Raw genomic sequence first — 56222 nt, forward strand, 5'->3', positions numbered from 1 at the left:
ATCCCACCCCGGAAACCGATTTCGGTTTCCGGAAAGGGATCATGCGCAAATGCAAAGTGTTAGAGCGTCCTTGCGCGTCCAATTGGACGCGCAGCGCTCTAATGTCCGCTGCGCGCCGGTTCTCGAAACCACCACCATATGACTCGCCAGAGCGAATTTCGAAACAGTCTCTGAGCGGCGCCGGCCGCCTGCCCGGGCACGAGGCAAAGCCTGACCCAGCCATATCGGCGATGCCCTAATTTTAGGCAGGTCGCGACATACTGATCGCCAGCATCCTCCAAATCACCGATTGCGCTTGATTTTCTCGCGTGACGCCAGTGAAATGGCCTCACAGGGGAGTATGCGATTGCCAGCGTTCGACGAAATGCTTCCGGAAATCTCCGGATTGAGAAAACCGTATTCGGCTTACGACCGCTGGCTGAAGGAGCAGGATCCGGCCAGGCTTAGCGAGAAGATGCAGGACGCCGAACGCGTCTTTCGCAAGACCGGCATCACCTTTGCCGTCTATGGCGAGCAGGAAGCCTCCGAACGCCTTATTCCCTTCGATATCGTCCCGCGCATCATTTCCGGCAATGAATGGCGACGGCTGACGCAGGGCATCGAGCAGCGCGTCCAGGCGCTGAACGCGTTTCTCGACGATATCTACCACCGCCAGGAGATCTTGCGCGCCGGGCGCGTCCCTAAGGAATTGATCGCCAAGAACGAGGCGTTCCTGCCGGAGATGATCGGGGTACGGCCGCCGGCCGGCGTCTACACCCATATCATCGGCGTCGATATCGTTCGCATCAGCGAGAACGAGTTCTATGTGCTGGAGGACAATGCGCGCACGCCGTCCGGCGTCTCCTACATGCTGGAGAACCGCGAGACGATGATGCAGCTCTTTCCCGAGTTGTTCCAGCAGATCAAGGTGCGGCCGGTGGAAAACTATCCGCAGCTCTTGCGCCAGTCGCTGGCAGCGGTGCGACCGCTGAGCACCAAGGGTGCGCCGACCATTGCCGTGCTGACGCCGGGCAGCTTCAACTCCGCCTATTTCGAACATGCCTTCCTTGCCGACCAGATGGGCGTGCAGCTTGTCGAGGGGCAGGATCTGCGCGTCGTCGATGGTCACGTCGCGATGCGTACGACCGAAGGCTACAAGCAGATCGACGTGCTTTATCGAAGGGTGGACGATTCTTTCCTCGATCCGCTGACCTTCCGTCCGGACTCAGCACTTGGCGTGCCGGGCATCATGGATGTCTACCGCGCCGGCAACATCACCATCGCCAATGCGCCGGGAACCGGCATCGCCGACGACAAGGCGATCTATTCCTATATGCCCGAGATCGTCGAATTCTACACCGGCCGCAAGGCAATCCTCGGCAACATCCCGACTTGGCGCTGCTCGGAGCCGGACAGCCTGAAATACGTGCTCGAACATATCGACGAATTGGTGGTGAAGGAGGTGCACGGCTCCGGCGGCTACGGCATGCTGGTCGGGCCGGCGGCGACCAAGAAGGAATGCGAGGACTTTTCCAAAAAACTCGCGGCAAAACCGTCGAACTACATCGCCCAGCCGACGCTGGCGCTGTCGACCTGTCCGATCCTGACCGACAAGGGGCTGGCGCCGCGCCATGTCGATCTCAGGCCCTACGTGCTGGTTTCCGACCGCATCCAGATCGTGCCGGGCGGGCTGACGCGCGTGGCGCTGAAGGAAGGCTCGCTGGTGGTCAATTCGTCCCAGGGCGGCGGCACCAAGGATACGTGGGTGCTGGATGATTAGTGAATAGTGAATGGTGAATGGTGAATGGAATAGAGATGGTGCCTCATTGACCTCTGTGGAATTCCTCGAAGAGAAAAACGCAATGTCGTGTCCAGGCGAAATCTTGTCATTCACCATTCACCATTCACCATTCACCATCCGAAGGACCGCGTAGAATGCTTCTCGGCCGCACCGCCAACGGGCTCTACTGGATGAACCGCTATATCGAGCGGGCGGAAAACATGGCGCGGCTGGTCGATGCAGGGCTGCGCATGGCGCTGACCCGCACCCAGAACGCCTCCGAAGAGTGGAATTCGGTGCTGCTCAGCGCCGGCTCGGACGCCGCCTTCACGCAGAAATATTCCGACTATACCGCCGCCAATGTCGCGGATTTCCTGCTGCGCGACACATCGAACCCGTCGAGCACGATGGCGTCGATCGAGACGGCCCGCAACAACGCCCGCATGGTGCGCACCGCCCTGACTCGCGAAACCTGGGAAAGCATTAACGAGGCCTGGATGTCGCTGAAGCGCATGCTGGCCAAGCCGATCGACGAACGCGACCTGCCCAGCGTGCTCGACGCGATCAAGCGCGAAACGGCGCTGATCCGCGGTTCGTTCTACGGCACCATGCTGCGCAACGAGATCTTCGATTTCTCGCAGCTCGGCACCTATGTCGAACGCGCCGATAACACGGCACGGATCCTGGACGTGAAATATTACGTGCTGTTGCCGTCGATCTCGTGGGTCGGCTCGACGCTCGACAACTACCAGTGGGAATCGATCCTGCGATCGGTGTCGGCGCACCGCTCCTATCGCTGGGTCTACGAGGCAGACTACAAGCCGAGCAACATCGCCGACTATCTGATCCTCAATGTTCGCATGCCGCGCTCGCTGACCTTCTGCTATCGTTTCCTGACGGAGCATCTCAGATTCCTGGGCGACGATTATGGCGAGCGCCATGCCTGTCATGCGACAGCCGGCAAGACCCAGGCCATGCTGACGGCCGGCTCGATCAAGGACATATTCGACGCCGGCCTGCATGAATTCCTGGCCAATTTCATTCGCGATAACACCAGGCTCGGCGACGAGATCGCGCAGGACTACAGGTTCTATTGAGCATGATCCCGGAAAGTGAAAGCCTGTTTCCGGAAAAGATCATGCTCAGGGGACGAGAGCAATGCGGCTGAGGATCACCCACCGGACCGAATACCGCTACGATGCGCCGGTGCACTATCTGTTGCAGCGGTTGCGGCTGCTTCCGGTCAGCGGGCCGACGCAGACCGTTTTGTCCTGGGCGCTGACGATCGAAGGGGCGCGCGAGGAAGTTCGCTTCACCGACCATTTCGGCAACGACACGCGGCTGTTGAGCGTCGAAGGTGACCGCGATTTCATCACCGTCGAGGCATCAGGCGAGGTGGTGACACGCGACACATCCGGCGTCTCCGGGCCACATCAGGGTTTCGCGCCGCTCTGGCTGTTTGGCCATGAAACCCCGTTGACCACGGTCGGCAGCGGCATTCGCGAACTCGCGGCCTCGGTCGGCGAGGGGACCGATATCGAAAGATTGCACCGGCTGATGGCGGTGATCGGCGAGCGCGTCGCCTATACGCCGGGCACCACCAATGCGGCGACGCCGGCCGAGGACGCGCTGGCGCTCAAGACCGGCGTCTGCCAGGACCACAGCCACATCTTTGCCGCCGCCGCACGCGCCATTGGCTTTCCGGCCCGCTACGTCAGCGGTTATTTGATGATGGATGCGGCGGTCGAGCAGGCGGCTAGCCATGCCTGGGCCGAGGCGCATGTTGCGGGCCTTGGCTGGGTCGCGTTCGACGTCGCCAACGGCATTTCGCCCGACGAACGCTATGTAAAGGTGGCGACCGGCCGTGATTACCGCGACGCCACGCCCGTATCAGGAATTCGGCTGGGACAAGCGGAAGAACAGCTTGCGGTCATCGTCACCGTGGAGCAGTAATCCACGGCAAGATTGCCGCCAAAGAGATTCGATGACCTATTGCGTCGGCCTGAAGATCGATCGTGGGCTCGTGTTCATGTCTGACACGCGTACCAATGCCGGCATGGATTCAATCTCGACCTTCAAGAAGATGCATGTCTGGGAGGAGCCGGGCGAGCGCGTCATCGTGCTGATGTCGGCCGGCAATCTGGCGACGACGCAGGCCGTCGTCAGTTTGCTCGACGAACGCACCAAGGCGGTGGCCGATCGCCACGCCACGCTGCTCGAAACGCCTTCTATGTACCAGACGGTACGGATGGTCGGCGACACCGTCAAGGAAGTCATCGCCAGTTCGTCGCCGGCGGGCGAGAAGGCCGATTCCTATTTCAATGCCTCTTTTATCCTCGGCGGCCAGATCAAGGGCAGCGCGCCGCGGCTGTTCATGATCTATCCGGAAGGCAATTTCATCGAATCCACCGACGACACGCCGTTTTTCCAGATCGGCGAGACCAAATACGGCAAGCCGATCATCATCCGCGCCTATGAAAAGACGATGAGTTTCGCCGAGACGGTGAAACTGCTGCTGGTGTCGTTCGACTCGACGCTGAAATCGAACCTGTCAGTGGGTCTGCCGCTCGACCTGCTGTTCTATGAAAAGGACGCCTTCAAGGTCAGCCTGAAGAAGCGGATAGCCCAGGACGATCAATACTACCGCACCATCTCGGACGGCTGGTCGAATGCACTGAAGGCCGCTTTTGCGAGCCTGCCCGATTTTCCCGAATGAAAGCCTCCGTTTTTCGTGCTCTTTGATCGCTGGGCTCAATGCCGACGGAGAGCAAAATGAATAGCAACGAATTCCGGGAATGGTCGCTATACGCGGCCGAATGGGGTGCCGACTACAGGAGCACACTTCGCGAAAGGCCGGTGCGGCCGCTTGTCGAACCGGGCGAAATCTCTAGAAGCATCGATGTCACGCCGCCGGAAGAAGGCGAAACGATGCAGGCAATCTTCGCCGACTTCGAGCAAAAAATCCTGCCGGGCATGACGCATTGGCAGCATCCGCGCTTCTTCGCCTACTTCCCGGCCAATGCCGCACCAGCTTCCGTGGTGGCCGAATATCTGGTCTCGGTGATGGCCGCGCAATGCATGCTCTGGCAGACCTCGCCGGCAGCGACCGAACTCGAGACGCGCGTCGTCGACTGGATGCGTCAGGCGCTTGGCCTGCCGGAAGGGTTTTCCGGCGTCATGCAGGATTCGGCATCGTCGGCGACGCTTGCCGCCGTGCTGACCATGCGCGAGCGCGCGCTCAACTGGCAGGGCAACAAGAAGGGCCTGCAAGGCCAGCCGATATTGCGCGTCTATTCTTCCGACCAGGTCCATACTTCCATCGACCGGGCAATCTGGGTATCGGGCATCGGCGAGGACAATCTCGTGCGCATTCCGGTTGCCGGCCGCCTTCGCGCCATGGATGTCACAGCCCTCGAAGCGGCGATCGTCGCCGACCGGGATGCCGGCATGCTGCCGGCCGGCATCATCGCTTGTGTCGGCGGCACCAGCACCGGCGGCACCGATGACATCGCCGGCGTCGCCGCAGTGGCAAAGCGGTACGGGCTCTATCTGCATGTCGATGCCGCCTGGGCCGGATCGGCGATGATATGTCCGGAATACCGGCATTTCTGGGCGGGCGTGGAGGAGGCGGATTCCATCGTCTTCAACCCACACAAATGGCTGGGCGCGCAGTTCGACTGCTCGATGCAGTTCATCCGCCGACCGGAAGACCTGGTGCGGACGCTCGCCATCAAGCCGGATTACCTGAAGACGCATGGACGCGACGGCATCATCAACTATTCCGAATGGTCGGTGCCGCTCGGGCGGCGCTTTCGCGCACTGAAACTGTGGTTCCTGCTGCGCGCACACGGGCTGGAAAATCTGCGGACCATGATCCGCAGGCATGTCGCCTGGAGCGAAGGTCTTGCCGCCCGGCTGGCCAGGGAACCGGATTTCGAGATCGTCACGGAACCAATGCTGTCGCTGTTTTCGTTCCGGCATCTGGCGGCGGCCGGCATCGATTCGGACGAACACAATCTGCGACTGGTCAATGCGATCAACGACGATGGCCGCATCTACCTGACGCAGACACGTGTGGATGGGCAGGTCGCGATCCGTTTTCAGGTCGGTCAGTTCGAGACGAGGGCGGCGGATGTCGACACCGCTTTCGAGGTCATCACCGAAATCGCCCGCGGGCTGGCCTGAAATTGGTCGGCAAAGTTGCGTCGAGGTTTGTCTTTGGACGCATGTAATTTCGTTAGCCGGCTCATACCTTTTCATCACTTTCGTTTTCCGCTATAGACAAGAAAAACGAAAACGGGAGGTCCCCCAATGTATCTGTCGCCGCGTCATTCCGAAATCATCCAGATGGCCAAGGACAATGGCCGCGTGCTGGTCGACGATCTGGCGACGCATTTCAACGTGACGCCGCAGACCATTCGCAAGGACCTTAACGATTTGTGCGACCAGCGGCTGCTATCGCGCGTTCATGGCGGGGCGCTGTTCCCATCCGGCATCGAGAACATGGAATATGAGGCACGGCGCAAGATCGCCGCCGATGAGAAGGAGGCGATCGGCCGCGCAGCAGCCAGGCTGATCCCGGACAATGCCTCGCTGTTCATCAATATTGGCACCACGACGGAGTCGGTCAGCAAGGCGCTCCTTGATCACAGCGGCCTGATGGTCATCACCAATAACATCAATGTTGCCAACAGGATGCGCATATATCCTTCGATCGAGGTGGTGATCGCCGGCGGCGTCGTGCGCGGCTCCGATGGCGGCGTGGTCGGCGAGGCGGCGGTCGATTTCATCAGGCAGTTCAAGGTCGATTACGCGGTGATCGGCGCCTCGGCGATCGACCATGATGGCGCGTTGCTCGATTTCGATTTTCGTGAAGTGAAGGTGGCGCAGGCGATCATCGCCAATGCCCGGCACGTCATCCTCGTTTCCGACCAGACCAAATTCGAGCGGACGGCGCCGGTCCGCATCGGCCACCTGTCGCAGGTCAACACCTTCATCACCGACCGTTGCGACATCCCGTCGGTGCGCAAGATCTGCCAGGAGGCAGAGGTTCAACTGATCGAAACGTCGCTCTCCTAGTGGGTGCCGTCGCGGCAATTGTCGCCGTTTATATTTCGTTTGACATTCGTTCTCATTTCGAAATAATCCCATCACGGTTTCGTAAAAACCTAAAAATGCTGCAATGCGAAATCCGGGAGGACTATTGTGGGCGCACCCCCGATCCATGACATCTTCGTCATCGGTGGCGGTATCAACGGCTGCGGCATCGCCCGCGATGCGGTTGGGCGCGGCTTCTCGGTCTTCCTTGCCGAAATGAACGATCTGGCCAGCGGCACTTCCTCCGGCTCGACCAAACTGATCCATGGCGGCTTGCGCTATCTTGAGTTCTACGAGTTCCGCCTGGTGCGCGAAGCGCTGATGGAGCGCGAGGTTCTCTGGAAAAACGCGCCGCACATCATCTGGCCGATGCGCTTCGTGCTACCCTACGCCAAGGGCCTGCGCCCGGCTTGGCTGATCAGGCTCGGCCTTTTCCTTTACGACCACATCGGCGGGCGCAAATTGCTGCCGGCGACCAAGACGCTGGACATGGCCAAGGACCCGGCCGGCAAGCCGCTGAAGCCGTTGTTTCGAAAGGCCTTCGAATATTCCGACGGCTGGGTCAACGATGCGCGGCTGGTGGCGTTGAACGCCCGGGACGCCGCCGATCGCGGCGCAACGATCCGAACCCGCACGAAAGTCATCAGCGCACGCCGTGAAGGCGAGTTTTGGGCGGTCAGGCTGGAAAACATGCAGACCGGGGACACCGATGAGGTCAAGGCGCGGCTTTTGGTCAACGCCGCCGGTCCATGGGTCGACCACGTGCTGTCCGCTACGGTCGGCTTGCACGATGTGCACAATGTCCGGCTGGTACAGGGCAGCCATATCGTCATCGGCAAGAAGTTCGACGATCCGCGCGCCTATTTCTTCCAGAACAAGGATGGCCGCATCATCTTTGCTATCCCCTACGAGGAAGAGTTCACGCTGATCGGCACCACCGACCAGGACTATTCTGGCGACCCGCACGACGTGAAGATCAGCGACGCCGAGATCGATTATCTCTGTGCGGCGGCGAGCGAATATTTCGCGCAACCGGTCAAGCGTTCGGACATCGTCTGGACCTATTCCGCCGTGCGCCCGCTTTATGACGACGGCGCCTCGAAGGCGCAGGAAGCGACCCGCGATTATGTTCTGAAGACCGACGGCGGCGATGGCACGGCGCCGATCATCAACACCTTCGGCGGCAAGATCACCACCTATCGCCGGCTATCGGAATCGATGCTCGAGAAAATCGAGGGTTTTCTCGGCAAGCGCGGCAAACCGTGGACGGCAAACGCGTCGCTGCCGGGCGGCGATTTCCCGGCCAGCGGCTTCGACGCCGAAGTGGCGAAACTGAAGACGGCCTATCCGTTCCTCGATGCGCGTCTGGCGCGCCGCCTGACCCGGCTTTACGGGACTCGCGCAAGGATGCTGCTGGGCCTCGCCAGGTCGAATGCCGACCTTGGCCGCAACTTTGGCGCCGATCTCTACGAGGCCGAGGTGCGCTACCTCGTTCAAAATGAATGGGCGATGACGGCCGAAGATGTATTGTGGCGCAGGACCAAGCGCGGCCTGCATCTGAGCCGCGAGCAGGCGGCAGCGCTCGACGAATTCATGCGCGGGATAAGCCGGCGCCATGTCGCGGCTGCCGAATAGTGATGCAGAAAGCCTGGGAGGAGGCATCATGCTGGAACTGAGAAACGTCACGAAGACGATCGGCGCGACGGAGCATATACGCGACGTGTCGCTGACGCTCCAGCACGGCTCGCTCAACGTCCTTCTCGGACCGACGCTTTCCGGCAAGACCAGCCTGATGCGGCTGATGGCCGGCCTTGATGTGCCGACATCCGGTTCGGTCTGGTTCGATGGCAAGGATGTCACCGGCATCCCGGTGCAGAAGCGCAACGTCGCCATGGTCTACCAGCAGTTCATCAACTATCCGGCGATGACCGTTTACGAGAACATCGCCTCGCCGCTGAGGGTGGCCGGGACCGAGCGGGCAAAGATCGACAAGGAGGTGCGCGATGCCGCAGCCCTTCTCAAGCTGACGCCCTTCCTCGACCGCACACCGCTCAGCCTCTCCGGCGGCCAGCAGCAGCGCACCGCGCTGGCGCGCGCCATCGTCAAGAACGCCAGCCTCGTGCTGCTCGACGAGCCGCTCGCCAACCTCGACTACAAGCTGCGCGAGGAGTTGCGCGCGGAATTGCCGAAGATCTTCGCGGCGAGCGGCACCATCTTCGTCTACGCCACGACGGAGCCGCACGAAGCCTTGCTGCTCGGCGGCAACACGGCGACGCTTTCCGAAGGCCGCATCACCCAGTTCGGCCCGACGATCGACGTCTTCCGCAGGCCGAACGACCTCGTCACGGCCAAGACATTCGCCGATCCGCCGCTCAACACGATCGTGCTGAAGAAGAGCGGTTCGAGCTTCCTTCTTGATGGTGGGGTGAACCTCCCGGTGCCGGCTGAACTCGCCGGTATTGCCGATACGAGTTACACGATCGGCTTCCAGCCCCACCATCTCTCTCTTGCCCGGCCGAGCCCGTCGGCGGTTCCGGTGAAAGCCAAGGTCTCGGTCACCGAGATCACCGGTTCTGAAAGCTTTGTGCATCTCGACTTCGCCGATGTCCGCTGGGTCATGCTGGAGCACGGCATCCTGGTGTTCGAGCCGGACCAGACCATCGAGGTATTCATCGATCCGCGGCACATCATGGTGTTCGACGCGAACGGCCGCTCGGCCACGCCGCCACAGATGCTGGCGGCTTGAGGAGGAGGAGGGCACATGGCGCGCATCGACTGCAATCACATCCGCCACGCCTACGGGCCGCATCCGAAGTCGGATAAGGACTATGCGCTGAAGGAGGTGCATCACGCCTTCGAGGACGGCGGCGCCTATGCGCTGCTCGGGCCATCGGGCTGCGGCAAGACCACGCTGCTCAACATCATTTCCGGCCTGTTGTATCCGTCGCACGGCGAGCTTCTGTTCGACGGCAAGGACGTGACCAATCTGTCGACGCAGGAGCGCAACATAGCGCAGGTGTTCCAGTTCCCGGTCATCTACGACACCATGACTGTCTACGACAATCTGGCCTTCCCGCTGCGCAACCGCGGCGTTCCGGAACCCGACGTCCACCGCAAGGTGCGCGAAACCCTGGAAATGACCGGTCTGGCCGATATGGCCAAAAGAAAGGCGAGGGGGCTGACCGCTGACCAGAAGCAGAAGATCTCGCTCGGACGCGGGCTGGTGCGCTCCGATGTCAACGCGATCCTGTTCGACGAGCCGCTGACCGTCATCGACCCGCATATGAAGTGGGTGCTGCGCTCGCAGTTGAAGCAATTGCACAGGCGCTTCGGTTTCACCATGGTCTATGTCACGCACGACCAGACCGAGGCGCTCACCTTCGCCGAAAACGTCGTCGTCATGTATGAGGGCGAGATCGTGCAGATCGGCTCTCCAGCCGAACTGTTCGAGCGTCCCAAGCATACATTCGTCGGCTATTTCATCGGCTCGCCGGGCATGAACGTGATGCCGGTCGCGGTCGAAGGCAGGAGCGCGCGGCTCGGCAGCCAGACGATCGAACTGCCGGGCGCGCCCATGGCCGGGATCACCGGTGCGATCGAACTCGGCATCCGCCCCGAATATGTCAGGCTTGGCGCCAGCGGCATGCCGGTTTCAATCCGCAAGGTCGAGGATATCGGCCGCCACAAGGTGGTGCGCGCCAGTTTCGAAGGCCGCGACATCGCGGCGATCATCGGCGAGGACGAGGACATTCCCGCCGATCCGAAGATCGCTTTCGACCCGGCCGGCATCAACATCTATGCCGATTCCTGGCGCGTCGAGATGGGAGGCTGAGCATGGAAAGGACCTGGAACAACAAGGCCTGGTTCATGGTGCTGCCGGTGCTGTTGCTGGTGGCTTTCTCGGCGATCATCCCGCTGATGACGGTCGTGAATTATTCGGTTCAGGACACTTTCGGCAACAACGTCTTCTTCTGGGCGGGTTCGGAATGGTTCGAGGAAATCCTGCATTCCGACCGGTTTTGGGAAGCAATGGGCCGCAACCTGGTCTTCTCGGCCATCATTCTCACCATCGAGATTCCGCTCGGCATCTTCATTGCGCTCAACATGCCGAAGAAGGGCTGGGGCGTTCCGGTCTGCCTGGTGCTGATGGCGCTGCCGCTGCTCATCCCGTGGAACGTCGTCGGCACGATCTGGCAGGTGTTCGGCCGCATCGACATCGGCCTGCTGGGCCATACCGTGTCGGGGCTGGGTTTCGACTACAACTATGTCAACGATCCAATCGACGCCTGGGTCACGGTCATCCTGATGGATGTCTGGCACTGGACGAGCCTCGTCGTGCTTTTGTGCTACGCCGGCCTCGTCTCGATCCCGGACGCCTACTACCAGGCCGCCAAGATCGATGGCGCGTCGCGCTGGGCGATCTTCCGCTACATCCAGCTGCCGAAGATGAACCGTGTGCTGCTGATCGCGGTTCTGCTGCGCTTCATGGACAGTTTCATGATCTACACCGAGCCGTTCGTCGTCACCGGCGGCGGGCCCGGCAACACCACCACTTTCCTGTCGATCGATCTGGTGAAGCTGGCCATCGGCGAGTTCAACCTCGGTGAGGCGGCGGCCATGTCGATCGTCTATTTCCTGATTGTCATGCTCCTGTCCTGGGTGTTCTACACCGTCATGACAGCCTACGATGCGGAGCAGTGAGATGGCGCGCCTCGAGGAAACCACGGCCAACGAACGAACGCTCATGCGGCAAACCCCCGCTACAGCGGAAGCGCAGACGGCGAACGCCGCGCTGGCCCGCAAGATGCGGCGGCGGGGCGAGGAGTCGCGGTTCTGGTGGCTGGTGCCAACGATCTACATCATCTTCCTGATGCTGCCGATCTACTGGCTGGTCAATATGAGCTTCAAGACCAACCAGGAGATCCTCGGCGCCTTCTCGCTGTGGCCGAGAAACCCGACGCTTGCCAATTACGCGGTCATTTTCAATGATCCGTCCTGGTACAGGGGCTACATCAACTCGATCATCTATGTGGTTATGAACACGGTGATTTCCGTCGCCGTGGCGCTTCCGGCAGCCTATGCCTTCTCGCGCTACCGTTTTCTCGGCGACAAGCACCTGTTCTTCTGGCTGCTTACCAACCGAATGGCGCCGCCGGCGGTGTTCGCGCTGCCCTTCTTCCAGCTTTATTCGGCTTTCGGCCTGATCGACACCCACATCGCCGTGGCGCTGGCGCACTGCCTGTTCAACGTTCCGCTGGCGGTCTGGATCCTTGAAGGCTTCATGTCGGGCGTGCCGAAGGAGATCGACGAGACCGCCTATATCGACGGCTATTCCTTCCCGCGCTTCTTCCTGAAAATATTCATGCCGCTTATCGCGAGCGGCGTTGGCGTCGCGGCCTTCTTCTGCTTCATGTTCTCGTGGGTGGAACTGCTGATCGCGCGGACGCTGACCACGACCGCCGCAAAACCGATTGCCGCGATCATGACGCGCACGGTTTCGGCCTCGGGCCTCGACTGGGGCGTGCTGGCCGCAGCCGGCGTGCTCACCATCATACCGGGCGCGCTCGTCATCTGGTTCGTGCGAAACTATATCGCCAAGGGCTTTGCCCTGGGGAGGGTGTGATGAAACGAACGCAAGAGTTCATGCGCAACACTATCGCCAAGGGCTTTGCCCTGGGGAGGGTGTGATCATGAGCTTCTCCTGGATGGCCTGGACCTGGCCGACCGCCGCCTTCTTCGGCACCATCTTCCTGCTGCTCTGCGGCATGGCGGTCTGGGAATACGCCTCGCCGGGCGGCAATCCGCGCATCGGCGTCTTGCGCTTCGAGACGACGCGCGGCGACCGTCTCTTCCTATCGCTGCTTGGCAGCGCCTTTATCCATCTCGCTTGGCTGGGTCTTGTCGGACCCAACCTGTGGTGGGCTCTCGCTCTCTCCGTAGTCTACGCTATCGGCGTGTTCCGCTACGTATAGAGGGGGAAACTGTTGGAGCATGCCCGGGGGCTGCTCCAGATAGCACTTGGAACTGAACAGTGGAGGAAACACATGCGAAGGCAATTTCTGACGTCAACGACCGCCCTGGTCCTGCTCCTTGGAGCGAGCCAGGCGTATGCCGGAATGGACGAAGCCAAGGCGTTTCTCGATGCCGAGATTAAGGACATGTCGACGCTCGATCGTGCTGCCCAGGAAGCAGAGATGCAATGGTTCATCGATGCTGCAAAACCCTTTGCGGGCATGGATATCAAGGTCGTCTCCGAACCGATTGCAACTCACGACTACGAAGCGAAGGTACTGGCCCCGGCCTTCACGGCCATCACCGGCATCAAGATCACACATGACGAGATCGGCGAGGGTGATGTCATTGAAAAGCTGCAGACCCAGATGCAGTCGGGTGAGAACATCTACGACGCCTACGTCAACGACTCCGACCTGATCGGCACCCACTGGCGCTACCAGCAGGTGCGCAGCCTGACCAAGTGGATGGCGAATGAGGGCAAGGATGTCACCAACCCCAACCTCGACCTCGCCGACTTCATCGGCACCAAGTTCACGACGGCTCCGGACGGCGACCTTTACCAGCTGCCCGACCAGCAGTTCGCGAACCTCTACTGGTTCCGCTACGACTGGTTCAACGACGAGAAGAACAAGGCCGACTTCAAGGCGAAGTACGGCTACGACCTCGGCGTGCCGGTCAACTGGTCGGCCTATGAGGACATCGCCGAATTCTTCACCGGCCGCGAGATCGACGGCAAGAAGGTCTACGGCCACATGGACTACGGCAAGAAGGACCCGTCGCTCGGCTGGCGCTTCACCGATGCCTGGCTGTCGATGGCCGGCAATGGCGACAAGGGGCTGCCGAATGGTCTTCCGGTTGACGAATGGGGCATCAAGGTCGACGAGAAGTCGCGGCCCGTCGGCTCCTGCGTGGCTCGCGGCGGCGACACCAACGGCCCGGCTGCCGTGTATTCGATCCAGAAGTACCTGGATTGGCTGAAGGCCTATGCGCCGCCGGAAGCCCAGGGCATGACGTTCGGCGAATCCGGCCCCGTCCCGTCGCAGGGCACGGTCGCGCAGCAGATGTTCACCTACACTGCCTTCACCGCCTCCTTCGTCAAGGACGGGCTGCCGGTCGTGAACGCGGACGGTACGCCGAAATGGCGCTTCGCTCCGTCGCCGCATGGCGTGTACTGGAAGGACGGCATGAAGCTCGGCTACCAGGACGTGGGTTCCTGGACGCTCCTCAAGTCGACGCCCGACGACCGCGCCAAGGCAGCCTGGCTCTACGCGCAGTTCGTCACCTCGAAGACAGTCGACGTTAAGAAAGCCCATGTCGGCCTGACGCTGATCCGCGAGAGCACGATCCAGCACAAGAGCTTCACGGACCGCGCCCCGAAGCTCGGCGGCCTGATCGAGTTCTACCGTTCGCCGGCCCGCGTCCAGTGGTCGCCGACGGGTACGAACGTCCCTGACTATCCGAAGCTGGCACAGCTTTGGTGGCAGGCGATCGGCGACGCCTCGTCGGGTGCCAAAACTCCGCAGGAGGCGATGGACTCGCTCTGTGCCGAGCAGGAAGAGGTGCTTGAGCGCCTGGAGCGCGCTGGCGTGCAGGGCGACATCGGACCGAAACTCGCCGAGGAAAAGACCTTGGAGGAGTGGAACGCCGATGCCGTCGCCAAGGGCAATCTCGCGCCGCAGCTGAAGATCGAGCCGGAGAAGGACAAGCCGCAGACCATCAACTACGACGAGCTGGTCAAGAGCTGGAGCAACTGAGCATCGGTCCGGGCGTCCGCGCCCGCATCGCACCAATCGGGGGAGGCGGCATCTTGCCGTCTCCCCTGTTTGCGCCGAGGGAGTGAGAATGACTGGCCTTATCCTAGCAATCGACCAAGGGACGACGTCGAGCCGGGCGATCCTGTTCGACGGTGAAATGAAGGTCGTGGGCAGCGGGCAGAAGGAATTTACCCAGCATTATCCGGCCTCCGGCTGGGTCGAGCATGATCCGGAGGAAATCTGGTCGAGCGTCGTGGCGACGGCGAAGGCTGCGCTGAAGAGCGCCGGCCGCGATGCGCCGGATGTCGCGGCAATCGGCATCACCAATCAGCGCGAGACCGTCGTCATCTGGGACCGGGCGACCGGCAAACCGATCCACAACGCGATTGTCTGGCAGGACCGCCGCACTGCACCGCTGTGCCAGAAATTGAAGAAGCAGGGGCTGGAGAAGAAGTTTACCAGAAAGACCGGCCTGCTGCTCGATCCCTACTTCTCCGGCACCAAGATCGCCTGGATGCTGGACAAGGTGAAGGGCGCCAGGAAACGCGCCGAAAAGGGCGAATTGCTGGCCGGCACAATCGACAGCTTTTTGATCTGGCGGCTGACCGGCGGCAAGGTTCACGCCACAGACGCCACCAACGCCTCGCGCACACTCGTCTACAACATCGAAGATAATGCCTGGGACAACGAGCTTCTGGCCATTCTTGGCATACCGGGAAGAATGCTGCCGCAGGTGAAGGATTGCGCCGACGATTATGGAATCACAGAGAAAAGCCTGTTCGGCGCAGAAATAAAGATCCTCGGCGTGGCCGGTGATCAGCACGCGGCGGCCATCGGCCAGGCCTGTTTCGAGCCGGGCATGATGAAATCCACCTACGGCACCGGCTGCTTCGCGTTGCTCAACACCGGCAGTGATCTGGTGCGCTCGAAGAACCGGTTGCTGACGACCATTGCCTACAGGCTGAACGGCAAGACCACTTATGCGCTGGAAGGGTCGATCTTCATCGCGGGTGCTGCCGTACAGTGGCTGCGCGACGGCATCAAGGTGATCGGCAAGGCCGAGCAGAGCGGTGTGCTGGCGGCGAGCGCCGATCCGACTCAAGAAGTCTATCTGGTGCCGGCTTTCGTCGGGCTTGGCGCGCCGCACTGGGACGCCGACGCACGCGGCGCCATCTTCGGGTTGACCCGCAATTCGGGCCCGGCCGAATTTGCCCGCGCCGCATTGGAATCCGTGGCTTTCCAGACCCGCGACCTGCTCGATGCCATGCGCAAGGACTGGAAGGGTGCTTCAGCGAAGACCGTTCTCAGGGTCGATGGCGGCATGGTGGCGTCGGACTGGACGATGCAGCGGCTTGCCGACATCCTCGATGCGCCGGTCGACCGTCCAACCATTCTGGAGACGACGGCGCTCGGCGCGGCGTGGCTGGCTGGCTCGAGGGCGGGCGTCTGGCCAAAGACAAGGGAATTCGCCAAGAGCTGGGCGCTCGAACGGCGGTTTCAGCCGGATATGGGAGCTTCGGTCCGTTCCGCAAAGCTGGCGGGTTGGCGCCATGCTGTGCGCAGGACGCTGAGCACGCTGTAAATTTCGCGCACCAAAAAAGCCTGCGCCGGTGCCGGCGCAGGCTCTTCAACAATCGTTATTCAACTCTGCCCGGCGTATCAAAAGGGCGAGATGCACTGCCGACGGGGGCCGTAGTAAGGCTGGTACGTGTTGTCATAGGCCCGGTAAGATCTGTAGCGGTTGTAGCACCACTGCACGTGGGCATCGCCTCGATAGACGCGGCGGTACTGGTTGTTGACGATCGCGCCGGTGATCAGCGCCCCAGTGGCGAAGGCAGCCAGCGGGAACCAGTAGTCGCCGTAACGGCGATAGCCGGGACGATAGTAGCGATAACCGCGATAGCCGCGCCAATACCTGCCGTCGTCACGGGCGAAATCGCGACGGTAGAAGTCGCGACGGGAGAAATCGCCGTTGAAATTACGCTTCCACCGCCCGTGGTAGACAGTCTGGACATCCGACGAGACGCTCTGACCTGGCGGCACGTAGATGGGCTGGGCGTTGACGGGCACGATCTCCGCTACAACGAATGACGCTGACAGCGCGGTCGCCAGCAAGCCCGACATGATCCTGTTCATGATCTTCTCCTTGAAAGCGTCGTCCCTTGTAGCGACAAAAACGGGTAGGGTTGCGCAATTGTTCCGCGAAAAATGGCAAGCTGCTGATTTGTAATGCGTCTCGGCTTTATGCGAGACAGCCACTCCGACCTTGCCGAAGCGGTTTGCGAGGCGTCACGAGACCGCGAAAAGCCCGGCTTGCGAGTCCTCTTTTTCCGGTTGACCGGTCGAGACACTCTCCCTATGTTCCGCGCAATTTCGAGGGCGGCATTCTGAGCCCGCGGGAGCGCGTAGCTCAGCCGGTAGAGCAACTGACTTTTAATCAGTAGGTCCAGGGTTCGAATCCCTGCGCGCTCACCATTGTTTCCTATGAAAAGTCAATTATTTAGGCTGATCCGGTGGAGCATAGCCAGAACCTATGACACTGCGAAACGCTCACGGCGCACCTGTTCCGGCGTCAGATGGCTGCCGACCGCAAGCGATAGCGCAGCAGCATTCTCCTAGCCGCCCGCCCCGTCGCCCACCATTGTATTGGTAAGCGCCTCATAGCATCGGGGCAGGTTCTCCCAAGAATCGTGTGCTGAGACATCCGGAAGACTTCGATCATACCAGCGAGACATTCCCGCCGGCGTGGCGCTCCAGCCGGCCGGCGAGGTCGAGTTCCAACAGCACCATGAAAACCTGGGCGGGATGCAGGCCGGTGTGGCGGATGATTTCGTCGACCGCCACCGGCGTTGGGCCGAGGGCTTCGATGACGCGGGCGCGGTCGTGTTCGCCGGGTGGCGGCGTTGCGGAAAAGTCGGGCGGCTCTTCGAGCGGCGGCGCCTCTCGTGTATGCACTCCGACTAAGGGGGCGATCGCATTGGTAATATCCGATGCCTCGGTGACCAGGGTGGCGCCGTCCTTGAGCAAGGCGTTGGCGCCGGCGGCGCGCGGATCGAGCGGCGAGCCGGGGACGGCGAAGACCAGCCGGCCCATCTCGCCGGCAAGCCTGGCGCTGATCAGCGAGCCGGAGCGTTGCGCGGCCTCAACCACGACCAGCCCCAATGCTGCGCCGGCGACAAGGCGGTTGCGGCGCGGAAAATCCTGGGCACGCGGCTGCCAGCCGAACGGCATCTCCGAAATGATGGCGCCGCCGCGCTCGGCAATCTCGTTGCACAGGCCGGCATTCTCGGGCGGATAGGGCTGGTCGAGGCCGCCGGCCAGCACACCGATCGTGCCTGACGCAAGGCTGCCCTGATGTGCTGCCGTGTCGATGCCGCGCGCCAGGCCGGAGACGATCCCGTAGCCGTCGCGGCCGAGTTCGGCTGCGAGCGTTCGCGCCATCTTGATGCCGGCCAGCGAGGCGTTGCGGGCGCCGACGATGGCGACTGCCGGCAAGCGGAACACGGCGCCTTCGCCCTTGACCGCGAGCAGCGGCGGCGGATGGTCCATGCTTTTCATCAACGACGGATAGTCGGCCTCGCCGATGCCGACGAAGCGGGCGCCGGCCTGCCAGGCCCTCTCCAGTTCCGCCTCTGCCTCGGCAATCGACGGGATGCGGACGCTCTTTCTAGCGCCGCCCGAAATCATCAGCTCGGGCAGCATCTCGAGCGCCGTCTCGGCCGAACCGAAGCGGTTGATCAGATCGCGAAAGGTGGCCGGGCCGACATTCGGGGTGCGGATCAAACGAAGCCAGCTCAACCGCTGCCGGTCGCTGAGTCGCGGCCCGGCGGCGCGCTGGCTCACTCCTTGACCCCGATCTTGCTCTCGGTGCCGGCCAGCAGCCGCGCAATGTTGGCCCGGTGTTTTATGAAGACGATCAGGCTCATCAGCACGAACAGCCCGGCAATCTCAGGCGTGCTAAGGACATAGAGTGCAATCGGCACGACGACTGCAGCCGTCAGCGCCGCCAGCGAGGAATAGCGGAACAGGAAAGCAGCGGCCAGCCAGACGACGGCGAAGATCAGCGCCACCTGCCAGGCAAGGGCGGTCAGCACACCGAGATAGGTGGCGACACCCTTGCCGCCTTTGAAGCCAAGCCAGACCGGAAAGAGATGGCCGAAAAAAGCGCCGAGGCCGGCCCAAGGCCCGAGTTCCGGTGCAAAGCGACCAGCGATCAGCACAGCCGCCGTGCCTTTCAGCGCGTCGAGCAGCAGCGTGGCGGCGGCCAGGCCCTTGTTGCCGGTGCGCAGTACATTGGTGGCGCCGATATTGCCGGAGCCGATGTTGCGGACGTCGCCAAGGCCGGCGGCGCGGGTGATCAGGAGCCCGAACGGGATCGAGCCGAGCAGATAACCGAACACCAGCGCCAAGACGATGCCGTAAGCCATTGTTCCCCCAGATATGCCCTAAAGCGCGTCGCGTTTGACCGGCCTCATGCGACGCGCTTTAGGTTGCTGTTTTATGCATGTCGTTATCGCAAAACCGCTGCACACTTTTGCGCGACATGCATTAGGCTGAAAACACTGTGCGGCCCGCCACCATCGTTTGCAAGACCTTGCCCTGCAGCCGCGCGCCTTCGAAACAGGTGTTTTTCGAGCGCGAACGGATGCCGCTTTCGCTGACGATCCATGGCTCGTCGAGATCGACCAACGCAAGATCGGCGACCGCACCCGGCTTCAGCGTGCCGCCGGGCAGGCCGAACAACCTTGCCGGGGCAGTGGACAATGTCTCAACCAATCTAGGCAGCGTCACGTCGTCATTGTGATAGAGCCGTAGCGCCGCACCCAGCAGCGTTTCCAGTCCGATGGCACCGGCCGCAGCGTCGGCGAAGGGCAGGCGCTTGGTGTCGACGTCCTGCGGGTCGTGCGAGGATACGATGAGGTCGATCGTGCCGTCCTTGACCGCCTCGATCATCGCCATCCGGTCTTCCTCGGCGCGCAGCGGCGGTGTCAGCCGGAAGAAGGTGCGGTATTCGCCGACATCGTTCTCATTGAGCGACAGATTGTGGATCGAGACGCCTGCTGTGACATTCGCGCTGTCGGCTTTCGCCCGCGTTACCGCGTTTGCCGCCATGGCCGTCGAGATCTTGGCCGCGTGATAGGCGCCGCCGGTCAGCCGCGCCAGCGCAAGGTCGCGCTCCAGCGGAATGGACTCGGCCTCGCGCGGAATGCCGGCAAGGCCGAGCCAGCTGGCATAGAGGCCTTCATTCATGACGCCTGATGAGGCGAGGTCGGCGTCTTGGGTTTCATGAGCGATCACGCCGCCGAAATCGCGCGCATAGGTCAGCGCGCGGCGCATTACCAGTGCGCTTGATATGGTGTGCCGCCCGTCGGTGAAGGCGACCGCGCCGGCCTCGCGCAGCAGCCCGAATTCGGTCATCTCGCGGCCTTCGAGGCCCTTGGTGATCGCAGCCGCCGGAAAGATGTTGACGATGGCCGTGTCCTTGGCGGTGCGCAGCACGAATTCGACGAGCGCGACATTGTCGATCACCGGGTCGGTGTCGGGCATCATGACGATGGAAGTGACGCCGCCGGCGGCCGCCGCCACGCTGGCCGAAGCGATGGTTTCGCGGTGCTCACCGCCCGGTTCGCCGATGAAGACGCGCGCATCGATCAGACCGGGGATAACAGCCTTGCCGGCGCAGTCGATGACGACGGCATCTTGCGGAGCGCCCTGGTTCAAGGCCGCCTTGCCGGCAGCGACGATCTTGCGGCCCTCGACAATGACCGTGCCGACCTCGTCGATGCCGCGCGACGGATCGACGATGCGCGCCCGGCTGAAGACCGTTGTGTTCATGCGCCGCGGCCCTCGAGGTTGCGGTCCTCACGATTGCGGCGGGGGTCGAGCAGGGCTTCCATCACCGCCATGCGCACGGCAACACCCATCTCCACCTGTTCCTGGATGACGCTCTGCGGACCGTCGGCGATTTCCGAGGCGATCTCGACGCCGCGGTTCATCGGGCCGGGATGCATGACCAGAGCGCCGTCCTTGGCCGCCTTCAGCTTCTCGGCATCGAGGCCGAAATAGTGGAAATATTCGCGCACCGAAGGCACGAAAGCGCCTTCCATGCGCTCGCGCTGCAGCCGCAGCATCATCACCACATCCGCGTCCTTGAGCCCTTCGGCCATCGAACGGGTGACGATCACGCCCATTTTCTCGATGCCGGCGGGCAGAAGCGTCGACGGCGCCACGACGCGGACCTGGGCGCCGAGCGCATTGAGAAGCATGATGTTGGAACGCGCCACGCGCGAATGCAGGATGTCGCCGCAGACCGCCACGATCAGCTTCGACAGCGGGCCCCTGGCGCGGCGGATGGTCAGCGCGTCGAGCAGCGCCTGCGTCGGGTGCTCATGGGCGCCGTCACCGGCATTGATCACCGAGCAGCCGACCTTTTGCGCCAGCAGTGCGGCGGCACCCGCCGACTGGTGGCGGATGATCAATATGTCCGGCCGCATGGCGTTCAGCGTCATCGCCGTGTCGATCAGCGTCTCGCCCTTCTTCACCGAAGAACTGGCCACCGACATGTTCATGACGTCGGCACCGAGCCGTTTTCCGGCCAGCTCGAACGACGACTGCGTGCGGGTCGAGGCTTCGTAGAAGAGGTTGATCTGGGTGCGGCCGCGCAGCGTCGAGGTCTTCTTCTCCGACTGCCGCGAGATCGCGACCGCCCGGTCCGCCCTGTCCAGCAAAAGCTCGATGTCGGCGGGGGAAAGATCGCGGATGCCCAGAAGATGGCGGTGGGGATAGAGTGGCAGGGACGAAGCGTCGGTCATCTCAAGGCGCTGCTATAGGGTGGAGGACCTTTGGCTGCAAGCACCAGCTTTGGATTGCAGCCTTTCTCCCCGGTATTTTCGTCGCGCGCGTTGCGCGGCTTGGGCTATAAACCGCCGATGGCTTCGGATTCGTGGCCTTGTGATGATGATGATAAGGACAATGCGTGACCGACGACGTGACGAACCAGCCGCCGCCGCTGGCAGGCGGCAACGCCTGGCGGGGCGATCCGTTGCTGATCCAGCTTGCCGAGCGTTTTTCCGATCCGGTGCGCAAGGATCTCGACGGGCTCGGCCGTTTCGTGCTGACGCACGAGGCGCAGGAGCTGGCCCGCCTTGCCAATGTCGAGACGCCGAAGCTCAGGACCCATGACCGGCAGGGCCGGCGCATCGATCTGGTCGAGTTCCATCCAGCCTATCACGCGTTGATGCGCCGGTCGGTGGCGAACGGGCTGCATTCGTCGGTCTGGGAAAATGGCGATGCCGAGATCGGCCGCCGTCATCAGGTGCGCGCCGCCCGTTTCTACCTGACGGCCGAGCTCGAAACCGGGCATCTCTGCCCCATCACCATGACCAGCGCATCGCTGGCAGCGCTGATGGCAAGCCCGAAGCTTTTTCGCGAATGGGCGCCGCGTGTGACGACACGCAAATACGACCAGGGCCAAAAGCCGCCGGTCGAAAAGGCCGGGCTGACGCTGGGCATGGGCATGACCGAGAAGCAGGGCGGCACCGACGTCCGCGCCAACGTCACCAGGGCCGAGCGCGCCGGCAGCAGCTTCTATCGGCTGACCGGCCACAAATGGTTCATGTCGGCCCCGATGTCGGATGCGTTCCTGGTGCTTGGACAGGCGCCGGAAGGGCTTTCGTGCTTTCTCGTTCCCCGCATTCTCGGCGATGGGTCGGGTAACGGCTTCCGCTTCCAGCGGCTGAAGGACAAGCTCGGCAACCGCTCCAACGCGTCGTCCGAGGTGGAGTTCGTCAACGCCATCGGCGAGATGGTCGGCGAGCCAGGGGCGGGCGTCAAGACGATCATGGACATGGTGACGCTGACCCGGCTCGACTGCGCGATCGCCTCGTCGGCGATCATGCGTGCCGGGCTGGCCGAGGCCGTCCACCACACCCGTCACCGCCAGGTGTTTGGAACCAATCTGATCGAGCAGCCGCTGATGCAGCGCGTGCTGGCCGACATGGCGCTCGACGTCGCTGCGGCCACCGCGCTGTCGTTCCGGCTGGCGCGCTCCTTCGACGAGGCGGCCAGCGACCGCGGCGAGGCGGCCTTCGCGCGCGCCATGACGCCGGTCGTCAAATACTGGGTCTGCAAGATCGCACCACCGCTGCTCTACGAGGCGATGGAATGCCTCGGCGGCAATGGCTATGTCGAGGAGGCGCCGCTCGCCCGCTACTATCGCGAAGCTCCGGTCAACGCGATCTGGGAGGGATCCGGCAATGTCATGGCGCTCGACGTGCTGCGCGTGCTGGGGCGTGCACCCGGCCTGTTCGAGGAGGTGCTGGTCGGCATCGATCGCGATCTTGGCGCCGGCGGACGCGGCACCGTCGGTGTGCTCAAGGCGGCAATGCAGGTCGCGGCAACCGACGAGGGCTCGGCCCGCCTGCTCACCGAGCAACTGGCGCTGTCGGCGGCAGCGGCGGAGCTTCGCAGGCTGGGGGCAGGGCGGATCGCCGACGCCTTCGTCGAGACGCGCCTCGCCGGCCAGTGGCGCAACACTTATGGCATGCTCGATTCACGCCATGACGCGCGTATGATCATCGATACGCTTTATCCGCCGGTCACCTGAGAGGAGACTTGGGAGGGTTTCTCGTCGTCTGTCGCGCCGCTGTGGATGACCGTTAACCTTAACAAATGGTTTCCATTGCGATGGCGGGCCGCAAAGCCCACTGTCCTGTTTACGGAAGCAGGATCGCCATGCGGCATATATTAAGCTCCTTTCTGGCCTTGCACTGGGCGGTCGTTTTCGCCCTGCTCGCGTTCATCTGCATCGACGGGAATCGCGGTGTTGCGGCAGCGCTTGGCGTGCTCGGCGTCGTCGTCCAGAATATCCGCTTCGGCGACCTCGAAAACGGCGTCGTCGTGGCACCGCTTGCCGTAGCGCTGCTTGTTGTAGCGGTGCTGTTTTGCTGGGCCTTTGTCGAGACTCTGTTTAGCGACCCGGCAAATCCGGACGCCACCGACAGCGTCGTGCGGGTCGCCTTCATCTCCGCCTCCGGCGTACTGTCGCTGATTGTCGTCGGCGGCGCCGCGCAAGGCATCAACGGGCTATTCATGGCTATCGCGGTGCAACTGGCGGCACTGCTGGCTTCCTATGTCGCCATGCTCGCAGAGCGGCGGTCGGCCCTTGCCGCAACGGTTCCGGGCACCGGTGAAGTCCGTGCCGCCGCGCATGTGATGGCGAAGGCGGCGGCGCACAACTCGGCGCTCTCGCGCATTTCCGGCCGGCCGGACGCAAGCTTCGGGCCGGACACAAACTTGAGGGATCGCCGCTGATGCGCACCTTGTTCGCGCTATGGGCGGCCCCGCTCGCCCTGTTCTGGGGCTGGTTCTTCCTGTCGCTCAACGATATCAATTTCGGCTACGTCATGCTGAGCCGCCAATTGCATGACCTCGTCTTCCAGCTCTATGGGGAAATGCTTGGCATCGATCCGGCGCTCATTCCCGGCATGGTGGCAAAGGCCTGCATCCTCGACAGTCTGCTGCTCATGGCGTTTTGGGCGTTCCGCCGCCGCCGGGTGATCGGTGGCTGGATCAGGATAATGCTCGACCGCTATTTCGACCAGGCACCGACGCCGAGCGCCTGAAGCCGGTCGAGAACGCCCTGCAGAATAAAGGCCGCCGCGGCGGAATCGATCTTGCCGGCGCGTTTGCGGCGCGAAAAATCCATCTCGATCAACGTCCGCTCAGCCGCCACCGTCGACAGTCGCTCGTCCCACAAAACGAAGGGCAGGTCGGTCACAGCAGCCATGTTGCGGGCGAAGGCGCGGGATTTCTGGGCGCGCGGGCCTTCCGACCCGTCCATGTTGACCGGCAGACCGAGCACCACGGCCCCGACGTTCTCTTTCTGCAGCAAGCCGAGCAGCACAGCTGCATCCAGCGAGAATTTCCTGCGCATGATGACGGGACGCGGGTGGGCGAAGGCAAAGCCCCGGTCGGAAACCGCGACGCCAATGGTCTTGTCGCCGAGGTCGAGCCCGGCCAGCGTCTTGCCGCCGCTGAGCCGCGCCGGCAGCTCTTCGATGGTGATGATGCTCAACGGCTTTCCTTCGACTGCTGCCCGCAAAGGACGCTGCGGGACTTTAATTTCACTGCCGGCGTTCTATCCTTTGGCAAAGCAAAAATCGAGGAAGGCATTCATGAAACTGACCTGGTACGGACATTCCGCATTTCGCATCGAAACCACCGACGCGAAAATCCTCATCGATCCCTATCTGATCGGCAATCCGTCATGGAAGGGCGGCTGGGAAGAGCCGGCGGAAGGGGTGACGCATGTCCTTTTGACCCATGGCCATAGCGATCACATCAGCGGTGCGCTGGAAGTTCTTGGGAAAAGCGGCGCCATGCTGGTCGCCAATTTCGAGGTCTGCATGTACCTGGTCGGCAAGGGCGCCAGCGACAAGAAGATCAATCCCGGCAATATCGGCGGCACCGTCGATTGCGGCGGTTTCACCACCACCTTCGTCCAGGCCCTGCATTCATCGTCATTCCCAGGTGACAATGGCCAGAACACTTATCTCGGCAATCCAGGCGGTCTCGTGCTGCATTTTCCGGAGGACAAGACACTCTATCACATGGGCGACACCGACATCTTTTCCGACATGGCGCTGATCAACGAATTACATGAGCCGAAGATCGGCATTGTGCCGGTCGGCGACCGCTTCACCATGGGTGGCGCAGTGGCAGCCCTTGCCTGCCGGCGCTTCTTTCAGTTCGAGACCGTCATCCCCAGTCACTTCGGCACGTTCCCGATCATCGACCAGACCGCCGACAAGTTCGTCGCGGGGTTGGAGGGATCCGGCGTGAAGGTGGCGTTGCCGGAGATCGGCGGGACGATCACCTTGTAGAGGATGCCAAAGCCGGCAGCTATTTCCTCTGCGACGGCGTGGCCCTGCCTTGGACCTTCTGGGCCGGTTCTCGGCACGATGCATGTTGCGCGGCACGCGCCGCGCCGCTATAGCGCGGACTGGTTTTCCCGAGGCACAAACAAATATGTCCGTTGATGTCAAGACTGTGAAGCGCGTCGCGCATCTCGCCCGTATTGCGGTGAGCGAGGAGGATGCCGAGCGCATGACCGGCGAGTTGAACGCCATTCTGGGCTTTGTCGAGCAATTGAACGAGGTCGACGTTTCCGGCGTCGAGCCGATGACTTCAGTTATCCCGATGGAGATGAAGAAGCGCCCGGACGTCGTCACCGACGGCAACAAGGCGGCCGACATCGTCGCCAACGCACCGGCCACCGAAGAGAATTTCTTCCTCGTTCCGAAGGTCGTGGAGTAGCGGGCCGATGGCAATCGAGATCGCCATCGAGAAGCCGCTGCAGGACGAAGTGCGCGGGCTGGTTAAGGAACTCAACGACACGCTGCTGGAACTGACGCCGCCGGAGCACTGCTACCACATGACCGTCGAACAGATGGCCGACAATGACACAACCGTCTTCATCGCTCGCGACAACGGCCTTGCCATCGGCTGCGGCGCGCTGAAGCGCCACGATGGCGCCGTCGGCGAGGTCAAGCGCATGTACACGCGGCCTTCGCATCGTGGACGGAAGATTGGCGCCAGGATCGTCGAGCGGATCGAAGCGCTGGCGCGCAATGAAGGGCCGAAGCGTTTGGTGCTGGAAACCGGCGACCGCCATCCGGCTGCGTGGACCGTCTATGAACGCGCCGGATTTTCGCGCTGCGGCCCGGTGCTGGACTACCCTGATACCGAGTGGTCGGTGTTTTACGAAAAGAGCCTTGCCTGATGAGCGACCTGACCCACCTGACGATTTCGCAGGCCCGCGCCATGCTGCGCACCAAGGAAATCACCGCAACCGAGATCACCGAAGCCTATCTCCAGGCGATCGAGCGGGCCAATCCGGCGCTCAACGCCTATGTCGTCGTTACCGATGACAAGGCGCGCGACATGGCCAAGGCCTCGGACGCGAAGCTGGCGAAGGGCGAGGGCGGGTCGCTCGAAGGCATTCCGCTCGGGATAAAGGACCTGTTCGGCACCGAAGGCATTCACACCCAGGCCTGCAGCCATGTGCTGGACGGGTTCAAGCCGCACTTCGAATCAACCGTCACCGCCAATTTGTGGGCCGACGGCGCCGTCATGCTCGGCAAGCTCAACATGGACGAGTTCGCCATGGGCTCCTCCAACGAGACCTCCTACTACGGCCCTGTCGTCAATCCGTGGCGGCGTTCGCGCCTCGACACGGTGGTGATGCCGACCACGCATCAGGGCGATGGCGGTTTTGTCTCGGCCGGCGGCACCCGGACTGCGCGTACGCTCGACAATGCCCAGCTTGTGCCGGGCGGCTCGTCGGGTGGCTCGGCCTCCGCCGTTTCGGCGCTCCTGTGTGCCGGCGCCACCGCCACCGACACCGGCGGGTCGATCCGCCAACCCGCCGCCTTCACCGGCACGGTCGGCATCAAGCCGACCTACGGCCGCTGCTCGCGTTGGGGTATTGTCGCCTTTGCTTCGTCGCTCGACCAGGCCGGACCGATCGCCCGCGATGTGCGTGACGCCGCGATTCTCTTGAAATCCATGGCCTCGGTCGATCCGAAGGACACCACCTCGGTCGACCGGCCGGTGCCGGATTACGAGGCGGCGATCGGCAAGCCGATCAAGGGCATGAAGGTCGGGATCCCCAGGGAATACCGCGTCGACGGCATGCCTGAGGGGATTGAGGCGCTGTGGCAGAAAGGCATTGCCTGGCTGAAAGATGCCGGTGCTGAGATCGTCGACATTTCGCTTCCGCATACCAAATATGCGCTACCCGCCTATTACATCGTTGCGCCCGCCGAAGCCTCATCAAACCTCGCCCGCTATGACGGCGTCCGCTACGGGCTGCGCGTGCCGGGCAAGGACATCGTCGACATGTATGAAAAGACCCGAGCCGCCGGGTTCGGCCGCGAGGTCAAGCGCCGCATCATGATCGGCACCTATGTCCTCTCTGCCGGCTACTACGATGCCTACTATCTGCAGGCGCAGAAGGTGCGGAATCTCATCAAGCGGGATTTCGAGAATGCATTCGCGGCGGGCGTCGATGTCATCCTGACACCGGCAACGCCGTCGGCGGCCTTCGGCATTGCCGACGAGGACATGGCCGCCGACCCGGTCAAGATGTACCTCAATGACATCTTCACGGTGACGGTGAACATGGCTGGACTGCCGGGCATCGCCGTGCCCGCAGGGCTAGACGCCAAGGGCCTGCCGCTCGGCCTGCAGCTCATCGGCCGGCCCTTCGACGAGGAAACTTTGTTCCAGACCGCCCATGTCATCGAACAGGCGGCGGGTACGTTCCAGCCGGAAAAGTGGTGGTAGTGTCGTCTCCCATCTGAAGGGTGAGGGATGTTCTACTATCTTTCCAAGGTATTTTGGCTCCTCGTCCAGCCGTTGAATCTGGCGATCATCCTGCTGCTGGTTGCGTTGCTTGCTGCCTTGGTCGGGCGTAAAAAGCTGTTTGCCACCGGCAGCTGGCTGGCCTTTCTCATCCTCGCCCTCTCGACCTGGACCTCGCTCGGCGCGCTGATGCTCAACCCGCTCGAAGAGCGGTTCCCGCGCCCGCCGCTGCCGGAAAAGGTCGATGGCATCGTCGTGCTCGGCGGCGGCATGGAGGGCGCCATCAATTTCGCGCGTGGCGGCTATGAACTGAGTGCAAGCGGCGATCGGATGCTCGCGGCGGCCGTGCTGGCACGGCATTTTCCGACAGCGAAAGTCGTCATCTCAGGCGGCACCATCGCAATGATCGGCGAAGGCGAGGGCGATGCAGAGACGGCGCCGCGTCTGTTCGCCGCGTTTGGCGTGACGGCCGATCGGCTGATCCTCGAGAAAAAATCCCGAAACACCTACGAGAACGCCGTCTTCACCCGGGAACTTGTCACCCTGAAACCGGGCGAGACCTGGCTGCTGGTAACCTCGGCCTTCCACATGCCGCGCGCCAAGGCGCTGTTCGACAAGGCCGGCTTTGCCACCGTTCCTTGGCCGGTCGATTATCGCACCTCCGGCAAGGAAGGCATCGGCCTGTTCCGCGACGATCCCTTCGGTTCGCTGCAAACCGCCAGCACGGCGGTCCGCGAATGGATCGGGCTCGTCGCCTACTGGCTGTCGGGCCGAATCGATCGGCTTTTCCCCGGACCGGGTGTTGGTTCGGGCGGCTGACCGATCACGGCTAGCCGCGCCGCCGAGAAGAACTGGCGACGCACCAGAACCGCCAGCAACAGCAGCGTCGACAGTACGAACACCGTTGGGTCGACGAACCAGCCGAGGTAGCCGATCGAGAAGAAGACGCCGCGCATGCCGGAATTGAAATGTTTTCCGGCCAGCATGTTCATGCGCGCCGCCCGCCATACCGCGGTTTCGCTGACCGGGTTGCGTGAAGCCTCGCCGTGCGGGATCGGCACCGCACCGATCAGGATCGAGCAATAGTTGAACAGCCGGTAGGCCCAGCCGAACTTGAAAAAGGAATAGGCAAGGATCAGCACCAATCCGAACACCTTCATCTGAAAGGCGGAGCGGGATGATGTCGCGCCGAGCGGCAGATCGCTCAGCATCGAAACAACCTGATCGGAGGCGCCGAGCAGGGCAAAACAGCCGCCGATCGCAATCAGCGAACTGGAGGCGAAGAAGGCGGTTCCCTGTTGAAGACCTGCCATAATGGCGGTGTCGACGATGCGGATCTCGCGTTCGGCCATGGTCCGCATCCAGGCTTCGCGCTGGACGTTCATTGCCGTCGTCAGCGACATGCGGCTGACCAGCTTTCCGTCGGAGGCGAGCGTATGCAGCACCCATACGAAAAGGAAGAAGGCCAGCGCCACGAGGTCGGCCGTCGACAAATGAAAGGAATCGCCCATGCGACCCTTTTACCACAAGCGGTGGCGCCGCTTCGATGGCGGAACGCAACGATGTCGCTGCCGGAGCAAACAAGGTCGGCAGGTGCAGCGCCGCGATCTTCGAAAGAGCGGAAACATCACAGGAATTCCTATATGTAAATTCTAATAGGAGAGAGCGGCGCGTGTTCCTTTCGGTTTTCGACCTGTTCAAGATCGGCATTGGACCATCGAGTTCGCACACGATGGGGCCGATGACGGCTGCGCGGCGTTTTCTCGACGAGGTCGCGGGAGATGACTGGCCACGCCCGGCCGGCGCCAAGGTCGACCGCGTCGCTGCCAGCCTGCACGGCTCGCTTGCCTATACCGGCATCGGCCATGGTTCCGACCGTGCCGTCGTGCTCGGCCTTGCCGGCCAGATGCCGCAGACGGTGAACCCCGATCAGGCGGACAGCATCGTCGACCGTATTGCCGCCGACAAGCGGATTTCGCCGCCCGGCCATCCCTCCTATCGCTTCGACCCGGCAACGGATCTGGTGCTGGATCGCAAGACGCCGCTTTCCGGCCACGCCAACGGCATGGCCTTCTCCGCCTATGATGCCGACGATCGCCTGCTGCTCAAGCGCATCTATTATTCGATCGGCGGCGGCTTCGTGGTTTCCGAGGAAGAACTGCAGCGGATGAAGGTGAAGGGCTCGGTGACGACGGAAGGCAAGAAGGTTCCATATCCCTTCAAGAACGCCGTCGAGATGCTGTCGATGGCGGCAAAAAGCGGTCTTTCCATCGCCGACATGAAGCGCGTCAACGAAGAGACGCAGATGCCGCGCGAGGAACTCGACGCCGGCCTCGACGGCATCTGGAGCGCCATGAAGAGCTGCATCGAGCGTGGCCTGTCGCAGGACGGCATCATGCCGGGTGGGTTGAAGGTGCGCCGACGCGCGCGGCGATTGCATGACAAGCTGCAGGAGCAGTGGCAGCAGAACCGGCCCAATCCGCTGCTCGCCAACGACTGGCTGTCGATCTATGCCATGGCGGTGAACGAGGAGAACGCCGCCGGCGGGCGCGTCGTCACCGCGCCGACCAATGGTGCTGCAGGCACGCTGCCCGCGGTGCTGCGCTACTGGCTGCATTTCCATCCCGAGGCCGACCAGCCAAGCATCCGCGATTTCCTGCTGACCGCGGCGGCGATCGGCGGCATCATCAAGACCAACGCTTCGATCTCAGGCGCCGAGGTCGGCTGCCAGGGCGAGGTCGGTTCGGCCTCGGCGATGGCGGCAGCTGGGCTGTGCGCCGTCATGGGCGGCACGCCCGAGCAGGTCGAGAACGCCGCCGAGATCGCGCTTGAACATCATCTCGGCATGACCTGCGATCCGGTCGGTGGGCTGGTGCAGGTGCCTTGCATCGAGCGCAACGCGCTCGGCGCGGTCAAGGCGGTGACCGCTGCTTCGCTGGCCATCAAGGGCGACGGCGTTCATTTCGTGCCGCTCGATGCCGCAATCGAGACAATGCGCCAGACCGGGCTCGACATGAACGAGAAATACAAGGAAACCAGCCTCGGCGGACTGGCCGTCAATATCGTGGAATGCTGAGCCAAACCTGGCACTGCGAACACTGCGAACACTGGCACTGTGGAGAAAGTCGACCCGACCGTTGACGCCTTCGCACGCCGGACTAAACCTTAATCCATGTCTCTCAATCTCATAAAGCTCTGTGTCGGCTGCGACAGCGTCGAGGATCTCGAAGAGTGGATCGCCTTCCGCCTCGACGAACGGCGGCGCGCCGGTGAACCGGTCGAGCACTACCACACCACACGCATGATGCCGACGCGCGGCGCCGAGGTCACCGATGGCGGTTCCCTCTACTGGGTGATCAAGGGCAATGTGCAATGCCGGCAGTTGATCACGGAAATCCGTCCTTTCACCGATGACGAGGGCATCGGCCGCTGTCATCTGATGCTCGATCCCGCGGTCGTGCGCACCGAATGGCAGCCGCGCCGCGCCTTTCAAGGCTGGCGCTACCTGAAACCGACGGACGCACCTGCCGATCTCGGCAAGGGTAAAGCGGGATTGGTCGAGATGCCGCCGAAACTCAGGCGCGAGCTTGCCGATCTCGGCCTTCTCTAGGAAGGCGCCCCAAATTCAAAGCTGCCGTGATCGCTGGCCCTCCAGTCGCCTCATGCTGGGCTTGCAAGCTGTGCGACAACGCCACATCTTGAATGTCATGAGCGACAAGAAGCAGCCCGTGCCCGCAAAGGCCAATCCTGCGCCGGTCGAACCCCAATCGAGCACCGGCGAGATCGACGCCTTTATCCGTCAGGCGAGGACGCTCGCTGCGTCCGCGACCGGGTCAGGCAGGCTGATCCTTTCCCTCGACGCGACGATGAGCCGCCAGCCGACCTGGGATCTCGCCTGTGCGCTGCAGGGCGAGATGTTCGACGCCGTCGGCAAGGCCGGGGCGCTCAAGGTTCAACTGGTTTATTTTCGAGGTCTTGGCGAGTGCCGCTCATCCGCATTCGTCACCGATACGAACGCGCTGAAGCAGCTGATGACGAGGATCGAATGCCGCAGCGGCCACACCCAGATAGGCAAGGTGCTGGTCCATGCGCTGAAACAGACGGCGGCGGCCAAGGTCAACGCGCTGGTCTATATCGGCGATGCGATGGAAGAAAATATAGACGATCTGGCCGAAAAAGCCGGGAGCCTCGGCCTGCTCGGCGTTCCTGTCTTCGTCTTTCAGGAGGGCCATGATGCCGACGCGGAAAAGGCATTCAAGGAAATTGCGCGGCTGTCCAAAGGGGCTTGGTTCCGATTTGATCGGCGGGCCGCCGCAACTTTGGCCAACCTGCTTTCGGCGGTCGCCGTGTTTGCAACCGGCGGGCTGAAGGCACTGGAGGCGAGGGGTAGGCCGGAAGACCGGCTGATGATCGAGCATTTGCGAGGCGGCAGGAAATAATGGGCGCGACTATCGCATTCGTGGCGTTGCTTTTGGTGCTGCTCGGCGTGGCCACGGTGTTTCTGCGCGCCGACCCCGCGAAACTCGCAAGCTGGATGAGGACAGTTGGGCCCGCCCTGCTGGCGCTGATCGGCGTCGCCGCGCTTCTGGTTGGACGCGCAGGCATCGGCGGCTTGATCCTGTCGACGGCGCTCGCCTGGTATGGCTCGATGCGGATGAAGCGGCCGACGGCGAAACTGGAGCCGGGCAAGCATTCGACGGTGCGCACCGCGGCACTCGAAATGGAGCTTGATCACGATACCGGCAGTCTGGAGGGGCTCGTGCTCGCCGGCCGCCATGAAGGCAAGATGCTTGGCACGATGAGCCTTGCGGAATTGCAGCAGCTTTATCGCGAACTCCCTGGCGACCCCGAGAGCCGCCAGTTGCTAGAGACGTATCTTGACGGCAGATTTCCCATCTGGCGCAAAGACGCTGAGGCGAATGGTGGCGACGGGCTGGGTGTTTCGCCAGGTTCGGGCGCCATGACTAAGGAGGAGGCCTACAAGATCCTTGGTCTTGAAGCGGGGGCCGCCGCGGCGGATGTCCGCAAGGCGCACCGCCGCTTGATGCAGCGCCTGCACCCCGATATCGGCGGCACTTCTTTTCTGGCGGCGCGAATCAACGAAGCCAAGGACGTCTTGCTCTCCGATCACAACTAGTCTCCTTCGACGCAGAATTTTTCCGGGAGATGTTTTCGACGCCGCCTACTGCTGGACGGCGTAACACTCGATTTTCTTTTTCTTCAGGGCGTTGCAGGCTTTCCAGGCAGCAGTCTTCGAACCAAAGGCGAACCGGGCGCGGTAGTAGGTGACGCCGTCCTTTTCGAAGGCGACGGTGAAACCTGTGGCATCGGCGAGGATCGAAGGCGCCTGCTTGCTCGTCTCGTCCAGGAGAGCCTGGGCTTCGGATTGTTTTGGCGAAGAGGCGACCTGGACTGCCCAGCCGGACGGCACCGATGCCGTGTTGACGGGATCGACCGCCGCCGGTTCGGCGTAGGCTGCTGCGACCCGCGCCGTCGCCACATCGTCCGCCGTGGCCGCGGCCACTGTGTTGACCTTCTTGGTCTGAGAGACGGGCCTGGTCTGGACAACGGGGATGGTTTCTTCAACGGCGGGTTCGGTTTCCTCAACTAGCGAGGCAATGGCATCGCCGTCCGGGGCATCGTCGTCCGGCCTGCTGTCCGGCGTCGGCGCGTCGCGCTTGGGCAGGAACACTTTTGCCAGAGCGGTGATGGGATTGCCGCCGCCGGCCTTGGCGACCAGCATGCCGCTGCCGCGCGAGGACGCCTTCGGCATGTAGGTGTTGATCAATGCGGCCATCTGGTTGTCGCGGCTGCCGCCGGATTTCCCGCCTATGATCACTGCGACGATGCGGCGATCGCCGTCGTCGACCGAGGAAACGAGATTGTAGCCGGAGGCGCGAGTATAACCGGTCTTGATACCGTCGACGCCCTTGATGCGCCCAAGCAGGCGGTTATGGCCGTTGATGCGCTTGCGGCCGTAGAGAAAGGAACGCTGCGAGAAATAGCCGTAATACTGGGGAAAATGCTCCCGCAGCGCGATGCCGAGTACCGCCATGTCGCGCGCGGTCGTGAATTGACCGGGATTTGGCAAGCCGTGGGCGTTGCGGAAAACAGTGCCCTTCATGCCCAGCGCCCGCGCCTTGGCTGTCATCATGTGGGCGAAATTGGCTTCATTGCCGCCAAGAAGCTCGCCGAGCGCCGTTGCCGAGTCGTTTGCCGACTTGGTCACCATCGACAGGATCGCGGTCTCGACCGTGATCGCGCCGCCCCGTCTGACGCCGAGTTTCGTTGGCGGTTCAGCGGCAGCATTGGCCGAGAAAACGACCCGGGAGTTCTTGCTGATCTTGCCGTTCGCCATGGCCTCGAAGGCCAGGTAAAGCGTCATCATCTTGGTGAGCGAGGCCGGGTAGCGCCGACCATCGGCATTCGAAGAATAAAGCACCTTGCCGGTCTTGGCATCGATGACGATAGCCGCTGACCTCGCCGCCATCGACGAAGCAGCGTCGGCAACGACGAATGTCATCGCCAAAGCGAGGATCATGATCGTTTTCAAAGAGGACGAGGATTTGGAGAGAATGCCCGACAACGCCTGACGCACCGATGGTTCCTTTGAATTTTTTGTTGCTGGAGGCGGCAAAGGTCCTGCCTCACTTCAAGCCAAGCTATCGCGGTCAGCGTTACCAATCCGTTTATGGTAACCACCGTGTTCACCATTTTCTTCGGGCTTGAGCTTCTCTTTATTCGAATTTTAGCCATTGCCGGTGGCTGGGCCTGTATGCCGCGCCGGTCGGCTGGAACCGCGCTCGGTGAAACATTGACTTTTTGTGCAGTGCACAATATATAACTTGCATTGCACAACGCGGCCCCGGACAGGGCGCGTCTCCGTTCAACGGCAACTGTCAAGGGAGCGTGAAATGACCCAGACCTATGAAGATTTCAGCAAATACGGCAAGGAGTTTGCCGACACCGGCTTGAAGAGCTTCGCATCCCTTTCCAAGGGTGCGCAGGCCATCGCCACCGAGGCGGGCGAGTACACCAAGAAAAGCTTCGAGGCCGGCAGCGCAGCAGCCGAGAAACTTTTGTCGGCCAAGTCGCTGGAGAAGGCGATCGAGATCCAGTCCGATTTCGCCAAGCAATCGTACGAAGCCTTCGTCACCGAAGCGACCAAGATCGGCGATCTCTATGCCGAACTCGCCAAAGAGGCCTACAAGCCGTTCGAATCAATGGTCGCAAAAGCGAAATAATCTCGCTATAATGTGAAGATGGCCCTCGGGCCTGCAAGACAGACCCGGTCGCGAACGCGCGGCCGGGTTTTTTCATGGCAATTTGAAAAGAGGGCTCTGCTGCCTTCACGATTTCGAAAAATCGGTCAAGTTTGGCCACCTAGCCATATTGTCAGCTAAACAGAAGGGCTTAAAATCGTCCATCGAAGACCTACATGTCGAACTCATATGGGGATTCGAAAAGGCAGGGCTACGTGACGATTGGTTTGACTGCCACGAGAGATGTAGTGCGGATGCAAAACGGCAGCGACGGCAATGAGGCCGGTCGCGGCACGGCCGTCATCACGCGCACCAAGACCAAGATCAAGAAGCCTAGCCTTTATCGGGTCCTCATTCTCAACGACGACTACACGCCCATGGAATTCGTGGTTCACGTGCTGGAGCGTTTTTTCCAGAAGGACCGTGAAGCCGCCACCCGCATCATGCTCCATGTTCACAATCATGGAGTGGGCGAGTGCGGGGTCTATACATTCGAGGTGGCCGAGACCAAAGTGTCTCAGGTCATGGATTTCGCCCGACAGAATCAGCATCCGCTGCAATGCGTGATGGAGAAGAAGTGAGGTAACATGCCGGCTTTCTCCCAAGGCCTGGAAAAGGCGCTTCACCAGGCGCTGACGCTCGCCAATGAGCGGCACCACGAATACGCAACCCTTGAACATTTGCTGCTCGCCCTTATCGACGACACCGAGGCGGCCGCGGTCATGCGCGCCTGCAACGTCGATCTCGACGAGTTGAAGCATACGGTTCTCACCTATATCGACACCGAGCTCGACAATCTCGTTACCGGCTATGACGAGGATTCCAAGCCGACGGCCGGTTTCCAGCGCGTCATCCAGCGCGCGGTGATCCATGTGCAGTCGTCCGGCCGCGAGGAAGTCTCCGGCGCCAATGTGCTCGTTGCCATCTTCGCCGAGCGCGAGAGCCATGCCGCCTATTTCCTGCAGGAACAGCAGATGACCCGCTACGACGCGGTCAACTACATCTCGCATGGCATCGCCAAGCGCCCCGGCGCATCCGAGACGCGGTCGCCGCGCGGCGCCGACGACGAACAGGGCGGCCAAAGCGGTGCCGAGCCGCAAGAGGACGGCGGCAAGAAAAAGCAGCAGCAGGACGCGCTGACCGCCTATTGCATCAATCTGAACAACAAGGCCAAGGCCGGCAAGATCGATCCGCTGATCGGCCGCGGGTCCGAGATCAACCGCACCATCCAGGTGCTGTGCCGCCGCTCCAAGAACAATCCGCTCTATGTCGGCGACCCCGGCGTCGGCAAGACGGCGATCGCCGAAGGCCTTGCCAAGCGCATCGTCGAGGGAGACGTGCCGGAAGTGCTGCACAACGCCACCATCTTCGCGCTTGATATGGGAACATTGCTGGCCGGCACCCGCTATCGCGGCGATTTCGAGGAGCGGCTGAAGCAGGTCGTCAAGGAACTCGAGGATTATCCGGGCGCGGTGCTGTTCATCGACGAGATCCACACGGTGATCGGGGCAGGGGCGACGTCGGGCGGCGCCATGGATGCGTCGAACCTGTTGAAGCCGGCGCTGTCGTCCGGAACGATCCGCTGCATCGGCTCGACCACCTACAAGGAGTTCCGCCAGTTCTTCGAGAAGGACCGCGCCTTGGTGCGGCGCTTCCAGAAGATCGATGTCAACGAGCCGACCATCGAGGACGCCATCGAGATCATGAAGGGTCTGAAGCCGTATTTCGAGGAGTTCCACAAGGTCCGCTACACGGCTGAGGCGATCAAGGCTTCGGTCGAACTGTCGGCGCGCTACATCAATGACCGCAAGCTGCCGGACAAGGCGATCGACGTGATCGACGAGACCGGCGCCTCGCAGATGCTGGTGCCGGAGGCCAAGCGCAAGAAGACCATCGGCATCAAGGAGATCGAAGCGACGATCGCCACCATCGCCCGCATTCCGCCGAAGACGGTTTCCGCCGACGACGAGAAGGTGCTGGCCGGTCTCGACGTCGAGCTGAAGCGCGTCGTCTACGGTCAGGACACCGCGATCACGGCGTTGACCTCGGCGATCAAGCTGGCGCGGGCCGGCTTGCGCGAACCGGAGAAGCCGATCGGCTCCTATCTGTTCTCGGGACCAACCGGCGTCGGCAAGACCGAAGTGGCAAAGCAGCTCGCCGCCTCGCTCGGTGTCGAGCTGATCCGCTTCGACATGTCCGAATATATGGAACGCCACACCGTCTCGCGGCTGATCGGCGCGCCTCCCGGCTATGTCGGCTTCGACCAGGGCGGCCTGCTGACCGACGGCGTCGACCAGCATCCGCATTGCGTGCTGTTGCTGGACGAGGTCGAGAAGGCGCATCCGGACCTGTTCAACATCCTGTTGCAGGTCATGGACCACGGCAAGCTGACCGACCACAACGGCAAGCAGATCGACTTCCGCAATGTCATCCTGATCATGACCACCAATGCGGGCGCCTCGGATGCGCAGCGCGCGGCGATCGGTTTTGGCTCGACCAAGCGCGAAGGTGATGATGTCGAGGCGATCAACCGGCTGTTCACGCCGGAGTTCCGCAACCGTCTCGATGCGATCATCCCGTTCGGCTCGCTGCCGATTCCGGTCATCCACCAGGTGGTGCAGAAGTTTGTCATGCAGCTCGAGGCCCAGCTCTCCGAGCGTGGCGTCACCTTCGACCTGTCGCAGGAGGCGATCGCCTGGCTGGCCGAGAAGGGCTATGACGAGCGCATGGGAGCACGGCCGCTCGGCCGGGTCATCCAGGAGCACATCAAGAAGCCGCTGGCCGACGAGGTGCTGTTCGGCAAGCTCAAGAAGGGCGGCACGGTGCGCGTCACCGTCGAGAAGAAGGAGACCGGGGAGACCGGCCTGAAGCTCGAGTCACTCGCCGACGAGGCGCCGGTCAAGCCGAAGAAGGAAGAACCGGACGACACGCCGAAGCCGAAGAAAGCTGCCATCAAGAAGCCCGTCGCGAAAAAGGCGATCGCGCAGAAGGCGGAGCCCAAGGGCAAGGATGGCGGCAAGCGCAGCCTGGTGCCGCAACTGCCCCGCAAGGGGTGATGACCTGAAAGCTAAAAAGCCCCGGCAACGGGGCTTTTTTATTGGATTAAGAGTGGCCGAAGGCGTGGTGCGCGACGCCCGGCTTCAGCTTCCCAGCGCCGTTCGTATCTTGCCGGCGTTCTCAGCCAACACTTCTGGTTTCTCCATCTGGCCGCTATGCGGCTTCAAGGGGATGCCCTCGAAGCGTGGAATGATGTGAACATGGAGGTGAAAGACGGTCTGGCCCGAAGCAGGCTCGTTGAACTGCATGACTGTGACACCATCGGCACCGAAAGCGTTTTTTACTGCCCGCGCAACTTTCTGGACATTTGCGAAGAGCGGGCCGAACACTGCCGGATCGGCATCGAGCAGGTTGCGCGACGGCGCCTTCGGCACAACCAGCGTATGACCCGGCCCTTGCGGCATCACATCCATGAAGGCGACAACTGCGTCATCTTCATAGACGCGATGCGACGGGATTTCACCGCGTAGGATTTTCGCGAAGATATTGCTGTTGTCGTAGGTGGTTTCGGCCATGCCGTGCGCTCCGGATTGTGCCTTGCTCTACCGCATCGACCCGAAAATCGGAATCGATTTTCGGAAAGTACGATGCGGAGATTCAAAGTGTTAGAGCGTACTTTGTGCGTCCAATTGGACGCACGTCGCCCTAATCGTCCGCCATATCCTTGCGGAACGGCGTGTGCTCTTCAAGATAGTCGCCCATCCGCTCCACTTCGCGCCGCTCGCGCCTGAGATAGTCGGCGACCGCGTTGCGCAAGCCCGGATGCGCGATGTAATGCGCCGAATGCATGGTCACCGGCCGATAGCCGCGCGCCAGCTTGTGCTCGCCTTGCGCGCCCGCTTCGACCACTTTCAGCTTACGGTCGATCGCGAAGTCGATCGCCTGGTGATAGCAGACCTCGAAATGCAGGAACGGATGGTCTTCGATGCAGCCCCAGTTGCGGCCGTAGAGCGCATCGGAACCGATGAAATTGATAGCGCCGGCAATGTAGCGTCCATTGCGCTTGGCCATCACCAGCAGGATGTCGTCGGCCATGCGCTCGCCGATCATCGAGAAAAACTCGCGGCTGAGGTAGGGCCGCCCCCATTTCCTGCTGCCGGTATCCATGTAAAAGGCAAAGAAGTCGTCCCAGATCCCTTCGGTGAGATCCCTGCCGGTCAGCCAGTCGATCGAGATGCCGTGAGCGAGCGCCTCGCGCCGCTCCTTCTTCATTGCCTTGCGCTTGCGCGATGCCAGAGTGGCGAGAAAATCGTCGTAGGTCGAATAACCTTCATTGAAGAAGTGGAACTGCTGGTCGGTGCGGTGCAGGAAACCCGCCGCTTCCAGCGCCCCGACATCTTTCTGCTGCGCGAAGGTGACGTGCGCAGAAGAAACGCCGAGCTTGTCCGTCACCGCCTTCAGGCCTGCTGCCAAGCCGGCTTTCACGGCGCGACTGTCCTCGCCCTTGTTGACCAGCAGGCGAGGACCGGTGACCGGCGTGAACGGCACGGCGCATTGCAGTTTTGGGTAGTAACGCCCGCCGGCGCGCTCGAACGCGTCCGACCAGCCGTGATCGAAAACATACTCGCCCTGGCTATGCGATTTCAGGTAGCAGGGAACGGCACCGAGCAGCTTTCCCTGTGCTGTCTCCAGCCTGAGATGATGGCCCTGCCAGCCGGTTCGCCGCACGGCGCAGCCCGAATCCTCAAGCGCGCTCAGAAAAGCGAATGAAACGAGGGGGTTGTAGCTGTTTTCTGTATCGCCGCGTGCGGTACCGCCGAGGCCATCCCATTCCGCGCAGGTGAAGGCTCCGATGCCGGAGGCAACCCGGATCGCATACGCTCCATTCGCCGTTTGCCCGTCGCCTTCATCGCCTTGATCCATGAGGCTTATTTAAGCTCCGTGCCGGTCCATGCAAGCTCGGCTTCAAGCGACCTGTACAAGATCGGGTTCGAATCCTTCGAATGTCATTTGGTCGGCGTATCTAAAGGTCAAGTCGACCGCCGGTTGGTCGAGCACGGTCCAGGTGATGACCGGCATTTTGAGCCTTTCGCGCACGAAACTGACAAACCGGTTCGGCAGGTCGCCGGCGGCGTAGGAGGCGAAGGCGATGTCGTGCGCCAGCATGGCGAAATGCGCCTCGATCAGCTTGACGTCTTTGCCATAAGCGGTCAGCCCCCCCGGAATGCCGGGCGCGTGTTTCGGGAAATCGCGGATCAGCCAGTGGTCGAACGACATGATCGCCGCCTTGCCCTTGTAGTGCTTGAGCATCTTGCCGACGCTTTCTACCAGGCCTTCGTCCCGGCCGGGGACCCCTTTCAGCTCGACGACCATCGGCACACGACCATCGACCAGGTCGAGTGCCTGCTGCAGAGTCGGCAGATGGTCTGATGTGCCGCCAACCGTGAGCGCAGTCATCTCCGCTGCCGTTCGCTGCCAGACGAAGCCGTCCTGGCCGGTCAGCCGCTTCAGATCGCTGTCGTGAATGACGACCGGGATGCGGTCAGACGACAGATGCACATCGCATTCGATCGCATAGCCGCGTTCGGCTGCCGCGGCAAAGGCGGAAAGCGTGTTCTCCCAGCGCGTCTTGTTCATGTCGTGGAGGCCGCGATGGGCAACGGGTCGGGCGGTCAGCCAGGAAAGATCGGTCATGACAGGCTCATTCGACTTCGAAGATGGCTTCGATTTCAACTGCGGCATTAAGCGGCAGGGAGGCGGCGCCGACGGCGGAGCGGGCATGTTTGCCGTGATCGCCGAGCACTGCAACCAGAAAATCCGAGGCGCCGTTGGCAACCAGGTGCTGTTCGACAAAATCCGGCGCCGAGGCGACGAAGACGGTGATCTTCACCAGGCGGCGGATTTTCTTGAGATCGCCAAGGGCTGCCTTGGCCTGCGCCAATATGTTGATCGCGCAGTATTTTGCCGCTTCCTTGCCGCTTGCGGTGTCGACATCGCGGCCGAGCAGCCCACTCGCCTGCAGCTTGCCCTCGCTGAGCGGCAGCTGCCCGGCGGTGAACAGCAGATTGCCCGACCTGGAATAGGGCACGTAGTTGGCGGCGGGCGCGGCGGCGACCGGAAGCGTCACGCCGAGATCGCTTAGCCGCTTTTCGATTGTTTCACTCATGGTATTTCCCTATTGCTTGATGACGCCGCGCAGGCCGGGCCGAAATTGCTATTTTTGCCTCGCTTCCGCCACGACTTTTTTTAAGCTGGACCCTCTTTCCCTGCGGCCTGCCATCAGGCGCGATGATCGGAGCCCCTCATGCGCGCAACACGCCTCGCATTCCACGCCGTCCTGCTGCCGGCGGTGTTCTCGATGGCGCCGGCTTTTGCCGTACCGGCGCTGCAGGCGCATCGCGCGGTTTATGATCTGAGCCTGGACAAAGCCTCCGATCGCTCCGGCATCACCGGCATTTCCGGCCGCATGGTCTATGAGTTCAACGGTTCGCCTTGCGAAGGCTACACGGTGAAGTTCCGCTTCGTCACCCAGATTGCCACCAACGACAATGCAACAAAGCTGACCGACCAGCAGACGACCACTTTCGAGGACGCCGAAGGCAAGACGTTCTCGTTCGTGACAAAATCCTTCGTCGACCAGAGCCTCGACAAGGAGGTCAAGGGCACCGCGACGAAGGAGACGAAGGGCCTCAAGGTCGACATCGACAAGCCGGAGAAGAGCAGCCTCGAACTCGCCGCCACCCAGTTTCCGACCCAGCATCTGGCCGAACTGATCGACAAGGCCGAAAAGGGCGAAAATTTCTACGAAACCAACCTGTTCGACGGCTCGGAAGATGCCGACAAGGTGATGACCACCACCGTTGTCGTCGGCAAGAAAGCCGATGCCGACAAGGCTGATCCGGAAGCGCCGGCACTGGCGAAACTCGCCACCGACAAATACTGGCCAGTCGACATCGCCTATTTCGACGGCACCGACAAGTCAGGCGAGGAGGTGCCGGAGTACCGGATCAGCTTCAAGCTGCATGGCAACGGCATCACGCGCGACCTCGTCATGGACTATGGCGAGTTCTCGATGACCGGCAAGCTGGTCAATCTGTCGTTGTTCGATCAGTCGAAAGCCTGTCCGCCGAAATAGGCTTCAGGTTAGCCACGCCCACAAGGCGGCGGCGAATGACTTGAACACGCCGCAATTGCATCTCAACTTCTACGCCGATGGGTCGATCGGGGGGTGGGTTGAGCAGAATCGATGTGTTCGTGGCGCCGAGACCCAATCCGGCGCTGATCAGGATCATGACTGTAGTCAACCGGGTTGTCATGCTGCATGGCATTCCCGGGTTTCGCGACCTGTTGCCGTTCAACCGCCTGGCCGGATTGCGCGGCGTCGCCAATGTCCGTCATATCGACTTTCCCGACGACGACCGGCAGCGGCTGAAGGCCTGTTGCGGCGCCGGCAAGGCGACGTTCATCACGCCCAACCATCCGGAATTCTTTACCGACTGGATGATCGACAAGGAGGTCGTCTCGCAGGTCAGTCCGCTCGCGGCATCCTGGGCCACACATGGCGTCGTCAACGGCCTCGGCCGGATCATGCAGAAATTCTGGCTGGCCAACAATCTGATCGCCCAGATTCCCGGCAATAGTGGGGCTGCCAAGGAACACTCGATCGCCTGGGCGCTGAAGGGGCACGGTGTTCTCTTGCATCCCGAAGGCGGCGTCGGCTGGCATGCCAATGTCGTCGGTCCGCTTCTTCCGGGGGCGGTCGAGATGGGGTTCGAAGCGCTCAAGCGCGGTCGCGCGACGGATCAGGATTCTAGGGCTTGGATCGCGCCGGTTGTCTGGAAGCTCGCCTTCACCAAAAATGTCGAGCCGACGTTGGCGCAGGAATGCGCCTATGTCGAGAAGAGCCTGAAGATCGAACGCCGTGCCGCCGATACGCTGCCGGAGCGCGTCCACCATATCTATGCGACGCTGCTGTCGCGCGATGAGCTTGCCTGTGGCATGGCGCCCGACGAACGGGCTTCGTATGCAGCGCGTCAGACGCAACTGCTGCTCGAATTGAGCCGGCGCCTGGGGGAGGGCATTTCGTTTGATCCCGGCGCCAACGAGATCGCCGAGCTTTTGCGCCGGTCGCGCCGCTGGCTGCGGGAAAACACCGGCGACGCCGAACGACAAAAACAGGTCCGGACGCTGGCGGACACCATTCAGCGCCTCCAACGCGTCGGACCGTGGGTCTCAGCCAACTCGCGCATCACGCAAGAGGAGATCGCCGAGCATCTGAAGCGCATCCGCAACGACTATTGCAAGGGCACGCTGCGCGACACGATCAACCGCTTCGTGCCGCAGCCGGCCGGGCCGCGCTGCGCGCATATCCGGGTGCCGGAGCCGTTGGGATTGCACGCCTTTCCGGGCTCGATCGACGATGCGCTCGCCGAACTGCACCGCCGTATGCAGGCGGCTGTCACCGGGATCGTGGCCGAACTCGAAGCCGCCGGCGGCTTCATTTTCTATCCGAATCCCTTCTATCATCGCTAACGTTTGGATCTTGGCCCCAAGTGAACTGCGGCTCCGCTGGTCGGCGCAAGATGAAGGAGTGCGGCAAGCCTCATGGCGGTTTATGTCGACGCGGCGATCTGGAAATGGGTCGGCCACCGCTGGTGTCACCTGCTGGCCGACGACACCGATGAGCTGCATCGTTTTGCAGCACAGCTCGGCATCAAGCGCTCGTCCTATCAGGGACCGCCGAAGACATCGGCGCCGCATTATGACATAACCGGCTTCGAGCGCGACCGCGCGGTGCGGCTAGGCGCCATCGAATGCAGCCGCGAAGAGATCGTTGCTGTTTTCCGGCGTGTCCGGGTGCCGAAGGGGAAGATACGACCATGACGTTGACGGCATTTCTGGCTTACTGCGCTGCGATCACATTCGCCGCCGCCACGCCTGGCCCGGCGGTATTCACGGTCATTGCCAACGGCGTCTCGCGCGGGTTCGTTCGCGCGTTCCTGGCTGGCCTCGGTATCGCTTGATGAACAGGTTTGCCGGCGGCGCCATGATCGGCACCGGTGCGCTGATCGCCGCACGCTGAGCCGCAAGACACCGCAGCGCTTGCGTTTGTCGCGCATCCCCTCTATATGCGCGCTCATTCCACACACGGACTTTGGTGTCTGCCCGGGAGAAATCCGGCTGAAACCTCCGGTGGCGTTCGAGGACAAAGTCCAGAAATGCCTGTGTCCGTGGAGGCTAACCGGAAAGGATACTCAAGAATGGCTCTGCCTGATTTCAGCATGCGCCAGCTTTTGGAAGCTGGCATTCACTTCGGCCACCAGACTCACCGCTGGAACCCGAAGATGGCGCCCTATATCTATGGCGCCCGCAACAACATCCACATCATCGACCTCTCGCAGACGGTGCCGCTGCTGCACCAGGCGCTGAAGCAGGTTTCCGACACCGTCGCCAAGGGTGGCCGCGTGCTGTTCGTCGGCACCAAGCGCCAGGCGTCCGACATCGTCGCCGACGCCGCGCAGCGCTCGGCCCAGTACTATGTCAACTCCCGCTGGCTCGGCGGCATGATGACCAACTGGAAGACGATTTCGAATTCCATCCAGCGCCTGCGCAAGCTCGACGAGATGCTGGCCGGCGAGGCCCAGGGGCTCACCAAGAAGGAGCGCCTCAATCTTGATCGCGAGCGCGAGAAGCTCGACAAGGCGCTGGGCGGCATCAAAGACATGGGCTCGACGCCCGACCTGATGTTCGTGATCGACACCAACAAGGAAGCGATCGCCATCCTCGAGGCCAAGCGTCTCGGCATTCCGGTCGTCGCCATCATCGATTCCAACTGCGACCCGGACAAGATCGATTTCCCGATTCCGGGCAATGACGACGCGGCCCGCGCCATCCAGCTCTATTGCGATCTGATCGCCAAGGCTGCAATCGACGGCATCGCTCGCCAGCAGGGCGCGCTCGGCGTCGACGTCGGCGCTTTGGCCGAGGCTCCGGTCGAGCCGGCACTCGAGCCGACGCCGACCTCCGAAACACCGGCTGCCCAGACACCGGAAGCGTAGCAGCGAAGGCCGGTTTCGGCCTTCATCTTTCTCATATTTTGGCGCGCTAAGCGCTGGCGCCAGGCGCATCATCGAGGACCGGTGGTGCGTCGGTGCATTTTAAACAAAGAGGCGACAATGAGCATTTCGGCTGCACAGGTCAAAGAACTCCGCGACTTGACCGGCGCGGGCATGATGGACTGCAAGGCGGCGTTGAAGGAGACCAACGGCAACATGGAAGAGGCCGTCGACTGGCTGCGCAAGAAGGGCATTTCCAAGGCCGACAAGAAGGCCGGCCGTACTGCCGCCGAAGGCCTGATCGGCGTCGATTCCGGTATCCGCGAGGCGGCGGTCGTCGAGGTCAACTCTGAGACCGACTTCGTTGCCCGCAACGCCGCCTTCCAGGAGATCGTCGCCAAGGTCGCCAAGGTCGCGCTCGCCTATGGCGGCAAGACCGAGGCCGTCGCAGCCGCACCGTATCCGGGTTCGGACAAGTCGGTCGCCGACACCATCAAGGATGCTGTCGGCACGATCGGTGAGAATCTTGGCTTCCGCCGTTCGGCCAAGCTCACCGTAGAGCACGGCGCTGTCGCAACCTACGTTCACAATGCGGTTGCCGACGGCCTTGGCAAGCTCGGCGTGCTGGTCGCCATCGAGACGACAGGCAACGCGCAGGCCGCCAACGCCTTTGCCCGTCAGGTCGCTATGCATGTCGCCGCCACCAACCCAATGGCGCTGACGACGGAGCAGCTCGATCCGGCCGCGGTCGAGCGCGAGAAGGCGATCTTCGCCGACCAGGCGCGCCAGTCCGGCAAGCCGGAGGCGATCATCGAGAAGATGGTCGAGGGCCGTCTGCGCAAGTTTTACGAAGAGGTCGTGCTGCTCAAGCAGGCTTTCGTGCTCAATCCCGACATCACCGTCGAGAAGGCGCTGACGGATGCCGAAAAGGAAATCGGCGCACCGGCCAAGATCACTGAGTATCTGCGCTTCGCGCTCGGCGAGGGCATCGAGAAGGAAGAAACCGATTTCGCGGCGGAAGTCGCGGCGGCGGTCAAGAAGTAAACCGCACTCTATTTTCTGAAAAGACTTTACGGCCGGGTGTCCGCGAGGATGCCCGGCCGATTTCTTGCGCGTTATCGATGAAGGCCACGCGGTCGGCGGCAAGCCGGCTGGCTATCTGCCGGATCTGCTCATGCCCGGATCTGCTCGTGCAAGATGCATTTGCCGGCGTAAGCTAACGACTGGAAGAGAGTTTTCCGGCTCGGGCGCCGCGTGACATCGCGGCGCCCTTCGTGTATCGGAACCCCAATGTTTCGGGGCAGCGCCTGCGCGGCGGCAGCCCGAGGCGCGTCGCACGCACGATAATGAGGACCAGATGACGGTGAAGCCCCTCTACCGACGTGTCTTGCTGAAAGCGTCGGGCGAAGCGTTGATGGGCGAGCAGCATTTCGGCATCGACGTGTCGGTAGTCGATCGCATCGCTGCCGACATCGCCGAGGCCCGCGCCCTGGGCATCGAAGTCGGCGTCGTCATCGGCGGCGGCAACATCTTTCGTGGCGTGGCGGTTGCTTCCAAGGGAGGTGACCGGGTCACCGGCGACCACATGGGCATGCTCGCCACCGTCATCAACTCGCTGGCGCTGCGCACTTCGCTGAACAAGATCGGCGTCGACGCGGTGGTGCTGTCGGCAATCGCCATGCCCGAGCTTTGCGAGAGCTTTTCGCAGCGCCAGGCGACCGCCTACATGAACCAGGGCAAGGTCGTCATCTTCGCCGGCGGCACCGGCAATCCGTTCTTCACCACCGATTCGGCCGCGGCGCTGCGCGCGGCGGAAATCGGCGCCGACGCGCTGTTCAAGGGCACTCAGGTCGACGGCGTCTATTCTGCCGATCCCAAGAAGGACCCGAATGCGACACGCTTCGAGCGCATCAGCCATGGCGACGTCATAAAACGTGGTCTTTCGATCATGGATACGGCCGCGATTGCACTTGCGCGGGAAAACAACATTCCGATAATCGTCTATTCGATCCACGAGAAGGGTGGTTTCGGTGATATTCTGAGGGGCGGCGGCCGTTGCACGGTCGTCACAGACGACTGATCGGGAGCCCGATCCCGAACCGAAGGTTTCCCGTAGGCGAAAAGCGGGAACCGGTTTTCGGATTGAGGCTTGAATACGGGGTTACCCTGAACAGTGAACCCGGGCTAACGGGTCGAGGAGACGATGATGAGTGGCGAATACGATGATCTCAAACGGCGCATGGACGGGGCGATCGCTGCGTTCAAGCACGATCTGGCTTCGCTGCGGACCGGCCGCGCTTCGAGCAACCTGCTCGACGCGATCCAGGTGCAGGCCTATGGCACCACTATGCCGATCAACCAGGTGGCAAACGTGTCGGTGCCGGAGCCGCGCATGATTTCGGTTTCGGTCTGGGACAAGTCGATGGTTGGCGCGGTCGATCGCGCCATCCGTGAATCCAATCTCGGCTTCAATCCGATCGTCGACGGCACCAATCTCAGAATTCCGCTGCCCGAACTTAACGAACAGCGCCGCAAGGAACTGGTCAAGATCTCGCATGGCTATGCCGAGAATGCGCGCATCGCCGTGCGCCACGTGCGCCGGGACGGCATGGAGTTTCTCAAAAAGGCGGAAAAGGACGGCGATATCAGCGAGGACGATCATCGCAAGCGGTCCGACCAGGTCCAAAAGCTCACAGACGAGATGATCGGCACCATCGACCATCTGCTTTCCGATAAGGAAGCAGAAATCATGCAGGTTTAAGGGTAGGTGACCGACCCGAAAGCGAGACTATGACAAGCCCCGCGCATGTCGCGATCATCATGGACGGAAACGGACGCTGGGCCAAGGCGCGCAGCCTGCCACGGCTTGCCGGCCATCGTGCCGGCGTCGAGGCGCTGCGCAACACCGTGCGCGCCGCTCCTGGCCTCGGCATCTCCTTCCTGACCGTCTACGCCTTCTCGTCGGAAAACTGGTCGCGGCCGAAGTCCGAAGTCAGCGACCTGATGGGCCTCTTGAAAATCTTCATCCGCCGCGATCTCGCCGAGCTGCACCAAAACGGCGTGCGGGTCAGGATCATCGGCGACAGGGCAGGGCTGCAGCCTGACATCAGGACCCTGCTTGAAGAGGCCGAAACGCTCACCGCCCGCAACGACGCGCTGACCTTGGTCATCGCTTTCAACTATGGCGGACGCGACGAGATCGTGCGCACGGCGCGCAAGCTTGCCTCGGCGGTGGCGCGCGGCGAGCTCGACAGCGAGGCGATCACGGCCGAATCCTTTGCCGGCTCTCTCGACACCCAGGGTATTCCAGATCCGGAACTGGTGATCCGCACCAGCGGCGAGCTCAGGCTGTCGAATTTCCTTCTGTGGCAAGCGGCCTATAGCGAGCTTGTCTTCCTGCCTTGCTACTGGCCCGATTTCAGCCGCGAGCATCTGGCCGACGCATTGCGCGACTTTGCCAGTCGCGAGCGCCGTTTCGGCGGGCTTGGCGCTCAAGACGTCGCCGTGACGGCCAAGGGATGAGCAACCTCCAGCTTCGCGTCATTTCTGCCGCCGTGCTTGCGGTCGTCACACTCGGCCTGACCTGGCTTGGCGGACTGCCCTTCCGGTTGCTTTGCGCCGCCATGACGATCCTGATCTTCTACGAGTGGACGCAAATGTGCCGCCCGGTCGCCGCCACGGGTCTTGGTTTTCTGCCGGAGGCGCTGCTTCTGGTTTTCGTCGGCGGTTTGGTCGCCGGCCTGCCGGCGTCATGGCTGCTGCTACTTGTGGCAGTGATGGTCGTTGTCACCGCGGTCGTGGGTTCGATGCGCCAGACTTCGACGGGCCAGACTTCGATGCATCAAACGGGACAGTGGGACGCGTCCGGCCTTGCCTATGCCGGCATTTCCGGCCTGTCACTTGCCCTTTTGCGCGACGGCGACCATCCCGGCCTCGTCGCCATTCTGTTCCTGTTCGCGGTGGTTTGGGCGACCGACATATCAGCCTATTTCGTCGGCCGCGCTGTCGGCGGTCCGAAGCTGGCGCCATCGATCTCGCCCGGCAAGACCCAGAGCGGGGCGCTCGGCGGCGCTGTCGGCGGCGTGGTTGCCGGGCTGCTTTTGGCCGCTGCGGCCGGAGCCGGCAATCTTGCAGTGCTCGGCGTCGTTGCACTCGTGCTTTCGCTGGTCTCCCAGGCTGGCGACCTTTTCGAATCATGGGTGAAGCGCCGCCACAACCGCAAGGATTCGGGCACGCTGATACCGGGCCATGGCGGCGTCATGGACCGGGTCGACGGGCTTGTCGCGGCGGCATTCGCCCTGTACGTCATCGGCTGGATTTCGGCGACCGCCGACCATCCGGCACAGGGGCTGTTTCCAGCTTGATCGGCATTGTTTCCTGGCCTGGTATCTTGACCTGCGCAGGATGCGCCATGGATTCGCCTGGATTGATGCCACAGTCGCGGTACGACCGTGCTGCGGACGAATTTTGAGGACATGAGTTGAACGAGATTCTTCACGCGGTTTTCGGCACGGAAGGCTTTGTCCTTGGCACGCTGGTGCCGTTCCTGTTCGTGCTGACCGTAGTCGTGTTCGTCCACGAGATGGGGCATTATCTCGTCGGCCGCTGGTGCGGCATCGGCGTAAAGGTCTTTTCGATTGGCTTCGGCCCGGAACTCTTCGGCTTTAATGACAGCCATGGCACGCGCTGGAAACTCTGCGCCATTCCACTCGGCGGCTACGTCAAATTCGTCGGCGACATGAACGCCACCTCGAGCCAGCCCAGCTCGGAGGAGATCGAATTGCTGACCGATGCCGAGCGCAAGGTTGCGTTTCACACGCAGCCGGTCTGGAAGCGCGCGGCGACTGTGGTTGCCGGCCCGCTGTTCAATTTCCTGCTGACGATCGCCGTCTTCGCGGTGCTCTTTACCGCCTATGGCCGCCCCGTGATGGAGCCGATGGTGGCTGAAGTCACCGCCGACAGCCCAGCGGCGCAGGCCGGCATCCTGCCCGGGGACCGATTCGTCAGCGTCGACGGCAGCAAGGTCCAGACCTTCGCCGACGTCCAGCGCCGGGTCTCGGGCCGCGGCGGCGACGCCATCACCTTCGTCATGCTGCGCGGCGGCAAGGAGATCACCGTTACGGCGACGCCGCGATTGATGGAACAGGAAGACGCGCTGGGCAACAAGGTCAAGGTGGCCGTGATCGGCGTCGTCAACAACCAGGAGTTCGGCCAGCCCCGCCTGATCACCTACAGCCCGGCTGGCGCACTGGCTGCCGCGGTCGAGGAAACCGGCCACATCATCCAGGGTACCGGCCAGTTCCTGCAGCGTTTCGTCGTCGGTCGCGAGGATAAATGCCAGCTGGGCGGCCCAATCAAGATCGCAAAGATGTCGGGGCAGGCGGCAAAACTGGGCTTCGACTGGCTTGTGCAACTTGTTGCGCTGTTGTCGGTCGGGATCGGTATTCTCAACCTTTTGCCGATTCCTCCCCTCGACGGCGGCCATCTCCTGTTCTACGGCGTGGAGGCCGTCATTCGGCGACCGGTGTCGGAACGGATGATGGAGATGGGTTACAGGGCCGGCCTGCTTCTCGTCTTGGGCTTCATGGGGTTCGTTTTCTGGAACGACCTGTTTGGATGCTGAAATCATGAAGAAATTTGGCTTCGGCACAGTCAATGTTGAGACGCCGTTTACCATGCATGGGGATATGCGTGACGCGAAAGCCACGCAACAGGGTTAAGTAAATACAAATTAACCAGGAGCCTTGCGTGTAGGGAAAATCCGGTTAATACGGTACGGGAAATTACCGCACGTCCGGTTTTCTCGCCGTGGGGACTTCGAGAAAAGGTACAAAAGCCCGATGAAGGCAGCATCCAAGTTTCTGAGCGCCGCGTCCGCGGTGGCCCTGTCCGCCGCCCTGGTCGTACCAGGCGCGCTCGCAGTGCAGTTCGTTGCCACATCGGCGGCCGAGGCCGCTGTTGTTTCAAGAGTTGAAGTCAGCGGCAATCAGCGGGTCGACGCCGACACGATCCGCAACTACGTCACGATCAAGCCCGGCAAGGCCTTTTCCAGCTCCGATATCGACGATGCGGTCAAGGCGCTGTTCGGCACCGGGTTGTTCTCGGACGTCCAGATCAACCAGGTCGGTTCGTCGCTGATTATCAAGGTTTCCGAATATCAGGTCGTGAACCAGGTGCTGTTCCAGGGCAACAAGAAGCTCAAGGACAACGCCCTTGCGGCCGCGGTCCAGTTGAAGCCGCGTGGAACGTTCTCGCAGCAGGCGCTCGATGCCGATGTCGAGGCGGTCAAGGCCGCCTACAGGCGTATCGGCCGCGACGACGCCGCCGTGACCACCCAGATTATGGATCTCGGCGACAACCGCGTGAACGTGGTCTTCAACATCAACGAAGGCGGCCGCACGCAGATTGCCGCGATCAATTTCGTCGGCAACAGCGCCTACTCGAGCCGTCGCCTGTCCGACGTCATCTCCACCAAGCGCTCGTCCATCCTTTCGTTCGTGCTGCGCGACGATGTCTATGATGAAGACAAGCTGCGCGCCGACGAGGAGCTGTTGCGCCGTTTCTATTACAACCACGGCTATGCCGACTTCCAGGTGATTTCCGCGGTCGGCGAACTCGACGAGACCACCAACAAATATACGGTGACCATCACCGTGCAGGAGGGCGATCGCTACACCTTCGGCGACGTCAGCGTCGAGAGCACGATTCCCGAGGTGGACGCTGCATCGCTGCAGTCGGTGGTCGAGACCCGCAAGGGCGAGGTCTACAACGCCGAGGATGTCGAAGACACCATCATCGCATTGACCGAGAGGGTCGCCGGTTCCGGCTATCCCTTCGCCCAGGTGACGCCGCGCGGCGACCGCAATTTCGAGAACCGCACCATTTCGGTGGTCTATACGATCGACCAGGGCACGAAGGCCTATGTCGAACGCATCGAGATTCGCGGCAACGACCGGACACGCGACTATGTCATTCGCCGCGAATTCGACGTGAGTGAGGGCGATGCCTTCAACCAGGTTCTCATTCAGCGCGCGAAGAAACGGCTGGAAGCGCTCGATTATTTTGAGAAAGTCGAGGTTTCCACCGTGCCCGGCTCTGAGCCGGACCAGGTAGTGCTGGTGGTCGACGTGGTCGAGAAATCGACCGGCGAGTTCTCCGTCGGCGCCGGCTATTCGAGCGGTGGCGACACCGAAGGCCCATCCATCGAAGGAGCGATCACCGAACGCAACTTCCTCGGACGCGGCCAGTTCATCAAGCTATCGGCGGGCGGCGGCAAGAATTCGCGCGACTACAGCTTCTCCTTCACCGAGCCCTATTTCCTCGGGCGGCGCATTGCCGCCGGTTTCGACATCTTCAACCGGACCAGGGAATACGACGACTATAAGAGCGAGACCCTAGGTGCGACAGTGCGCTTTGGCCTGCCGATCACCGACGACATCTCGACGCAGCTGGCGTACAATATCTCGCAGGAGAAGTATAAGCTCGACGATGGCTGCGATCCAGTGGCTGGCTGCGACATCTCTACGGCCGTCCTAAACGGGATTGAGGAAAGCCCGTGGCTCAAGTCGTCGGTCAGTCTGGGCCTGGTCTACAACACCATCGACGACATGAAGAATCCGCATGAAGGCATCTTCGCCAATGTCGCCACGGAATTCGCTGGTCTCGGCGGCGACGCCAAATTCGTCAAGGTGACAGCGCGTGGCAGCGTCTACCAGACATTGTCTGAGCAGCTTGATCTGGTTGGTTTGATTTCGGGCGGGGCCGGCCATATACAGGGCTACGGAAATGAGGACCTGCGCATCTTCGATCATTTCCAGAGCAGCGACCGCATGATCCGTGGCTTCGCCTATGGCGGCATTGGCCCGATCGCTGACGACGCCGACGACCATCTCGGCGGAACCACCTATTTCAATGCGTCGGCGGAAGCCCAGTTTCCAATGCCGGTCATCCCTGAGAGCTTCGGCCTGCGCGGCGCGGTATTCGCCGATGCTGCGACGCTCTATGGCAGCAAGATCGATCCTACACTGGTCGATCAGTCGACGGTCGACATGCAGTGGCGCGCCTCTGTCGGGGTCGGCCTGATGTGGGCGTCGCCCTTTGGCCCGATCCGCATCGACTATGCGATCCCGGTCCTCAAGGAGGACACCGACGACGTGCAGGAATTCAACTTCGGCATATCGTCCCGCTTCTAATCGGCGGGCAACGATACTTCCGGGCCGTGGGCCGGAAGAAAGTAATTCGACACTACAGCGCCGCGCGTCCTCTTGGACGCGCAAAGGACGCTGTAGAACTTTGATTATGCGCATGATCCTTTCCGAAGATCGATTCCGATTTTCGGGGTCATGCGCTAGCTGGGTATAGCTTCTGGAATGACCGATCCGGTGTTCTTCGCGCCATCACGCCGGTATACGGCTGGCGAAGTCGCGAATCTGACCGGCTCGGTGCTTGTCGATTCCGGCCTCTCGGAAATATCGATCGAAGCCTTGGCGCCGGCAAGCGAAGGCGGCGAGCACGCTCTTGTCTTCGTCGATGGCAGACGCAACTTCGCGCTGATGCAATCGCTGCGGGCAGCGGCGGTTCTCTGTCCCGCCGAATTTGCCGGCAAAGCGCCGGCGGGCATCGCGGTTCTGGTCCATCCGCGCCCGCAACAGGCTTTCGCGATGGTCGGACGCCTTCTTTTCCCGGCGGCCGCGACACCGGCGCCGATGACCGGCGAAACCGGTATCTCGCCGCATGCCCATATCGATCCATCGGCGCATGTCGAGGCCGGCGCGATCGTCGAGGCCGGCGCGATCATCGGCCCCCGCGCTTCCATCGGCAGCGGAACCGTCATTGCTCCTCATGCCGTTATCGGTCCCTCCTGCCAGTTCGGCCGCGACGGCTATGTCGGTCCGGGCGCCAGCATCCAGTACGCGCTGATCGGCAACCGCGTCATCATCCATGGCGGCGCCCGCATCGGCCAGGACGGTTTTGGCTTCGTGGCCGGCGCCAAGGGCCCGGAGCGCGTCCCGCAAATCGGCCGGGTCGTTATTCAGGACGACGTCGAGATCGGCTCGAACACAACGGTCGATCGTGGCGCCATGTCAGACACGATCATCGGTCAAGGCACGAAGATCGACAATCTGGTGCAGATCGCTCACAACGTCCGCATCGGCCGCAATTGCATAATCGCCGGCCTTTCGGGTATTTCCGGTTCCGTAACGGTGGGCGACAACGTCACCATGGGTGGCGGTGTCGGTCTTGCGGATCACCTGACCGTTGGGACTGGGGCCAAGCTTGCTGCAAGAAGCGGGTTCATGAGCAACGTCCCCGCGGGCGAGATTTGGGGAGGGTACCCGGCGCAGCCGATGGCGGAGGCGATGCGGGAGATCGCGGCTCTGCGAAGACTGGCCAGGGCGCGGAAATCGGGCGACGGGGGGAAGAGCTGAGATGGTGGCGGCGACGACGCTCGAGGCGGTCGACATATTGGGGCTGATGAAGCTCCTGCCGCATCGTTATCCGTTCCTGATGATCGATCGCATCATCGACATCGATGGCGACGAGTCGGCTATCGGCATCAAGAACGTGACCATAAACGAGCCGCATTTCCAGGGTCATTTCCCGGATCAGCCGGTCATGCCCGGCGTGCTGATCGTCGAGGCGATGGCGCAGACGGCCGGCGCCATCTGCATCCGCAGCCTAGGCACCGAAAAACCGTCGCTGGTCTATTTCCTGACCATCGACAATGCCAAATTCCGTAAACCGGTCGTTCCCGGCGACCAGTTGAAGATCCATGTGAAGAAAATCAAGAAACGCGGCAACCTTCTCAAATTCGCCTGCGAGGCTCTCGTCGACGGCGTCAAGGCCGCGGAAGCCGAGATCTCGGCGATGATGGTCGCGAGCGACTGACGATCGAATGCTTATGAAAATCCAGACAGTCATCCATCCATCGTCGGTCATCGAGGCAGGCGCAAAAATCGGCGAAGGCGTCCGCATCGGGCCATTCTGCCACATCAGCGCCGACGCGGTGCTCGGCGACCGCGTCGAACTGGTCAGCCACATCTCGGTGATGGGCGCGACCACCATCGGTGCGTCGACCAAGGTCTATCCGATGGCGACACTGGGCGCGCCGCCGCAGAATACCAAGCACAAGGGCGGCCGCACCACGCTGGTCGTCGGTGAGAACTGCACGATCCGCGAAGGCGTGACCATGCACCTCGGCACCGATTCCAGCCGCGGCGAGACGACGATCGGTGACAACGGCAACTTCCTTGCCTACGCCCACATCGCCCATGATTGCATTGTCGGCAAGAACGCCACCTTCGCCAATCAGGCGACGTTGGGCGGCCATTGCGAGATCGGCGACAACGTTTATATCGGTGGTCTCAGCGCCGTTCATCAGTTTGTCCGCGTCGGCGACAACGCCTTTCTCGGCGGTTGCTCGGCATTCGTCGGCGATGTCATTCCCTACGCCATCGCCGTCGGCAATCGCGCCAGCCTTCGCGGCCTCAACATCATCGGCCTGAAGCGCGCCGGCCTGCCGCGCTCCGAGATCCACACGCTGCGCAAGGCCTACAGGACGATCTTCGATCGCTCCCGAACCGTCGGCGAAAACATCGAATTCGCCAAGGCGGAATTCGCCTCGTCACCGACCGCCATGAAAATCATCGATTTCATCGCCAGTCGCGGCAAGCGGCACTATGCCGTCCCGTCGCTCAAGGCTGGCGGCGGCGACGATGCAGATGACGAAGATTGAGGCCGCTCGGACGGGCCTTGATCTCGCGCCAGACGCCAAGGTCGGCATCATTGCCGGCGGCGGCAGTTTGCCGGTCGAAGTCGCCAAGGCGCTTGCTGGGCAAGACAAGTCTCCCTTCGTGGTAATAGTGGCGGGCGAGGTCGACCGCATATCCGACTTCGACGCCTACGAGCAGGCGACGTT

Annotated in this window: 56 protein-coding genes, 1 tRNA gene and 1 pseudogene (1 of these 58 running past the window's edge); 46 read left to right on the forward strand and 12 right to left on the reverse strand. The window is 62.1% G+C overall.

What is annotated here, in order from left to right:
* Window positions 1–346: 346 nt before the first annotated feature.
* The 14 genes from BQ8482_RS00580 (at window position 347) to glpK (ending at window position 16207) form a co-directional block, all read left to right on the forward strand.
* The gene (locus tag BQ8482_RS00580) at window positions 347–1759 is read left to right on the forward strand and encodes a circularly permuted type 2 ATP-grasp protein (protein ID WP_165848376.1); all 1413 of its coding nucleotides are present in this window, start codon (window positions 347–349) and stop codon (window positions 1757–1759) included.
* A gap of 155 nt (window positions 1760–1914) precedes the next feature.
* Window positions 1915–2856, forward strand: a complete 942-nt coding sequence (locus tag BQ8482_RS00585; protein WP_123145810.1) for an alpha-E domain-containing protein — start codon at window positions 1915–1917, stop codon at window positions 2854–2856.
* 61 nt (window positions 2857–2917) lie between these two features.
* A complete protein-coding gene (locus tag BQ8482_RS00590; protein WP_123145811.1) occupies window positions 2918–3712 on the forward strand; it encodes a transglutaminase family protein in 795 nt (264 codons plus the stop codon).
* A gap of 31 nt (window positions 3713–3743) precedes the next feature.
* Entirely contained in the window at window positions 3744–4475 is a 732-nt protein-coding gene (locus BQ8482_RS00595) for a proteasome-type protease (protein WP_095492829.1), read from the forward strand.
* A 56-nt stretch (window positions 4476–4531) separates the two neighbouring features.
* On the forward strand, window positions 4532–5944 hold the full coding sequence (locus BQ8482_RS00600) for a pyridoxal phosphate-dependent decarboxylase family protein (protein ID WP_123145944.1): 1413 nt from the start codon (window positions 4532–4534) through the stop codon (window positions 5942–5944).
* 126 nt (window positions 5945–6070) lie between these two features.
* The gene (locus tag BQ8482_RS00605; RefSeq protein WP_123145812.1) at window positions 6071–6838 is read left to right on the forward strand and encodes a DeoR/GlpR family DNA-binding transcription regulator; all 768 of its coding nucleotides are present in this window, start codon (window positions 6071–6073) and stop codon (window positions 6836–6838) included.
* A 126-nt stretch (window positions 6839–6964) separates the two neighbouring features.
* Window positions 6965–8491, forward strand: a complete 1527-nt coding sequence (gene glpD, locus BQ8482_RS00610; protein WP_123145813.1) for a glycerol-3-phosphate dehydrogenase — start codon at window positions 6965–6967, stop codon at window positions 8489–8491.
* A gap of 28 nt (window positions 8492–8519) precedes the next feature.
* Complete coding sequence (locus BQ8482_RS00615) at window positions 8520–9602, forward strand: ABC transporter ATP-binding protein (RefSeq protein ID WP_123145945.1); 1083 nt, start codon at window positions 8520–8522, stop codon at window positions 9600–9602.
* Window positions 9603–9617: 15 nt separating this feature from the next.
* Window positions 9618–10688 carry an ABC transporter ATP-binding protein gene (locus tag BQ8482_RS00620; protein WP_123145814.1) on the forward strand — a complete coding sequence of 357 codons (1071 nt, stop codon included), beginning with the start codon at window positions 9618–9620 and terminating at the stop codon, window positions 10686–10688.
* A 2-nt stretch (window positions 10689–10690) separates the two neighbouring features.
* Window positions 10691–11557 carry a carbohydrate ABC transporter permease gene (locus tag BQ8482_RS00625; protein ID WP_123145815.1) on the forward strand — a complete coding sequence of 289 codons (867 nt, stop codon included), beginning with the start codon at window positions 10691–10693 and terminating at the stop codon, window positions 11555–11557.
* A gap of 43 nt (window positions 11558–11600) precedes the next feature.
* Window positions 11601–12479 carry a carbohydrate ABC transporter permease gene (locus BQ8482_RS00630; protein ID WP_084833813.1) on the forward strand — a complete coding sequence of 293 codons (879 nt, stop codon included), beginning with the start codon at window positions 11601–11603 and terminating at the stop codon, window positions 12477–12479.
* 67 nt (window positions 12480–12546) lie between these two features.
* Window positions 12547–12828, forward strand: a complete 282-nt coding sequence (locus BQ8482_RS00635) for a DUF2160 domain-containing protein (protein WP_023801186.1) — start codon at window positions 12547–12549, stop codon at window positions 12826–12828.
* Between the two features lie 72 nt (window positions 12829–12900).
* The gene (locus BQ8482_RS00640) at window positions 12901–14625 is read left to right on the forward strand and encodes an ABC transporter substrate-binding protein (protein WP_123145816.1); all 1725 of its coding nucleotides are present in this window, start codon (window positions 12901–12903) and stop codon (window positions 14623–14625) included.
* An 88-nt stretch (window positions 14626–14713) separates the two neighbouring features.
* A complete protein-coding gene (gene glpK, locus BQ8482_RS00645) occupies window positions 14714–16207 on the forward strand; it encodes a glycerol kinase GlpK (RefSeq protein WP_123145817.1) in 1494 nt (497 codons plus the stop codon).
* Between the two features lie 77 nt (window positions 16208–16284).
* On the opposite strand, the gene BQ8482_RS00650 is transcribed toward glpK, so the two are convergent.
* Complete coding sequence (locus BQ8482_RS00650) at window positions 16285–16761, reverse strand: BA14K family protein (protein WP_123145818.1); 477 nt, start codon at window positions 16759–16761, stop codon at window positions 16285–16287.
* 263 nt (window positions 16762–17024) lie between these two features.
* Between BQ8482_RS00650 and BQ8482_RS00655 the strand changes: the two genes are divergently transcribed.
* Window positions 17025–17100, forward strand: a tRNA-Lys gene (locus tag BQ8482_RS00655).
* Window positions 17101–17343: 243 nt separating this feature from the next.
* On the opposite strand, the gene dprA is transcribed toward BQ8482_RS00655, so the two are convergent.
* From dprA to BQ8482_RS00675, 4 genes are all read right to left on the reverse strand, one after another.
* On the reverse strand, window positions 17344–18468 hold the full coding sequence (gene dprA / locus BQ8482_RS00660; protein ID WP_123145819.1) for a DNA-processing protein DprA: 1125 nt from the start codon (window positions 18466–18468) through the stop codon (window positions 17344–17346).
* Complete coding sequence (gene plsY / locus BQ8482_RS00665; RefSeq protein WP_123145820.1) at window positions 18465–19052, reverse strand: glycerol-3-phosphate 1-O-acyltransferase PlsY; 588 nt, start codon at window positions 19050–19052, stop codon at window positions 18465–18467. The genes dprA and plsY overlap by 4 nt, the downstream gene beginning before the upstream one ends.
* 121 nt (window positions 19053–19173) lie before the next feature.
* On the reverse strand, window positions 19174–20460 hold the full coding sequence (locus tag BQ8482_RS00670) for a dihydroorotase (RefSeq protein ID WP_123145821.1): 1287 nt from the start codon (window positions 20458–20460) through the stop codon (window positions 19174–19176).
* Window positions 20457–21437, reverse strand: coding sequence for an aspartate carbamoyltransferase catalytic subunit (locus BQ8482_RS00675; RefSeq protein ID WP_123145822.1), 981 nt, complete (start codon window positions 21435–21437; stop codon window positions 20457–20459). The genes BQ8482_RS00670 and BQ8482_RS00675 overlap by 4 nt, the downstream gene beginning before the upstream one ends.
* Window positions 21438–21601: 164 nt before the next feature.
* On the opposite strand from BQ8482_RS00675, the gene BQ8482_RS00680 reads away from it, so the two are divergent.
* The 3 genes from BQ8482_RS00680 (at window position 21602) to BQ8482_RS00690 (ending at window position 24248) form a co-directional block, all read left to right on the forward strand.
* Window positions 21602–23230 carry a DNA alkylation response protein gene (locus BQ8482_RS00680; RefSeq protein WP_123145823.1) on the forward strand — a complete coding sequence of 543 codons (1629 nt, stop codon included), beginning with the start codon at window positions 21602–21604 and terminating at the stop codon, window positions 23228–23230.
* A gap of 128 nt (window positions 23231–23358) precedes the next feature.
* Entirely contained in the window at window positions 23359–23937 is a 579-nt protein-coding gene (locus BQ8482_RS00685; RefSeq protein ID WP_123145946.1) for a hypothetical protein, read from the forward strand.
* Window positions 23937–24248, forward strand: coding sequence for a DUF6105 family protein (locus tag BQ8482_RS00690; RefSeq protein ID WP_123145824.1), 312 nt, complete (start codon window positions 23937–23939; stop codon window positions 24246–24248). The genes BQ8482_RS00685 and BQ8482_RS00690 overlap by 1 nt, the downstream gene beginning before the upstream one ends.
* Here the strand turns inward: BQ8482_RS00690 and ruvX are convergent.
* Window positions 24215–24700, reverse strand: a complete 486-nt coding sequence (gene ruvX, locus BQ8482_RS00695; RefSeq protein WP_123145825.1) for a Holliday junction resolvase RuvX — start codon at window positions 24698–24700, stop codon at window positions 24215–24217. The two genes, BQ8482_RS00690 and ruvX, sit on opposite strands and share 34 nt — an antisense overlap.
* 100 nt (window positions 24701–24800) lie before the next feature.
* Here ruvX and BQ8482_RS00700 point away from each other — a divergent pair, with 100 nt between their 5' ends.
* The 5 genes from BQ8482_RS00700 to BQ8482_RS00720 all read left to right on the forward strand — a co-directional run bounded on the left by BQ8482_RS00700 (window position 24801) and on the right by BQ8482_RS00720 (window position 28809).
* Complete coding sequence (locus tag BQ8482_RS00700; RefSeq protein WP_123145947.1) at window positions 24801–25508, forward strand: metal-dependent hydrolase; 708 nt, start codon at window positions 24801–24803, stop codon at window positions 25506–25508.
* 145 nt (window positions 25509–25653) lie between these two features.
* A complete protein-coding gene (gene gatC / locus BQ8482_RS00705) occupies window positions 25654–25941 on the forward strand; it encodes an Asp-tRNA(Asn)/Glu-tRNA(Gln) amidotransferase subunit GatC (RefSeq protein ID WP_123145826.1) in 288 nt (95 codons plus the stop codon).
* Window positions 25942–25948: 7 nt separating this feature from the next.
* Entirely contained in the window at window positions 25949–26407 is a 459-nt protein-coding gene (locus tag BQ8482_RS00710; RefSeq protein WP_123145827.1) for a GNAT family N-acetyltransferase, read from the forward strand.
* The gene (locus BQ8482_RS00715) at window positions 26407–27972 is read left to right on the forward strand and encodes an amidase family protein (protein ID WP_123145828.1); all 1566 of its coding nucleotides are present in this window, start codon (window positions 26407–26409) and stop codon (window positions 27970–27972) included. Before BQ8482_RS00710 ends, BQ8482_RS00715 begins: the two co-directional genes overlap by 1 nt.
* A 27-nt stretch (window positions 27973–27999) precedes the next feature.
* Window positions 28000–28809: a YdcF family protein gene (locus BQ8482_RS00720; RefSeq protein ID WP_123145829.1), complete on the forward strand. Its 810-nt coding sequence runs from the start codon at window positions 28000–28002 to the stop codon at window positions 28807–28809.
* On the opposite strand, the gene BQ8482_RS00725 is transcribed toward BQ8482_RS00720, so the two are convergent.
* Window positions 28746–29501 carry a DUF599 domain-containing protein gene (locus tag BQ8482_RS00725; protein WP_123145830.1) on the reverse strand — a complete coding sequence of 252 codons (756 nt, stop codon included), beginning with the start codon at window positions 29499–29501 and terminating at the stop codon, window positions 28746–28748. The two genes, BQ8482_RS00720 and BQ8482_RS00725, sit on opposite strands and share 64 nt — an antisense overlap.
* Before the next feature lie 161 nt (window positions 29502–29662).
* Between BQ8482_RS00725 and BQ8482_RS00730 the strand changes: the two genes are divergently transcribed.
* The 4 genes from BQ8482_RS00730 to BQ8482_RS00745 all read left to right on the forward strand — a co-directional run bounded on the left by BQ8482_RS00730 (window position 29663) and on the right by BQ8482_RS00745 (window position 33127).
* Window positions 29663–31066 carry an L-serine ammonia-lyase gene (locus BQ8482_RS00730; protein WP_123145831.1) on the forward strand — a complete coding sequence of 468 codons (1404 nt, stop codon included), beginning with the start codon at window positions 29663–29665 and terminating at the stop codon, window positions 31064–31066.
* A gap of 96 nt (window positions 31067–31162) precedes the next feature.
* Entirely contained in the window at window positions 31163–31600 is a 438-nt protein-coding gene (locus BQ8482_RS00735) for a DUF1489 family protein (RefSeq protein WP_123145832.1), read from the forward strand.
* Between the two features lie 97 nt (window positions 31601–31697).
* Complete coding sequence (locus tag BQ8482_RS00740; protein WP_165848377.1) at window positions 31698–32429, forward strand: VWA domain-containing protein; 732 nt, start codon at window positions 31698–31700, stop codon at window positions 32427–32429.
* The gene (locus tag BQ8482_RS00745) at window positions 32429–33127 is read left to right on the forward strand and encodes a DnaJ domain-containing protein (protein WP_123145834.1); all 699 of its coding nucleotides are present in this window, start codon (window positions 32429–32431) and stop codon (window positions 33125–33127) included. Before BQ8482_RS00740 ends, BQ8482_RS00745 begins: the two co-directional genes overlap by 1 nt.
* A gap of 45 nt (window positions 33128–33172) precedes the next feature.
* Here the strand turns inward: BQ8482_RS00745 and BQ8482_RS00750 are convergent, their stop codons facing one another.
* Window positions 33173–34588 (reverse strand): D-alanyl-D-alanine carboxypeptidase, encoded by a 1416-nt coding sequence (locus tag BQ8482_RS00750; protein WP_123145835.1) that lies wholly within the window; start codon window positions 34586–34588, stop codon window positions 33173–33175.
* A gap of 316 nt (window positions 34589–34904) precedes the next feature.
* Between BQ8482_RS00750 and BQ8482_RS00755 the strand changes: the two genes are divergently transcribed.
* The 3 genes from BQ8482_RS00755 (at window position 34905) to clpA (ending at window position 38308) form a co-directional block, all read left to right on the forward strand.
* Window positions 34905–35234, forward strand: coding sequence for a phasin family protein (locus BQ8482_RS00755; protein WP_123145836.1), 330 nt, complete (start codon window positions 34905–34907; stop codon window positions 35232–35234).
* Window positions 35235–35506: 272 nt separating this feature from the next.
* Window positions 35507–35833, forward strand: coding sequence for an ATP-dependent Clp protease adapter ClpS (gene clpS, locus BQ8482_RS00760; RefSeq protein ID WP_165848388.1), 327 nt, complete (start codon window positions 35507–35509; stop codon window positions 35831–35833).
* Between the two features lie 6 nt (window positions 35834–35839).
* On the forward strand, window positions 35840–38308 hold the full coding sequence (gene clpA / locus BQ8482_RS00765; RefSeq protein ID WP_123145837.1) for an ATP-dependent Clp protease ATP-binding subunit ClpA: 2469 nt from the start codon (window positions 35840–35842) through the stop codon (window positions 38306–38308).
* An 84-nt stretch (window positions 38309–38392) separates the two neighbouring features.
* Here the strand turns inward: clpA and BQ8482_RS00770 are convergent, their stop codons facing one another.
* From BQ8482_RS00770 to BQ8482_RS00785, 4 genes are all read right to left on the reverse strand, one after another.
* Window positions 38393–38824 (reverse strand): HIT family protein, encoded by a 432-nt coding sequence (locus BQ8482_RS00770; RefSeq protein WP_123145838.1) that lies wholly within the window; start codon window positions 38822–38824, stop codon window positions 38393–38395.
* Between the two features lie 130 nt (window positions 38825–38954).
* A complete protein-coding gene (locus BQ8482_RS00775; protein ID WP_123145839.1) occupies window positions 38955–40172 on the reverse strand; it encodes a GNAT family N-acetyltransferase in 1218 nt (405 codons plus the stop codon).
* A gap of 42 nt (window positions 40173–40214) precedes the next feature.
* Window positions 40215–40943, reverse strand: coding sequence for a glycerophosphodiester phosphodiesterase (locus BQ8482_RS00780; protein ID WP_123145840.1), 729 nt, complete (start codon window positions 40941–40943; stop codon window positions 40215–40217).
* 7 nt (window positions 40944–40950) lie between these two features.
* Window positions 40951–41415, reverse strand: coding sequence for a RidA family protein (locus tag BQ8482_RS00785; protein WP_123145841.1), 465 nt, complete (start codon window positions 41413–41415; stop codon window positions 40951–40953).
* Between the two features lie 138 nt (window positions 41416–41553).
* Here BQ8482_RS00785 and BQ8482_RS00790 point away from each other — a divergent pair, with 138 nt between their 5' ends.
* The 16 genes and pseudogenes from BQ8482_RS00790 to BQ8482_RS00865 form a co-directional block, all read left to right on the forward strand.
* Window positions 41554–42384, forward strand: a complete 831-nt coding sequence (locus BQ8482_RS00790; RefSeq protein WP_123145842.1) for a cell envelope integrity EipB family protein — start codon at window positions 41554–41556, stop codon at window positions 42382–42384.
* A 98-nt stretch (window positions 42385–42482) separates the two neighbouring features.
* A complete protein-coding gene (locus BQ8482_RS00795; RefSeq protein ID WP_123145843.1) occupies window positions 42483–43781 on the forward strand; it encodes a hypothetical protein in 1299 nt (432 codons plus the stop codon).
* Window positions 43782–43853: 72 nt separating this feature from the next.
* The gene (locus BQ8482_RS00800; RefSeq protein ID WP_095492862.1) at window positions 43854–44132 is read left to right on the forward strand and encodes a DUF4031 domain-containing protein; all 279 of its coding nucleotides are present in this window, start codon (window positions 43854–43856) and stop codon (window positions 44130–44132) included.
* The gene (locus tag BQ8482_RS00805; RefSeq protein WP_244602584.1) at window positions 44129–44272 is read left to right on the forward strand and encodes a hypothetical protein; all 144 of its coding nucleotides are present in this window, start codon (window positions 44129–44131) and stop codon (window positions 44270–44272) included. Before BQ8482_RS00800 ends, BQ8482_RS00805 begins: the two co-directional genes overlap by 4 nt.
* Window positions 44273–44509: 237 nt before the next feature.
* Window positions 44510–45307 (forward strand): 30S ribosomal protein S2, encoded by a 798-nt coding sequence (rpsB, locus tag BQ8482_RS00810; RefSeq protein WP_123145844.1) that lies wholly within the window; start codon window positions 44510–44512, stop codon window positions 45305–45307.
* A gap of 117 nt (window positions 45308–45424) precedes the next feature.
* Entirely contained in the window at window positions 45425–46348 is a 924-nt protein-coding gene (gene tsf, locus BQ8482_RS00815) for a translation elongation factor Ts (RefSeq protein WP_123145845.1), read from the forward strand.
* Window positions 46349–46661: 313 nt separating this feature from the next.
* Entirely contained in the window at window positions 46662–47384 is a 723-nt protein-coding gene (pyrH, locus tag BQ8482_RS00820) for a UMP kinase (protein WP_123145846.1), read from the forward strand.
* Between the two features lie 126 nt (window positions 47385–47510).
* Window positions 47511–48065 (forward strand): ribosome recycling factor, encoded by a 555-nt coding sequence (frr, locus tag BQ8482_RS00825; protein WP_077384157.1) that lies wholly within the window; start codon window positions 47511–47513, stop codon window positions 48063–48065.
* Window positions 48066–48082: 17 nt separating this feature from the next.
* A pseudogene (locus tag BQ8482_RS00830) lies at window positions 48083–48826 on the forward strand (isoprenyl transferase); the annotation flags it as partial.
* Window positions 48823–49668: a phosphatidate cytidylyltransferase gene (locus BQ8482_RS00835; protein WP_123145848.1), complete on the forward strand. Its 846-nt coding sequence runs from the start codon at window positions 48823–48825 to the stop codon at window positions 49666–49668. The pseudogene BQ8482_RS00830 and the gene BQ8482_RS00835, both read left to right, overlap by 4 nt.
* 116 nt (window positions 49669–49784) lie before the next feature.
* Window positions 49785–50927: an RIP metalloprotease RseP gene (gene rseP, locus BQ8482_RS00840; RefSeq protein WP_123145849.1), complete on the forward strand. Its 1143-nt coding sequence runs from the start codon at window positions 49785–49787 to the stop codon at window positions 50925–50927.
* 217 nt (window positions 50928–51144) lie between these two features.
* Window positions 51145–53496, forward strand: coding sequence for an outer membrane protein assembly factor BamA (bamA, locus tag BQ8482_RS00845; RefSeq protein WP_123145850.1), 2352 nt, complete (start codon window positions 51145–51147; stop codon window positions 53494–53496).
* Window positions 53497–53673: 177 nt separating this feature from the next.
* A complete protein-coding gene (gene lpxD, locus BQ8482_RS00850) occupies window positions 53674–54732 on the forward strand; it encodes a UDP-3-O-(3-hydroxymyristoyl)glucosamine N-acyltransferase (protein ID WP_123145851.1) in 1059 nt (352 codons plus the stop codon).
* 1 nt (window position 54733) lies between these two features.
* Window positions 54734–55192 (forward strand): 3-hydroxyacyl-ACP dehydratase FabZ, encoded by a 459-nt coding sequence (gene fabZ, locus BQ8482_RS00855; RefSeq protein ID WP_123145852.1) that lies wholly within the window; start codon window positions 54734–54736, stop codon window positions 55190–55192.
* Between the two features lie 13 nt (window positions 55193–55205).
* Window positions 55206–56039 (forward strand): acyl-ACP--UDP-N-acetylglucosamine O-acyltransferase, encoded by an 834-nt coding sequence (gene lpxA, locus BQ8482_RS00860; RefSeq protein WP_123145948.1) that lies wholly within the window; start codon window positions 55206–55208, stop codon window positions 56037–56039.
* A protein-coding gene (locus BQ8482_RS00865; protein WP_123145853.1) for an LpxI family protein crosses the window boundary here: on the forward strand, window positions 56026–56222 show its 5' portion. It continues 706 nt past the right edge of the window; the window shows 197 of its 903 coding nt (coding positions 1–197); it begins with the start codon at window positions 56026–56028; its stop codon lies beyond the right edge, outside the window. The genes lpxA and BQ8482_RS00865 overlap by 14 nt, the downstream gene beginning before the upstream one ends.

This window comes from Mesorhizobium delmotii (assembly GCF_900149755.1).
Lineage (GTDB): Bacteria > Pseudomonadota > Alphaproteobacteria > Rhizobiales > Rhizobiaceae > Mesorhizobium > Mesorhizobium delmotii.

Excerpts from the sequence above, each read along its gene's own strand:
- BQ8482_RS00585 (WP_123145810.1), top strand. The coding sequence starts at position 1,915 with ATGCTTCTCGGCCGCACCGCCAACGGGCTCTACTGGATGAACCGCTAT.
- BQ8482_RS00590 (WP_123145811.1), top strand. The coding sequence starts at position 2,918 with ATGCGGCTGAGGATCACCCACCGGACCGAATACCGCTACGATGCGCCG.
- BQ8482_RS00595 (WP_095492829.1), top strand. The coding sequence starts at position 3,744 with ATGACCTATTGCGTCGGCCTGAAGATCGATCGTGGGCTCGTGTTCATG.
- BQ8482_RS00600 (WP_123145944.1), top strand. The coding sequence starts at position 4,532 with ATGAATAGCAACGAATTCCGGGAATGGTCGCTATACGCGGCCGAATGG.
- BQ8482_RS00605 (WP_123145812.1), top strand. The coding sequence starts at position 6,071 with ATGTATCTGTCGCCGCGTCATTCCGAAATCATCCAGATGGCCAAGGAC.
- BQ8482_RS00615 (WP_123145945.1), top strand. The coding sequence starts at position 8,520 with ATGCTGGAACTGAGAAACGTCACGAAGACGATCGGCGCGACGGAGCAT.
- BQ8482_RS00620 (WP_123145814.1), top strand. The coding sequence starts at position 9,618 with ATGGCGCGCATCGACTGCAATCACATCCGCCACGCCTACGGGCCGCAT.
- BQ8482_RS00625 (WP_123145815.1), top strand. The coding sequence starts at position 10,691 with ATGGAAAGGACCTGGAACAACAAGGCCTGGTTCATGGTGCTGCCGGTG.
- BQ8482_RS00630 (WP_084833813.1), top strand. The coding sequence starts at position 11,601 with ATGCGGCAAACCCCCGCTACAGCGGAAGCGCAGACGGCGAACGCCGCG.
- BQ8482_RS00635 (WP_023801186.1), top strand. The coding sequence starts at position 12,547 with ATGAGCTTCTCCTGGATGGCCTGGACCTGGCCGACCGCCGCCTTCTTC.
- BQ8482_RS00640 (WP_123145816.1), top strand. The coding sequence starts at position 12,901 with ATGCGAAGGCAATTTCTGACGTCAACGACCGCCCTGGTCCTGCTCCTT.
- glpK (WP_123145817.1), top strand. The coding sequence starts at position 14,714 with ATGACTGGCCTTATCCTAGCAATCGACCAAGGGACGACGTCGAGCCGG.
- BQ8482_RS00650 (WP_123145818.1), bottom strand. The coding sequence starts at position 16,761 with ATGAACAGGATCATGTCGGGCTTGCTGGCGACCGCGCTGTCAGCGTCA.
- plsY (WP_123145820.1), bottom strand. The coding sequence starts at position 19,052 with ATGGCTTACGGCATCGTCTTGGCGCTGGTGTTCGGTTATCTGCTCGGC.
- BQ8482_RS00670 (WP_123145821.1), bottom strand. The coding sequence starts at position 20,460 with ATGAACACAACGGTCTTCAGCCGGGCGCGCATCGTCGATCCGTCGCGC.
- BQ8482_RS00675 (WP_123145822.1), bottom strand. The coding sequence starts at position 21,437 with ATGACCGACGCTTCGTCCCTGCCACTCTATCCCCACCGCCATCTTCTG.
- BQ8482_RS00685 (WP_123145946.1), top strand. The coding sequence starts at position 23,359 with ATGCGGCATATATTAAGCTCCTTTCTGGCCTTGCACTGGGCGGTCGTT.
- BQ8482_RS00690 (WP_123145824.1), top strand. The coding sequence starts at position 23,937 with ATGCGCACCTTGTTCGCGCTATGGGCGGCCCCGCTCGCCCTGTTCTGG.
- BQ8482_RS00700 (WP_123145947.1), top strand. The coding sequence starts at position 24,801 with ATGAAACTGACCTGGTACGGACATTCCGCATTTCGCATCGAAACCACC.
- gatC (WP_123145826.1), top strand. The coding sequence starts at position 25,654 with ATGTCCGTTGATGTCAAGACTGTGAAGCGCGTCGCGCATCTCGCCCGT.
- BQ8482_RS00710 (WP_123145827.1), top strand. The coding sequence starts at position 25,949 with ATGGCAATCGAGATCGCCATCGAGAAGCCGCTGCAGGACGAAGTGCGC.
- BQ8482_RS00715 (WP_123145828.1), top strand. The coding sequence starts at position 26,407 with ATGAGCGACCTGACCCACCTGACGATTTCGCAGGCCCGCGCCATGCTG.
- BQ8482_RS00720 (WP_123145829.1), top strand. The coding sequence starts at position 28,000 with ATGTTCTACTATCTTTCCAAGGTATTTTGGCTCCTCGTCCAGCCGTTG.
- BQ8482_RS00725 (WP_123145830.1), bottom strand. The coding sequence starts at position 29,501 with ATGGGCGATTCCTTTCATTTGTCGACGGCCGACCTCGTGGCGCTGGCC.
- BQ8482_RS00735 (WP_123145832.1), top strand. The coding sequence starts at position 31,163 with ATGTCTCTCAATCTCATAAAGCTCTGTGTCGGCTGCGACAGCGTCGAG.
- BQ8482_RS00740 (WP_165848377.1), top strand. The coding sequence starts at position 31,698 with ATGAGCGACAAGAAGCAGCCCGTGCCCGCAAAGGCCAATCCTGCGCCG.
- BQ8482_RS00745 (WP_123145834.1), top strand. The coding sequence starts at position 32,429 with ATGGGCGCGACTATCGCATTCGTGGCGTTGCTTTTGGTGCTGCTCGGC.
- BQ8482_RS00755 (WP_123145836.1), top strand. The coding sequence starts at position 34,905 with ATGACCCAGACCTATGAAGATTTCAGCAAATACGGCAAGGAGTTTGCC.
- clpS (WP_165848388.1), top strand. The coding sequence starts at position 35,507 with ATGCAAAACGGCAGCGACGGCAATGAGGCCGGTCGCGGCACGGCCGTC.
- clpA (WP_123145837.1), top strand. The coding sequence starts at position 35,840 with ATGCCGGCTTTCTCCCAAGGCCTGGAAAAGGCGCTTCACCAGGCGCTG.
- BQ8482_RS00770 (WP_123145838.1), bottom strand. The coding sequence starts at position 38,824 with ATGGCCGAAACCACCTACGACAACAGCAATATCTTCGCGAAAATCCTA.
- BQ8482_RS00775 (WP_123145839.1), bottom strand. The coding sequence starts at position 40,172 with ATGGATCAAGGCGATGAAGGCGACGGGCAAACGGCGAATGGAGCGTAT.
- BQ8482_RS00780 (WP_123145840.1), bottom strand. The coding sequence starts at position 40,943 with ATGACCGATCTTTCCTGGCTGACCGCCCGACCCGTTGCCCATCGCGGC.
- BQ8482_RS00785 (WP_123145841.1), bottom strand. The coding sequence starts at position 41,415 with ATGAGTGAAACAATCGAAAAGCGGCTAAGCGATCTCGGCGTGACGCTT.
- BQ8482_RS00790 (WP_123145842.1), top strand. The coding sequence starts at position 41,554 with ATGCGCGCAACACGCCTCGCATTCCACGCCGTCCTGCTGCCGGCGGTG.
- BQ8482_RS00800 (WP_095492862.1), top strand. The coding sequence starts at position 43,854 with ATGGCGGTTTATGTCGACGCGGCGATCTGGAAATGGGTCGGCCACCGC.
- BQ8482_RS00805 (WP_244602584.1), top strand. The coding sequence starts at position 44,129 with ATGACGTTGACGGCATTTCTGGCTTACTGCGCTGCGATCACATTCGCC.
- rpsB (WP_123145844.1), top strand. The coding sequence starts at position 44,510 with ATGGCTCTGCCTGATTTCAGCATGCGCCAGCTTTTGGAAGCTGGCATT.
- tsf (WP_123145845.1), top strand. The coding sequence starts at position 45,425 with ATGAGCATTTCGGCTGCACAGGTCAAAGAACTCCGCGACTTGACCGGC.
- pyrH (WP_123145846.1), top strand. The coding sequence starts at position 46,662 with ATGACGGTGAAGCCCCTCTACCGACGTGTCTTGCTGAAAGCGTCGGGC.
- frr (WP_077384157.1), top strand. The coding sequence starts at position 47,511 with ATGAGTGGCGAATACGATGATCTCAAACGGCGCATGGACGGGGCGATC.
- BQ8482_RS00835 (WP_123145848.1), top strand. The coding sequence starts at position 48,823 with ATGAGCAACCTCCAGCTTCGCGTCATTTCTGCCGCCGTGCTTGCGGTC.
- bamA (WP_123145850.1), top strand. The coding sequence starts at position 51,145 with ATGAAGGCAGCATCCAAGTTTCTGAGCGCCGCGTCCGCGGTGGCCCTG.
- lpxD (WP_123145851.1), top strand. The coding sequence starts at position 53,674 with ATGACCGATCCGGTGTTCTTCGCGCCATCACGCCGGTATACGGCTGGC.
- fabZ (WP_123145852.1), top strand. The coding sequence starts at position 54,734 with ATGGTGGCGGCGACGACGCTCGAGGCGGTCGACATATTGGGGCTGATG.
- lpxA (WP_123145948.1), top strand. The coding sequence starts at position 55,206 with ATGAAAATCCAGACAGTCATCCATCCATCGTCGGTCATCGAGGCAGGC.